Source organism: Nonomuraea sp. NPDC050451, from assembly GCF_044458585.1.
This window is the reverse complement of record NZ_JBITHZ010000016.1, coordinates 1-56,182: the sequence shown is the minus strand read 5'-3', so window position 1 is coordinate 56,182 and position 56,182 is coordinate 1. Positions and strand designations below refer to the sequence as shown.

51 protein-coding genes and 1 pseudogene (1 of these 52 cut by a window edge) are annotated in these 56,182 nt (G+C 71.2%); 29 read left to right on the top strand and 23 right to left on the bottom strand.

Features of this window, described 5'->3' with window-relative positions; all coding sequences use genetic code 11:
- A protein-coding gene (locus ACIBI9_RS38065; protein ID WP_397229585.1) for an MMPL family transporter crosses the window boundary here: on the top strand, positions 1-1,095 show its 3' portion. The gene continues 1,170 nt to the left of window position 1, outside the view; the window shows 1,095 of its 2,265 coding nt (coding positions 1,171-2,265); its start codon lies off the left edge, out of view; its stop codon occupies positions 1,093-1,095.
- 129 nt (positions 1,096-1,224) lie between these two features.
- Positions 1,225-2,520, top strand: coding sequence for a hypothetical protein (locus ACIBI9_RS38060; RefSeq protein ID WP_397229583.1), 1,296 nt, complete (start codon positions 1,225-1,227; stop codon positions 2,518-2,520).
- 91 nt (positions 2,521-2,611) lie between these two features.
- Here the strand turns inward: ACIBI9_RS38060 and ACIBI9_RS38055 are convergent, their stop codons facing one another.
- On the bottom strand, positions 2,612-3,592 hold the full coding sequence (locus tag ACIBI9_RS38055; RefSeq protein WP_397229581.1) for an aldo/keto reductase: 981 nt from the start codon (positions 3,590-3,592) through the stop codon (positions 2,612-2,614).
- A gap of 62 nt (positions 3,593-3,654) precedes the next feature.
- Between ACIBI9_RS38055 and ACIBI9_RS38050 the strand changes: the two genes are divergently transcribed.
- The 4 genes from ACIBI9_RS38050 (at position 3,655) to ACIBI9_RS38035 (ending at position 7,709) form a co-directional block, all read left to right on the top strand.
- On the top strand, positions 3,655-4,533 hold the full coding sequence (locus ACIBI9_RS38050; RefSeq protein WP_397229579.1) for a LysR family transcriptional regulator: 879 nt from the start codon (positions 3,655-3,657) through the stop codon (positions 4,531-4,533).
- 33 nt (positions 4,534-4,566) lie between these two features.
- Positions 4,567-4,767, top strand: coding sequence for an EF-hand domain-containing protein (locus tag ACIBI9_RS38045; RefSeq protein WP_397229577.1), 201 nt, complete (start codon positions 4,567-4,569; stop codon positions 4,765-4,767).
- A 63-nt stretch (positions 4,768-4,830) separates the two neighbouring features.
- Complete coding sequence (locus ACIBI9_RS38040; RefSeq protein ID WP_397229575.1) at positions 4,831-5,994, top strand: PucR family transcriptional regulator; 1,164 nt, start codon at positions 4,831-4,833, stop codon at positions 5,992-5,994.
- Between the two features lie 53 nt (positions 5,995-6,047).
- Positions 6,048-7,709, top strand: a complete 1,662-nt coding sequence (locus tag ACIBI9_RS38035) for an alpha-amylase family protein (protein WP_397229573.1) — start codon at positions 6,048-6,050, stop codon at positions 7,707-7,709.
- Positions 7,710-7,726: 17 nt separating this feature from the next.
- Here ACIBI9_RS38035 and ACIBI9_RS38030 read toward each other — a convergent pair whose 3' ends face one another.
- Positions 7,727-8,896 (bottom strand): Gfo/Idh/MocA family protein, encoded by a 1,170-nt coding sequence (locus tag ACIBI9_RS38030; RefSeq protein ID WP_397229571.1) that lies wholly within the window; start codon positions 8,894-8,896, stop codon positions 7,727-7,729.
- A gap of 231 nt (positions 8,897-9,127) precedes the next feature.
- Between ACIBI9_RS38030 and tdh the strand changes: the two genes are divergently transcribed.
- The 6 genes from tdh (at position 9,128) to ACIBI9_RS38000 (ending at position 14,935) form a co-directional block, all read left to right on the top strand.
- On the top strand, positions 9,128-10,156 hold the full coding sequence (gene tdh, locus ACIBI9_RS38025; protein WP_394500510.1) for an L-threonine 3-dehydrogenase: 1,029 nt from the start codon (positions 9,128-9,130) through the stop codon (positions 10,154-10,156).
- Positions 10,156-11,325, top strand: coding sequence for a glycine C-acetyltransferase (locus ACIBI9_RS38020; RefSeq protein ID WP_397229569.1), 1,170 nt, complete (start codon positions 10,156-10,158; stop codon positions 11,323-11,325). The genes tdh and ACIBI9_RS38020 overlap by 1 nt, the downstream gene beginning before the upstream one ends.
- Positions 11,326-11,385: 60 nt before the next feature.
- Entirely contained in the window at positions 11,386-12,288 is a 903-nt protein-coding gene (locus ACIBI9_RS38015; RefSeq protein ID WP_397229567.1) for a LysR family transcriptional regulator, read from the top strand.
- 61 nt (positions 12,289-12,349) lie between these two features.
- Entirely contained in the window at positions 12,350-12,889 is a 540-nt protein-coding gene (locus ACIBI9_RS38010) for an RNA polymerase sigma factor (RefSeq protein ID WP_397229565.1), read from the top strand.
- Positions 12,886-13,746: a hypothetical protein gene (locus tag ACIBI9_RS38005; protein WP_397229563.1), complete on the top strand. Its 861-nt coding sequence runs from the start codon at positions 12,886-12,888 to the stop codon at positions 13,744-13,746. Before ACIBI9_RS38010 ends, ACIBI9_RS38005 begins: the two co-directional genes overlap by 4 nt.
- Before the next feature lie 22 nt (positions 13,747-13,768).
- Positions 13,769-14,935: an MFS transporter gene (locus ACIBI9_RS38000; RefSeq protein ID WP_397229561.1), complete on the top strand. Its 1,167-nt coding sequence runs from the start codon at positions 13,769-13,771 to the stop codon at positions 14,933-14,935.
- Positions 14,936-14,940: 5 nt separating this feature from the next.
- Here ACIBI9_RS38000 and ACIBI9_RS37995 read toward each other — a convergent pair whose 3' ends face one another.
- From ACIBI9_RS37995 to lhgO, 6 genes are all read right to left on the bottom strand, one after another.
- Positions 14,941-16,587: a YfjP family GTPase gene (locus tag ACIBI9_RS37995; RefSeq protein ID WP_397229559.1), complete on the bottom strand. Its 1,647-nt coding sequence runs from the start codon at positions 16,585-16,587 to the stop codon at positions 14,941-14,943.
- Positions 16,584-18,404, bottom strand: coding sequence for an ABC transporter (locus ACIBI9_RS37990; protein WP_397229557.1), 1,821 nt, complete (start codon positions 18,402-18,404; stop codon positions 16,584-16,586). The genes ACIBI9_RS37995 and ACIBI9_RS37990 overlap by 4 nt, the downstream gene beginning before the upstream one ends.
- Positions 18,405-18,501: 97 nt before the next feature.
- Positions 18,502-19,158, bottom strand: a complete 657-nt coding sequence (locus tag ACIBI9_RS37985; RefSeq protein ID WP_225965453.1) for a response regulator transcription factor — start codon at positions 19,156-19,158, stop codon at positions 18,502-18,504.
- Between the two features lie 65 nt (positions 19,159-19,223).
- The gene (locus ACIBI9_RS37980; protein WP_397229555.1) at positions 19,224-20,636 is read right to left on the bottom strand and encodes a sensor histidine kinase; all 1,413 of its coding nucleotides are present in this window, start codon (positions 20,634-20,636) and stop codon (positions 19,224-19,226) included.
- On the bottom strand, positions 20,636-21,328 hold the full coding sequence (locus ACIBI9_RS37975; protein WP_397229553.1) for a response regulator transcription factor: 693 nt from the start codon (positions 21,326-21,328) through the stop codon (positions 20,636-20,638). Before ACIBI9_RS37975 ends, ACIBI9_RS37980 begins: the two co-directional genes overlap by 1 nt.
- 17 nt (positions 21,329-21,345) lie before the next feature.
- Entirely contained in the window at positions 21,346-22,536 is a 1,191-nt protein-coding gene (lhgO, locus tag ACIBI9_RS37970; RefSeq protein ID WP_397229551.1) for an L-2-hydroxyglutarate oxidase, read from the bottom strand.
- Positions 22,537-22,668: 132 nt separating this feature from the next.
- Between lhgO and ACIBI9_RS37965 the strand changes: the two genes are divergently transcribed.
- Positions 22,669-23,007 (top strand): multiprotein-bridging factor 1 family protein, encoded by a 339-nt coding sequence (locus ACIBI9_RS37965; RefSeq protein ID WP_397229549.1) that lies wholly within the window; start codon positions 22,669-22,671, stop codon positions 23,005-23,007.
- A pseudogene (locus ACIBI9_RS37960) lies at positions 22,953-23,276 on the top strand (hypothetical protein); the annotation flags it as partial. The gene ACIBI9_RS37965 and the pseudogene ACIBI9_RS37960, both read left to right, overlap by 55 nt.
- Positions 23,277-23,308: 32 nt before the next feature.
- Here ACIBI9_RS37960 and ACIBI9_RS37955 read toward each other — a convergent pair.
- The gene (locus ACIBI9_RS37955) at positions 23,309-23,482 is read right to left on the bottom strand and encodes a hypothetical protein (protein WP_397229899.1); all 174 of its coding nucleotides are present in this window, start codon (positions 23,480-23,482) and stop codon (positions 23,309-23,311) included.
- Positions 23,483-23,620: 138 nt separating this feature from the next.
- Here ACIBI9_RS37955 and ACIBI9_RS37950 point away from each other — a divergent pair, with 138 nt between their 5' ends.
- The gene (locus ACIBI9_RS37950) at positions 23,621-23,992 is read left to right on the top strand and encodes a hypothetical protein (protein WP_397229547.1); all 372 of its coding nucleotides are present in this window, start codon (positions 23,621-23,623) and stop codon (positions 23,990-23,992) included.
- 423 nt (positions 23,993-24,415) lie between these two features.
- On the opposite strand, the gene ACIBI9_RS37945 is transcribed toward ACIBI9_RS37950, so the two are convergent.
- Positions 24,416-25,450: a hypothetical protein gene (locus ACIBI9_RS37945; RefSeq protein ID WP_397229545.1), complete on the bottom strand. Its 1,035-nt coding sequence runs from the start codon at positions 25,448-25,450 to the stop codon at positions 24,416-24,418.
- Positions 25,451-25,539: 89 nt separating this feature from the next.
- Between ACIBI9_RS37945 and ACIBI9_RS37940 the strand changes: the two genes are divergently transcribed.
- Entirely contained in the window at positions 25,540-26,067 is a 528-nt protein-coding gene (locus tag ACIBI9_RS37940; protein ID WP_397229543.1) for a SigE family RNA polymerase sigma factor, read from the top strand.
- Positions 26,064-27,215, top strand: a complete 1,152-nt coding sequence (locus tag ACIBI9_RS37935; protein ID WP_397229541.1) for a hypothetical protein — start codon at positions 26,064-26,066, stop codon at positions 27,213-27,215. The genes ACIBI9_RS37940 and ACIBI9_RS37935 overlap by 4 nt, the downstream gene beginning before the upstream one ends.
- Here ACIBI9_RS37935 and ACIBI9_RS37930 read toward each other — a convergent pair.
- Positions 27,212-28,480, bottom strand: a complete 1,269-nt coding sequence (locus ACIBI9_RS37930; RefSeq protein ID WP_397229539.1) for an MATE family efflux transporter — start codon at positions 28,478-28,480, stop codon at positions 27,212-27,214. The genes ACIBI9_RS37935 and ACIBI9_RS37930 overlap by 4 nt on opposite strands.
- Before the next feature lie 88 nt (positions 28,481-28,568).
- On the opposite strand from ACIBI9_RS37930, the gene ACIBI9_RS37925 reads away from it, so the two are divergent.
- Positions 28,569-29,537 carry an aldo/keto reductase gene (locus tag ACIBI9_RS37925; protein ID WP_397229537.1) on the top strand — a complete coding sequence of 323 codons (969 nt, stop codon included), beginning with the start codon at positions 28,569-28,571 and terminating at the stop codon, positions 29,535-29,537.
- 95 nt (positions 29,538-29,632) lie between these two features.
- Here the strand turns inward: ACIBI9_RS37925 and thpR are convergent, their stop codons facing one another.
- From thpR to ACIBI9_RS37905, 4 genes are all read right to left on the bottom strand, one after another.
- Positions 29,633-30,190 (bottom strand): RNA 2',3'-cyclic phosphodiesterase, encoded by a 558-nt coding sequence (thpR, locus tag ACIBI9_RS37920; RefSeq protein ID WP_397229535.1) that lies wholly within the window; start codon positions 30,188-30,190, stop codon positions 29,633-29,635.
- Positions 30,191-30,241: 51 nt separating this feature from the next.
- Positions 30,242-31,432, bottom strand: a complete 1,191-nt coding sequence (locus tag ACIBI9_RS37915) for an MFS transporter (RefSeq protein ID WP_397229533.1) — start codon at positions 31,430-31,432, stop codon at positions 30,242-30,244.
- A gap of 56 nt (positions 31,433-31,488) precedes the next feature.
- Entirely contained in the window at positions 31,489-31,941 is a 453-nt protein-coding gene (locus ACIBI9_RS37910; RefSeq protein WP_397229531.1) for a MarR family winged helix-turn-helix transcriptional regulator, read from the bottom strand.
- Positions 31,942-32,058: 117 nt separating this feature from the next.
- Positions 32,059-33,501, bottom strand: coding sequence for an NCS2 family permease (locus ACIBI9_RS37905; protein WP_397229529.1), 1,443 nt, complete (start codon positions 33,499-33,501; stop codon positions 32,059-32,061).
- 83 nt (positions 33,502-33,584) lie between these two features.
- Between ACIBI9_RS37905 and ACIBI9_RS37900 the strand changes: the two genes are divergently transcribed.
- Positions 33,585-33,788, top strand: coding sequence for a DUF2530 domain-containing protein (locus ACIBI9_RS37900; protein WP_397229527.1), 204 nt, complete (start codon positions 33,585-33,587; stop codon positions 33,786-33,788).
- Between the two features lie 99 nt (positions 33,789-33,887).
- The gene (locus ACIBI9_RS37895; protein WP_397229525.1) at positions 33,888-35,342 is read left to right on the top strand and encodes an alpha/beta fold hydrolase; all 1,455 of its coding nucleotides are present in this window, start codon (positions 33,888-33,890) and stop codon (positions 35,340-35,342) included.
- A gap of 42 nt (positions 35,343-35,384) precedes the next feature.
- Here the strand turns inward: ACIBI9_RS37895 and ACIBI9_RS37890 are convergent, their stop codons facing one another.
- Both ACIBI9_RS37890 and ACIBI9_RS37885 read right to left on the bottom strand, forming a co-directional pair.
- Positions 35,385-38,417 carry a sacsin N-terminal ATP-binding-like domain-containing protein gene (locus ACIBI9_RS37890; protein ID WP_397229523.1) on the bottom strand — a complete coding sequence of 1,011 codons (3,033 nt, stop codon included), beginning with the start codon at positions 38,415-38,417 and terminating at the stop codon, positions 35,385-35,387.
- A gap of 56 nt (positions 38,418-38,473) precedes the next feature.
- Positions 38,474-39,274 (bottom strand): DUF3027 domain-containing protein, encoded by an 801-nt coding sequence (locus ACIBI9_RS37885; protein WP_397229521.1) that lies wholly within the window; start codon positions 39,272-39,274, stop codon positions 38,474-38,476.
- A 125-nt stretch (positions 39,275-39,399) separates the two neighbouring features.
- On the opposite strand from ACIBI9_RS37885, the gene ACIBI9_RS37880 reads away from it, so the two are divergent.
- Positions 39,400-40,914: an MFS transporter gene (locus ACIBI9_RS37880; protein ID WP_397229519.1), complete on the top strand. Its 1,515-nt coding sequence runs from the start codon at positions 39,400-39,402 to the stop codon at positions 40,912-40,914.
- A 10-nt stretch (positions 40,915-40,924) separates the two neighbouring features.
- Here ACIBI9_RS37880 and ACIBI9_RS37875 read toward each other — a convergent pair whose 3' ends face one another.
- Together ACIBI9_RS37875 and ACIBI9_RS37870 are read right to left on the bottom strand one after the other, a co-directional pair.
- Entirely contained in the window at positions 40,925-41,320 is a 396-nt protein-coding gene (locus ACIBI9_RS37875) for a cold-shock protein (protein WP_397229517.1), read from the bottom strand.
- A gap of 89 nt (positions 41,321-41,409) precedes the next feature.
- Positions 41,410-42,030, bottom strand: coding sequence for an HAD family hydrolase (locus ACIBI9_RS37870; protein WP_397229515.1), 621 nt, complete (start codon positions 42,028-42,030; stop codon positions 41,410-41,412).
- Positions 42,031-42,131: 101 nt separating this feature from the next.
- Between ACIBI9_RS37870 and ACIBI9_RS37865 the strand changes: the two genes are divergently transcribed.
- Positions 42,132-42,527, top strand: coding sequence for a hypothetical protein (locus ACIBI9_RS37865; protein ID WP_397229513.1), 396 nt, complete (start codon positions 42,132-42,134; stop codon positions 42,525-42,527).
- A 56-nt stretch (positions 42,528-42,583) separates the two neighbouring features.
- Positions 42,584-43,201 carry a TetR/AcrR family transcriptional regulator gene (locus ACIBI9_RS37860; RefSeq protein WP_397229511.1) on the top strand — a complete coding sequence of 206 codons (618 nt, stop codon included), beginning with the start codon at positions 42,584-42,586 and terminating at the stop codon, positions 43,199-43,201.
- On the opposite strand, the gene ACIBI9_RS37855 is transcribed toward ACIBI9_RS37860, so the two are convergent.
- Positions 43,194-44,057: a hypothetical protein gene (locus ACIBI9_RS37855; protein WP_397229509.1), complete on the bottom strand. Its 864-nt coding sequence runs from the start codon at positions 44,055-44,057 to the stop codon at positions 43,194-43,196. The genes ACIBI9_RS37860 and ACIBI9_RS37855 overlap by 8 nt on opposite strands.
- 45 nt (positions 44,058-44,102) lie before the next feature.
- On the opposite strand from ACIBI9_RS37855, the gene ACIBI9_RS37850 reads away from it, so the two are divergent.
- The gene (locus tag ACIBI9_RS37850; protein ID WP_397229507.1) at positions 44,103-46,454 is read left to right on the top strand and encodes a helicase-associated domain-containing protein; all 2,352 of its coding nucleotides are present in this window, start codon (positions 44,103-44,105) and stop codon (positions 46,452-46,454) included.
- Between the two features lie 117 nt (positions 46,455-46,571).
- Here ACIBI9_RS37850 and ACIBI9_RS37845 read toward each other — a convergent pair whose 3' ends face one another.
- The gene (locus tag ACIBI9_RS37845) at positions 46,572-47,999 is read right to left on the bottom strand and encodes a hypothetical protein (RefSeq protein ID WP_397229505.1); all 1,428 of its coding nucleotides are present in this window, start codon (positions 47,997-47,999) and stop codon (positions 46,572-46,574) included.
- A 351-nt stretch (positions 48,000-48,350) separates the two neighbouring features.
- On the opposite strand from ACIBI9_RS37845, the gene ACIBI9_RS37840 reads away from it, so the two are divergent.
- The 3 genes from ACIBI9_RS37840 to ACIBI9_RS37830 all read left to right on the top strand — a co-directional run bounded on the left by ACIBI9_RS37840 (position 48,351) and on the right by ACIBI9_RS37830 (position 52,060).
- Positions 48,351-49,829, top strand: coding sequence for an AMP-binding protein (locus ACIBI9_RS37840; protein ID WP_397229503.1), 1,479 nt, complete (start codon positions 48,351-48,353; stop codon positions 49,827-49,829).
- A 92-nt stretch (positions 49,830-49,921) separates the two neighbouring features.
- Entirely contained in the window at positions 49,922-50,278 is a 357-nt protein-coding gene (locus ACIBI9_RS37835) for a hypothetical protein (RefSeq protein ID WP_397229501.1), read from the top strand.
- A gap of 135 nt (positions 50,279-50,413) precedes the next feature.
- A complete protein-coding gene (locus tag ACIBI9_RS37830) occupies positions 50,414-52,060 on the top strand; it encodes a DNA repair helicase XPB (RefSeq protein ID WP_397229499.1) in 1,647 nt (548 codons plus the stop codon).
- A gap of 217 nt (positions 52,061-52,277) precedes the next feature.
- Here the strand turns inward: ACIBI9_RS37830 and ACIBI9_RS37825 are convergent, their stop codons facing one another.
- Complete coding sequence (locus ACIBI9_RS37825) at positions 52,278-52,613, bottom strand: hypothetical protein (protein ID WP_397229497.1); 336 nt, start codon at positions 52,611-52,613, stop codon at positions 52,278-52,280.
- A 275-nt stretch (positions 52,614-52,888) separates the two neighbouring features.
- Here ACIBI9_RS37825 and ACIBI9_RS37820 point away from each other — a divergent pair, with 275 nt between their 5' ends.
- Both ACIBI9_RS37820 and ACIBI9_RS37815 read left to right on the top strand, forming a co-directional pair.
- On the top strand, positions 52,889-54,889 hold the full coding sequence (locus ACIBI9_RS37820; protein ID WP_397229495.1) for a HelD family protein: 2,001 nt from the start codon (positions 52,889-52,891) through the stop codon (positions 54,887-54,889).
- 85 nt (positions 54,890-54,974) lie between these two features.
- Positions 54,975-55,505, top strand: a complete 531-nt coding sequence (locus ACIBI9_RS37815; RefSeq protein ID WP_366326714.1) for a YbhB/YbcL family Raf kinase inhibitor-like protein — start codon at positions 54,975-54,977, stop codon at positions 55,503-55,505.
- Between the two features lie 179 nt (positions 55,506-55,684).
- Here ACIBI9_RS37815 and ACIBI9_RS37810 read toward each other — a convergent pair whose 3' ends face one another.
- Positions 55,685-55,942: a hypothetical protein gene (locus tag ACIBI9_RS37810; protein WP_397229493.1), complete on the bottom strand. Its 258-nt coding sequence runs from the start codon at positions 55,940-55,942 to the stop codon at positions 55,685-55,687.
- Positions 55,943-56,182: the final 240 nt, after the last annotated feature.

Genomic DNA, 56,182 nt, shown 5'->3' with positions numbered 1-56,182 from the left:
GCCAGGAACACCCTGTCGCCGATCGACGTGCACGTCGTGGTCGAGCCGCTGGACGGCACCGCCGTCACCGCGCTGGACGTCCGCCCGATCACGGAGCGGCTGGAGCGGCTGCCGCACGTCACCGGGGTCGAGATGGCGGGCCTCTCGCGGCCGAACCGTGCCGTGCGGCTGGCCGTCCGCCACGACCTCGATCCCATGTCGACGCAGGCCGCGGACCTGGTCGCCGCGATCAGGTCCACGGCCGCGGGACCGGACGTCCGGCAGGTCGTGGTCGGCGGGCCCGTCGCGGCGCGGCTGGATCTCCTGGCCGGCCTCTCCGGCACGTTGCCGTGGGCGGCGGTGGTGGTCTGCTCGGCGATGGCGGTGCTGCTGTCGCTCGCCTTCGGGTCGCTGGTGCTGCCCGTTCCCGCGGTGGTCGCGAGCGTGCTGTCCGCGGGGGCGTCGTTCGGGGTGATCGGGTGGGTGTTCGGGAGCGGCTTCCTGGGTTTCGCGGGGCCTCTGGACGTCTCCGTCGCGCTGCTGATCGCGGTCGTGGCGTTCGGGCTGTCGGTCGTCCACCAGGTGTTCCTGGTCGCGGAGGCACGTACAGGGGACTCCACGGCGGGGCCGCGGGAGGTGATCATAGGTGCGGCGCTGCTGGTGGTGGCCGTCGGCGGGGCGTTCGCGACGGCCGGGATCGCCGTGGTGAGGCTGCTCGGGGTGGGCCTGTGCGTGGCGGTCGCAGTGGACGCCGCGCTGGTGCGGCTGCTGCTGGTGCCCGCCGCCATGCGGCTGCTGGGCCCGGCGAACTGGTGGCCGCTGCACGCCCGCGAGGTGTCCCCTGCCGCGTCCCCGGGCGGCTACGAAGTCGAGCCGCCCCGCGAGAGGCCCTCCATCCCGCCCGCCCCCCAGGGCGATCGGCGCCCGTTGACGGCCGGGCGGCCCGCGATCACCGTCAAGGGGCGGCCGGCCGTCTTCGGCGCGGACACCGATCCGGTGCCGGTGCCCGCAGAGCCCCCGCAGCCGGTATGGGTGAAGGTGGCGGAGGGGCGCACCCGGGCGGTACGCGCCGACCCCGGCAGGGCCGGCTGGACGTGGGTCGAGGTGGACGACTGAGTACTCGTAACTCGGGCGGCTACTTCGCGTCGAATAGTGCGTGAAGAAGCCACGGATCTCATTGAACGTTATTGATCGTCCGGATAGTGTGCGGTATGCCCACGATCATCCCCTGGAAGTAAAGGTGCCATGCGAAAGCGGCTGCGGCAGATCTTCGTCATCGGATTAGCCCTCTCGCTCCTGGGCGTCGGCATTCCGGCGTGGTCGGAGGACGACCCCCGAGGCTGTAACGACCTCATGTCCGCCGACACCCCGGCGTACGTCGTCTGCCGGTGGCTGGCCACCCCCGAGGAGGCCGCGGACATCGCCAGGTTCTGGCTGGACAACGACGGCGAGCACATGAAGGAAGCCGGTCCCCCGAACCCGATCACGGTGGACTGCACCGAAGAGGGCAACTTCTGCCCGACCGACTCCGAGGGCGACGGCGAGATGCACGACGTCGACTCCCCGGACGTCCCGGGCGCCGAGGACGGCGGCACGCCTGACTGCCAGAACGGCGACCAGTGCGGCTACGTCGACCCCACCGGCGTCAGCACCGCCGAGAAGGAGTCCGCGCAGGAGACCCCGGCCGGCAAGGCCGCGCAGGCCGCCGTCCAGACGACCATGCGCCTCTGGATCGAGACCGAACTGACCGACGACTACAAGGCCGGCAAGCTGGCCGAGGGCGTCAAGAAGCTCGCCGCGCTGGTCGCCGCGCAGCCCGGGGTGATCGGCATCCGGTTCACCTCGCAGCTCGGCTACAACAAGACGTTCACGACGGCGGACGAGCTGGACAAGTTCGTCAACGAGGCCACGGTCGCGCTGCGTACCGCGGTGCCGGGCAAGAAGCTGGCCGCGCACACGGTGGTGCCGCTGTTCGGCTGCGGCGCGAACGACGCCTGCAAGGCCGAGATCACCAAGAAGTACCCGCTGCTCGACCCCGACCGCATCGGCGCCTGGCTCTCCAAGGGCCTGATCGACCAGCTCGCCCTGGACGACGGCCACCTGGGCACCGAGTACGCCACCTGGAAGATCGACGCCACCGAGGCCCAGCGCAACCAGTGGATCCAGGTCCGCGCCCGCGCCTGGGACGCCTACGCCCAGATCGCCAGCGAGGACGCCTCCTTCGCCGCCGCCGGCACCTCCAACCTCACCGAGGAGCAGGCCACCAAGGCGATCACCGAGCGCGTCGCCTCCCCGCTCCAGGACGACGCCGCCGAGACGGTCACCCTGTGGTCCCGCTGGCAGAACGACCAGGGCCAGGTCAGCCGGGTGTACGGCGAGAAGTGGGCCGCCAACGTCACCTGGGACCAGCTCAAGAAGCTCGACGCGGTCCGCCCCCGCCTGGCGACCATCTACGACCCGGCCAACCCCGAGGTGGACGTGGCCACCGACCTGAAGAACCTGTCGGAGGTCTTCGGCCAGGTCTACCTGCACGCGGCCTGAGGTCGAAACCCCCAGGCGTACCGTAGAAGTATGCGGCCGGCCGGGAGCGCGATTGTGCGACGCGCCCTGGCCGGCGGCATGTCCGGGGCCTTTACAGCAGGGTCCCGCCCGTCACCTCGAACTTCGCGAGGGCCGCGTCGATCCTGGCCAGCGTGTCGGGGTGGAGGGTGAGGTCGGCCGCCGCCAGGTTCTCCTCGATGTGGGCGGGAGTGCGGCTGCCGGGGATGGTCACCACGTGCTCGTCCTGGTGCAGCAGCCAGGCCAGGGCGAGCTGGGCGGGCGTGATGCCGAGCTGCGCGGCCAGGGACCTGATCGGGGCGTAGCGGTCGTTGTTGCCCGCCAGGTTCTCCGCCGAGAAGCGGGGCGCGTTGTGCCGGAAGTCGCCCTCGGCGAGCGACCGCACGGTGCCCGTCAGGAAGCCGGTGCCGAGCGGGCTCCACGCCACGATCCCCACGCCGAGCTCCCGCGCGGTGGCCAGCAGGCCGGGGTCCACGGGGCGCCACATCGACCACTCGTTCTGCACGGCCGTCACGGGGTGGACCGCGTGCGCGGCCCTGAGCTGGGCGGCCGTCACGTTGGACAGGCCGATGTGCTTGACCAGGCCGTCCCGCACCAGCTCCGCCAGCGCGCCGGTCATGTCCTCGATCGGCACGCCGGGGTCGGGATAGTGCGAGTAGTAGAGATCGATCACGTCCGTGTCCAGGTTGCGCAGGCTGCGCTCCGCGTAGCCCCGGATCAGGCGGGGGTCGGCGTTCACCCGTAGCTCGTTGAACGCGTACCCGACCGGGTGCGACCTGCTCGGCTCGCCCTCGGGGACCGCGAGCCCGAACTTGGTCGCGACCACCACCTCGTCCCTGCGGCCCTTGATCGCACGGCCCACGAGGCGCTCGTTGTGGCCGTCCACGCCGTACGCGTCGCTGGTGTCCACATGGGTCGCGCCCGCGTCGAGCGCGGCCTTCAGCGCCACCTCGGCGCGGGCGTCGTCGACGTCCCCGTAGACGCCCGGCGACAGCACCATGGCGCCGAAGCCGATGGCGGGGACCTGCAAGCTGCCAAGATCGCGTGTCTTCATGGCTTCGATCCTGCTGCGCGCGCCTCTGCCGCGTCCAAGACCCCTTGGTATAACCATTGGCTATGGATGTGCACCTGCGTGAGCTGCGGTACTTCGTGGCGGTGGCCGAGGAGCTCAACGTGACGCGGGCCTCGGAGCGGCTGTTCGTGTCCCAGCCGGCGCTGTCCAAGCAGCTCAGGGTGCTGGAGCGGCAGCTCGGGTTCCGGTTGTTCGAGCGGGTGCACAGCGGCGTGGTGCTCACCAGGCAGGGCCAGGCGCTCCTGCCGGTCGTCCGCGACCTGCTCGAACGGTGGACGGGCGGGGTCGAGTCCGCGCGGGCGGCGGCGCCCGCCGGGACGCTGGTGATCGGGATGCAGACGGCCGTGGGCAGGGGGCTGCAGCAGGAGGCGCTGCGGCGCTTCCGTACGGCGATGCCGGGATGGGAGGTGTCGCTCAGGCTGGTGGGCTGGGACGACCCCAGCGGCGGGCTGGCCGACGGGTCCTCCGACGTGGCGTTCATCTGGCTGCCGGTGCCGCCGGGGCTGAAGACGTACGTGCTGGTCACCGAGGGCAGAGGGGTGGCCATGCCGGACGGCCACCCGCTCGCGGAGCTGGCGGAGATCCCGTTCGAGGCGCTGCGTGACGAGCCGTTCATCGCGCTGCCGCCGGAGGCCGGGCCGCTGCGGGACTTCTGGCTCGCGCGGGACGCCCGCGACGACGAGCCCGTCGTCGGGTTCACCGCGAACACGCCGGAGGAGGTGTTCGAGGCCGTGACCAGCGGGCTCGGGGTGGTGCTGGTCGCCGAGGGGAACGCCGCGCTCTACAACCGGCCCGGGATGGCCTACCGCCCGGTGACCGGGCTGCCTCCCGGGCAGCTCGCCATCGCCTGGCGAGAAGGGGATGTGAGCGCACAAGTCATGGCATTCGTTGACGCGCTGCGACAGGTCGCCACTAAGGTCTGACGCGACATCCATTCACGTGGAAGGGTGACCCCCATGAGCGACTACGCCATCACCTTCGACCTCATCGACGCCGACAAGGACGGCCGCATCTCCGCCGTCGAGCTCGTGAAGCTGATGGAGGTGCTCGGCCAGCCGGTGACCCTGGAGGCCGCGCAGGAGGGCGTGCTGAAGCTCGACAAGGACGGCGACGGCCTGATCAACCTGGAGGAGTTCGCCGCCTTCCTCCAGAAGTGACAAAAACAAGCTCTTGCTACACATTCTCCTGTTGCCTGGGTCACAATGGCGACGGGAGGGGCGATGGTCATCACGAGTGAAATCCCCGTGCCGGCGCTCAGGGCGGGCATCGGCAGGGTCTCGGCAGAGGTGATCGAGGAGATCCAGACCCGGATCCCCGAGTACGCCAGGCCATCGGACGAGATCTACATCAAGGTCGTCAGGATGGCGGTCGAGCAGGCCATCGAGGGCTTTCTCGACCGCGTCGAGAACCCGGGCGCCCCCTGGGACCCCGAGCCGTTCCGCATGATCGGCAAGGGCGAGGCGGCCGAGGGCCGCAACCTCGAGCCGCTGCAGACCGCGATGCGGCTCGGCGCCCGGGTCTGCTGGCGGCGGCTGACCGAGCTCGCCGAGCCGCTGCGCCTGTCCCCGCAGACCCTGTACGACCTGGGCGAGGCTATCTTCGTCTACCTCGACCAGCTCGCCGACGCGGCGGCCGAGGGCTTCGAGGAGGCCAGGGCGCACGCCGCGGGCGAGACCGAGCGCCGCCGCGGCCGCCTGCTCGACCTGCTGCTCAGCCGCCCGCCCGCCAGCGCGGAGGCCATCGCCGAGCTGGCCAAGGCCGCCGGGTGGCGGCAGCCCAGGACCGTTGCCTGCGTGGCGTTCGACGACCGGCACGGCGCCTACCGCGCCCCCGCGCTGCCGCCCGACGTGCTCACCGGGCTGGACAGACCCGTGCCCTGCCTGCTCGCGCCCGACCCCACCGGTCCCGGCCAGGCCCAGCTGCTCGACCAGGCGCTGCGCGGACGCCAGGCCGCGATCGGCCCCGCCGTACCCCTCTCGGCCGCCGCGACCTCGCTGCGCTGGGCCAGAGAGGCCCTGGAGCTGTCGCGGCGCGGCATCCTGCCCCGGGGGCCGCTGCGGTGCGCGGACCACATGGCGACGCTGGTGGTGTTCAAGGACGAGGAGCTGGTCGGCACGCTGGCGGAAGCGCGGCTGGCGCCCCTGGCCGACCTGCGGCCCGCCCAGCAGGACCGGCTCGCCGAGACGCTGCTGGCCTGGCTGCGGCACGGCCGGGGCGCGGGCGAGGTGGCCGCCCGGCTGCACGTGCACCCGCAGACCGTGCGCTACCGGCTGCGGCAGCTGGAGGAGCTGTTCGGCGACCAGCTCGCCGATCCGGACATCCGCTTCGAGCTGGAGATCGCGCTGCGGGCCAGGCAGGCCGTCCAGGCGAGCGCCCGTACCTGAACCTCCCGGGAATCCGGCGGCCTGAGCGCGCCCGTGGCGGGTAGCGGCCATCCATGCGACTGACGTACACCTCCGACGTCTGGTGGAAGAACGCCGTCATCTACTGCCTCGACGTGGAGACGTTCAAGGACGGGAACGACGACGGCGTGGGCGACTTCCGCGGGCTGACGCAGCAGGTCGACTACCTCGCGGGGCTCGGCGTGACGTGTCTGTGGCTCATGCCGTTCTTCCCCACCCCCAACCGGGACGACGGATACGACATCACCGACTTCTACCGCATCGACCCACGGCTGGGCACGCTGGGCGACTTCGTGGAGTTCATGCGCACCGCCCACGACAGGGGGCTGCGGGTGATCGCGGACCTCGTCGTCAACCACACCTCCGACCAGCATCCCTGGTTCGTGGAGGCCCGGTCGAGCCGGGACTCTCCCATGCGCGACTGGTACGTCTGGTCCGACACGCCAGAGCCCGACGACCCCTCGCAGATCGTCTTCCCCGACAAGGAGAACAGCATCTGGCAGTACGACGAGGGCTCCGGCCAGTACTACCTGCACAGCTTCTACCGGCACCAGCCGGATCTGAACGTCGGCAACCCCGAGGTCAGGGACGAGATCACGCGCGTACTCGGCTTCTGGATGGAGCTCGGGCTGTCCGGGTTCAGGGTCGACGCGGTGCCGTTCCTCATCGAGAACGTCGATCCGAAGCTGGCGAACCCGCACGAGTTCCTGGCGGACCTGCGGGCGTTCATGACGCGGCGCAAGGGCGGGTCGATCCTGCTGGGCGAGGTCAACGTCCCGTACAAGGAGCTGACCCGGTTCTTCGGGGAGGGTCTGGGCGACCAGATCACCATGTGCTTCGACTTCATCGGCATGCAGAACGCCTGGCTGTCGCTGGCGCGCAGCGACGCCACGCCCCTCGCCGACGCCCTGCGCGAGCGCCCTGAGCCGCCGAAGGACTGCCAGTGGGCCATGTTCCTGCGCAACCACGACGAGCTCACTTTAGACAAGCTCACGGAGGAGGAACGGCAGGAGATCTTCAAGGCGTTCGGCCCGCGCGAGGACATGCAGATCTTCGGCCGCGGCCTGCGCCGCCGGCTGCCGACGATGTTCGGCGGGGACCTGCGGCGCATGAAGATGGCCTACAGCCTGCTGTTCTCCCTGCCGGGCACGCCGGTGATCTTCTACGGCGAGGAGATCGGCATGGGCGAGAACCTCGACGCGGAGGGCCGCATGGCGGTCCGCGTCCCGATGCAGTGGTCGGCGGACGGCGGCTTCAGCCAGGCCGAGCCGGTACGCGAGATCCCGGAGGGCTCCTTCGCCCCCGACCGAGTCAACGTGGCCGACCAGAAGCGGGACGTGGACTCGCTGCTGCGCTGGTTCCAGCTGCTCATCGAGCGCTACCGGGAGTGCCCCGAGCTGGCGTGGGGCGACTACACCGTGCTGGAGACCGGCGACCGGGCGGTCCTCGCCCACCGCTGCGACGCCGACGGGGCCACGGTGGTGGTCGTGCACAACCTCTGTGACACGGTCAGGGACGTGGAGCTGACGTTGGAGGGGCTCGAGCGTCACCAGCTCACGGACCTCCTGGTGGACGGCACGCTGGAGGTCTCGGCCGAGGGCTCCGTACGGCTCCCGCTGGACCCGTACGGCTCCCGCTGGCTCCGCGCCTCCCCTCCGGAGCTCCCTCCGGAGGACGCCTCGGTCAAGGCCCTCTGACCCGGGTCCCCGTGGGATCAGCGCTGGCCGTTGTCGAAGTACGCGGCCAGCTCCGGGTCGAGGGGCGGCACGTCGTACGGCATGCCACCGTTGCGCAGCGACATCGTGGCCATGTAGCCCGCCGCCACGCTCATCCTGGCCGCCACCGGCGAGGTGTCCGTCGCGCCGCCGTCCCGCACGAACCGGCAGAACTCCGCCACGATCTGCGCGTCCGCTCCCCCGTGCGAGCCCTCTGCCGGAGGCACCTTGTACGCGATGTCGCAGTCGTCCCGGTAGGCCGTGGGACCCCGGTTCCAGACCTTGACCGTGTCCCCGGGCTCGTCGCCGAAGTTCTCCAGGCGGCCCTCCGTGCCGATGACCGTGTAGTTGCGCACGTAGTCGGGCGTGAAGTGGCACTGCTGGTAGGCGGCGATGACGCCGTTGTCGAGCCGCATGTTCATCACCGACACGTCCTCGACGTCCACGACGTGGTGCAGGCCGGTGCGCGAGGCCGGCGGCCACTCGTACTCCTCGAGCCACCCGTCGGGCCGAGGCGTGCCGGGGGCGCGGCGCGGCAGGTCGCCGTAGACCATGAGGTCGCCGAACGCGTTCACCCTGGCCGTGTAGCCGCCGGCGAGCCAGTGGATGACGTCCAGGTCGTGGGCCGCCTTCTGCAGCAGGAGGCCGGTGGTGCGGGTGCGGTCGGCGTGCCAGTCCTTGAAGTAGTAGTCGCCGCCGTAGGAGACGAAGTGGCGCACCCAGACGGTCTTCGGTTCGCCGATGACGCCCTTGCGGATGATGTCGCGCATGAGCCGGACCACGCCCATGTGCCGCATGTTGTGCCCCACGTACAGGCGGGTGCCGGTGTCGCGGGCGGCGCGCAGGACGTTGTCGCAGCCCTCGACGGTGATCGCCATCGGCTTCTCCAGGTAGACGGCCTTGCCGGCCTGGAGGCAGTCGATGGCGATGCGCTCGTGGGTGTCGTCGGGGGTGTTGACGATGATCGCGTCGAGGTCGCGCCGGTCGAGCAGCTCGCGGTAGTCCCCGGTCAGGAACTCCGCCTCGAACCGCCCTGCCTGACTCTTGAGCACCGCCGGGTCGGAGTCGCACAACGCGGTCACGATCGCGCCCCTGCCCGGCCGGTGCGCGTGCAGGGAGAGGCTCGTCCGCAGGCCGAGGCCGATGACTCCGATACGCAGGTCTTCCACTGATGTCCCTTCCCGAATCAGCCGCAGCAGACGTCAGGCTAGTACTCATTTATGCAAATAAATAGCTCGAATCATGCAGCTCTAAGCAATCCGGAGGGTCAGGGTGTTCGCGCGACCCGGCTTTGCTGGGGCGTGAAGCGGAGCTGTGGGGGCACTTAAGAATCCCTCGATGGACATCCCGGGAGGCGAGAGGGCACAGTGCGTTAGGTTCGGACTGGGGGGAATGAGGCCATGAAAGCGCTGGTCAAAGAGAAGGCCGAGGCCGGCCTCTGGCTTGTGGACGTGCCCGAGCCCGAGGTGGGGCCCGGTGAGGTGAAGATCCGGGTCCTGCGGACCGGGATCTGCGGCACCGACCTACATATCCGGAAATTTGATGACTGGGCGCGGCATACCCTGAAGCTCCCATTGATCGTCGGACACGAGTTCTCCGGCCACGTGGTCGAGGTGGCGCCGGGCGTCGAGGACGTCGCCGTCGGCGACCTCGTCAGCGGCGAGGGCCACCTCGTGTGCGGCAAGTGCCGCAACTGCATGGCGGGCCGCAGGCACCTGTGCCGCAACACGGTGGGCCTCGGCGTCAACCGGGACGGCGCCTTCGCCGAATACGTGACACTGCCCGCGTCCAACGTCTGGGTGCACCGGGTCCCCGTCCATCCCGACGTGGCGGCCATCTTCGACCCGTTCGGGAACGCCGTACACACCGCGCTGTCCTTCCCGCTGGTCGGCGAGGACGTGCTGATCACCGGGGCGGGCCCCATCGGGCTGATGGCCGCGGCCGTGGCCACGCACGTCGGCGCGCGCAACGTGATGATCACCGACGTCAGCGACGAGCGGCTCGACCTGGCCGGCAAGCTCGGCGTCTCCCTCGCCCTGAACGTCTCCAGGACCTCGATCGCCGACGGCATGCGCCAGCTCCACATGCGCGAGGGCTTCGACGTGGGGCTGGAGATGTCCGGCAACCCGCAGGCCATGCGCGACATGATCGCGAACATGACCCACGGCGGGAAGATCGCCATGCTCGGGCTGCCCGCCGAGGAGTTCGCCGTCGACTGGGCGACCGTCGTGACCTCCATGATCACGATCAAGGGCGTGTACGGGCGGGAGATGTTCGAGACCTGGTACAACATGTCGGTCCTGCTGGAGAAGGGCCTCGACCTCACCCCCGTCATCACCGACCGGTTCCCGTACCAAGACTTCGACGCCGCCTTCGACACGGCCGCCAGCGGCCGGACCGGCAAGGTCATCCTTGATTGGAGCGCCTGATGTTCACAAACGTGCGCCAGCAGCTGCGTACGACGCTCGACGAGATCACCGAGGCCGGGCTGCTCAAGCCCGAGCGCGTGATCGGCTCCCCGCAGAGCTCGTCGGTGAGCGTCGCCGGGCGCGAGGTCCTGAACTTCTGCGCCAACAACTACCTCGGCCTGGCCGACAACCCCACCGTGATCGAGGCGGCCAAGGAGGCGCTGGACCGGTGGGGGTTCGGCATGGCATCCGTACGGTTCATCTGCGGCACCCAGGAGGTGCACAAGGAGCTCGAAGCTCGCCTGTCGGATTTCCTGGGCATGGAGGACACCGTCCTCTACAGCTCGTGCTTCGACGCGAACGGCGGTGTGTTCGAGACCCTGCTCGACGCCCAGGACGCGGTGATCTCCGACGCGCTCAACCACGCCAGCATCATCGACGGCATCAGGCTCTCCAAGGCCCAGCGCTTCCGCTACGCCAACCGTGACATGGCCGAGCTGGAGGCCCGGCTCAAGGAGGCGTCGGAGGCGCGGCGGCGGCTGATCGTGACCGACGGCGTGTTCTCCATGGACGGATATCTCGCGCCGTTGCGGGAGATCTGCGACCTGGCCGAGCGGTACGACGCCATGGTGATGGTCGACGACTCCCACGCCGTCGGCTTCGTCGGGCCGACCGGCCGCGGCACGCCGGAGCTGCACGGCGTCACCGACCGGATCGACATCATCACCGGCACTCTGGGCAAGGCCCTCGGCGGCGCCAGCGGCGGCTACGTCTCGGCCCGCAAGGAGATCTGCGAGCTGCTGCGCCAGCGCTCGCGCCCGTACCTGTTCTCCAACTCGCTCGCCCCCGTCATCGCCTCGGCGTCGCTGCGCATCCTCGACGTGCTGGAGACCTCGAACGAGGCCCGCGAGCAGCTCCGCTCCAACACGGCGCGCTTCCGGGCGGAGATGGCCAAGGCCGGGTTCGACATCCTGCCCGGCGACCACCCGATCGTGCCCGTGATGATCGGCGATGCCGCCGAGGCCGCGGCGATGGCCGAACGCCTGCTCGACCTCGGCATCTACGTCATCGGCTTCTCGTACCCGGTGGTGCCGCACGGCCAGGCCAGGATCCGCGTCCAGCTCTCCGCCGCCCACTCCACGGAGGACGTCGACCGCGCGATCCAGGCGTTCATCCAGGCCCGCGGCTGACGCCCGCCCGAGATGGCAGCGGGCGCGTGGTCATGACCGGTGGGTGAGTATTCTCGCTGCGTGATAGACACGCGGCGGTTGCGCACGCTGCGGGCGGTGGCCGACCACGGCACGGTCACCGCCGCGGCGGCCGCGCTGCACCTCACCCCCTCCGCGGTGTCCCAGCAACTCGTCGCGCTGGAGCACGAGGTGGGCCACCGGCTGTTCACCCGCGACGGCCGCGGCGTCCGCCTCACCGCCGTCGGCAAGATCATGCTGGGCCACGCCAACGAGGTGCTCGCCCAGCTCGAACGCGCCAAGGCCGAGGTGGCCTCGTACGCCACGGGCGAGGCCGGCGAGGTCACCGTGGCCTGCTTCGCCACCGCGATCGGCGCCGTGCTCTCCCCCGCCATCGCCGCCCTGCGCGCCACGTCCCCCGGGCTGCACGTACGCGTGCTGGACGCCGAGGGCGACCACAGCCTGGCCATGCTGCTGGACGGCGAGGCCGACCTCGCCATCACGGTCGAGTACCGGGGCGCCCCCGACGCGGCCGACCGGCGCCTGTCCCGGCTGCCCCTCTACGCCGAGCCGTTCGACCTGGTGCTCCCCCACGACCACCCCTTGGCCTCGGAGGCGACCTTGACCTCGCTCGCCTCCGAGACCTGGATCGGGCCCTACCCGGGCAACCCGGTGCACGACGTGATCACGTTCGCCTGCCAGCAGGCGGGTTTCACGCCGAACCTCGCCCACTGCTCCGACGACTTCCGCGCCGTGGTCGCGCTGGTCGGGGCGGGGGCGGGGGTGGCCCTGGTGCCGCGGCTGGCCCTGCGCGACATGGCGCTGACCGGGGTGGCGGTCCGGCGGACGCCGGGGCCCGAGCGCCGCGTCTTCGCCGCCGTACGCCGCGGCTCCGACGCCCATCCCCTCCTGCGCCCGCTCCTGTCGGCGCTGCGCACGATCGGCCGCTCTCTCGACTCGGGGTGAAACACTCCCGATTTATCCGGACATCTCCTCAGGTGTGTTCGCCGATTGGAAGGACCACCGCATGGGGCCGCCCGAGCCCGAGCAGCGCTTCGAGGAGATCTATATGGCGCATTATCCGGCCATAGCCACATATGTCAGGCGACGTGCCGGCTCCCCTGACGACATCGCGGACGTGATCGCGGAGACGTTCACGACCGCCTGGCGCCGCCTGAACGACATTCCCGAGGGCGACGCGGCCAGGCTCTGGCTGTACGGCGTCGCCAGGCGCACGCTCGCGAACCACTTCCGCGGCGAGGAACGCCGGGCCGCCCTGGCCTTACGGCTGCGCGAGGAGATCACGACCTGGGCGAACTCCGTCACCGGCGCCGAATCCGCGTACGAGGCGTTCAGGCGGCTCTCGGACGACGACCGGGAGCTGCTCGCGCTGGTCGCGTGGGAGGGGCTCAACGGGGCCGAGATCGCGAAAGTGCTCGGCTGCTCGCGCGGGGCCGCCAGGCTCCGGCTGCACCGCGCCCGCAACCGCCTGGCCAAAGAGCTGGCGTACCTCGACCTCGACTATCCCCGCTACGGACAAATCGCTCCCGCGAAAGGCCGATCATGACCCAGAACGTCGACCAGATCGTCGCCCGGTTCGCGGCCCCGCCGGTGACGGAGGTCAGCGAGGGCGCCCGCGAGCTGCTCCACGAGATCACGGCCGGATCGCCCGCCCCCGCGCCGGCCAGGAGGCGCAGGCGGCTGAGCCCGCGCGTGGCGATCCCCGTGGGCGGGCTGCTGACCGCCGGCGTCGTGGCGCTGACCTGGCTGCAGCCGGGCACCTCCGCCTCGGCCCTGAACATCAGGCAGGAAGGCGGCTACTACGTCATCGAGATCAAGGATCTCTACGCCAACCCGACGATGTACGAGGAGCAGCTGCGTCACTACGGGCTCGACGTCTCGCTCAAGGTGCGTCCCGCCACGGCGGCGTTCGAGCGCCAGGTGTTCCCCACCGCCCCGGACAACAGCGTCGTGAACGAGATCCAGGGCATCAACCCCCCGGGCCCGTGCGACATGGTGGGGGACGCCTGCGCGATCGGGCTGAAGATCCCCGTCGGCTTCAAGGGCACGGCCATGGTCACGGTCAGCAGGAAGGCCAGACCAGGCGAGAAGTACGACATCACCACCACGTGGGACACCAAGGGCGAGCCCATGCACTGCGTCCCCTTCGCCAACAAGACGGTCGCAGAAGTGCGGGACATGCTGACGGAACGCGGCGTGCGCATCAGCGGGTTCGTCGTCCCCGACCTCACCGCCAAGAAGGCCGGTGGTGGCAGCGAGCAGGCCTCCGTGCCGGACACCTGGCTGGTGCGCGGCGGGTTCTTCACCGAACCCGGAGTGGCCGTGGTGATGGCGCACACGACCCCGCTGTCGCAGCAGGTCATCGACGCCCGCAACAAGGCAGAGGGCTGCGCGGTGTCCTGATCTTCGGGATAGCGTGCGGCCCATGGGAGGCCCGCGCTATCGAACCCTGCTCAGCCTGCCCGGCGTGCCCGCTCAGGCCGTGCTGGGGTTCCTGGCGCAGCTCACGCAGCAGGTGGCGCCCATCGGGACGGTGCTGGTGGTGCAGGGCGCGAGCGGCTCGCTGACGCTGGCGGGGATGACCGCGGCGGCGTTCGCCATGGGGGCGGGCATGGGTCGGCCGGTGCAGGGGCGGCTCATGGACCGGCGCGGGTCCAGGCCGGTGCTCCTCGTCACCGCGCTGGTGCACGTGGCCGCGCTCGTCGCGCTGGTCGTGGCCGCCGGGAACCGGCTCTGGTGGGTCGTGGTGGCGCTGGCCTGGGTGGCCGGGGCCGGGCTGCCGCCGGTCTCCGTGAGCATGCGGCTCGAATGGGGGCGCCGGGTGCCGGACGAGGGGCGTACCGCCGCCTACAGCCTGGTCTACCTGGTGCAGGAGCTGGCCATGCTGGTGGGGCCGCTGGCGTTCGGGGCGGTGATCACGCTGACCACGACCTCGCTGGGGCTGGGCCTGGTGGCCGTCGCCGCGGGGGCCGGGACGCTGGGCTTCGCCCGGGCGCTGCGGGCGGGGGACCGCGGGCCCGCGCGGGAGCGTGGGCGGGTGTTCGCGGACCGGCGGATGCCGGTGCTGCTGGCCGTGGTGCTGCTGCTCGGCGGGACGCTGGGGGCGCTGCAGGTGGGCGTGCCCGCGCTGGCCACCGCCCGCCACGCGCCCGCGGCCACCGGGGTGCTGGTGGCGGCGCTGTCGCTGGGCGGCATCGCGGGGGCCGCCGCTTACGGCGCCCGCTCCTGGAAGTCCCGGGCCGGGGTGCGGCTGGTGGCGCTCATGCTGGTGCTCGGAGCGGTGCTGGCGCCGCTGGCGCTGGTGGAGTCGTGGCCGGTGTTCTGGATGGTGCTGTTCGGCGGAGGGCTGGCGCTCAATCCGGCGCTGACGACGTCGTCGCTGCTGGTGGACGAGTTCGCGCCGGGGGCGCAGGCGGAGGCGTTCGGGTGGGTCTCCACGGCCATCGGCGTGGGGGGTGCGCTGGGGTCGGGGGTGGCCGGGGTGACCGGGGAACGATTAGGGGCCTCGGCGCCCTTCCTGGCGGCCTCCGGCCTCGCGTTGGCGGGCGCGGCGCTGGCGACCGTACTGCTCCGGCGCAGTCGCACTGGCTGAGCAGGTCAGGCGCGGGCTCGGGTGAGAGCCTCGGTGAAGCGGGCGTACCGGTCGAGTTCCGCCCGCACGGGGGCCAGCACGAGCTCGTCGCCGACCCGGCCCACGGCCGTACGCAGGGCTCTGGCCGTACGCCGGGCCCGTCGCCTGCCGCCCGCCCAGGCGGCCAGCCGTGACAGCAACGCGATCAGCACCCCCGCCAGCGCCCCGCCCACCAGCAGCACCGTCGGCCACGGCACCACGCCCACGGTCGGGAGCGGCGGCTGGGGCAGGCGCAGGTAGTCCATCCCGAACAGCCCGCCCAGCCACAAGGCACCGGCCAGCATGGCCGCGAACACCAGCCACTGCAGGACGTTCACGGCCCGCCACCACTTCGGCCGCTTCGTCGCGGCGGCGGACGTCGTGGCCACCACCCGGTCCACCGCGTCGGCCAGCTCCTGCGAGCGGGACCGCGCCGCCTGCCGCACCGCCGCCGCCCAGGGGCCGGGCAGGCCCGACGCGGCCGCCTCGCCGACGTCCCTGATCGCCGTCTCGACCCTGGCCCTCTGTACGGCCGAGCCCGCCGGGACGGACGTACGGCCGACGACCACGGCCCCAGGCCCCTGCCCCGAAGACCCGGCCGGAGCCCTACCCGCGGGCAGCTCCCCCACCGGCGCCATGGCGCCGATGCGGAGCCTGCGGAGCGGGTCGGGCCTGAGCTTGCGGATCCAGCGGGTGACGGGCCAGCCGGTGGCGACGACGGCGCGGTGCCGGTGCCCCTTGGCCACCGCCTCCACGACCAGCGGCACCCCGGCCGCCTCGCAGAGCGCGGCCGTGAGCGTCCCATCCATCGCCTGACCCGCCGGGGCCTCCTCCGGCGCGCCGAAGCGGCCGGCGGCGGTGGTGATGTCCGCCGCCAGCCGGGTGGACCAGGACTTGCGTTCCGCGACGCGGTCGTTCAGTAGCGCGCGGAGCCCCGCTAGCCCGGCACCGGTGCGGGCGGAGACGGCCAGGACCGGCACGCCCGCCAGGCCGTCCTCGTCCAGGAGGCGGCGGAGGTCTCCGACGCAGCGGTCGACGGCGCTCTCCGGCAGGCGGTCGACCTGGTTGAGCACCACCAGCATGACGCCCCGGTGGGCGGCCAGCGGGCGCAGGTAGCGGTCGTGGAGGGCGGCGTCGGCGTACTTCTGCGGATCCACCACCCAAACCAGGAGGTCCACCAGCTCCACCAGCCGGTCCACCTCCAGGCGGTGCGACACCTGGATGGAGTCGTGATCGGGCAGGTCCAGCAGGACGAGTCCGGACAGGTCGGAGGCGGAGGTGGCGGGGTGGCGCCGGGGGATGTCCAGCCAGTCCAGCAGCGGGCCCGAGCCCTCCCCGTCCCACAGCGCCGCCTGGGCGGCCGAGGTGGTGGGCCGTACGACGCCCACCGCCGCCAGGTCCGCACCGGCGAGGGCGTTGTAGAGCGACGACTTGCCGCTGCCCGTCGCGCCCGCCAGCGCGGCCACGGTGTGGTCGATCGAGAGGGTACGGCGCACGCCAGCCCGTTCGGCGACCGTCCGCGCGCCGGACACCGCCTCCTCCGGCAACCGCCCGTCGGCCAGCTCGGCGGCCTCCAGCAGGGCGGCCAGGCGGGAGTCGAGGGACGGGCCCTCCTTACGGCGCAGCAGCTTCACGGCGTGTCCCCCGCGTCCTCTCCGCCCGCGGTCGCGCCCTCTCCGCCCACGATCGCGTCCTCTCCGCCCGCGGTCGCGCCTTCTCCGCCCACGATCGCGTCCTTCCCGCCCGCGGCCGTCGCCGGGAGCTCCGCGCGGTGGGCCTGGATGCGCTCGGCCGCGCCGCGCAGCGCGTTCGCCGTGCCCCGGGGCGGCTCCATCGCCTCCAGCTGGGCCGTGAACCGATACGAGTCCTCCTCCAGCAGCAGCCGCACCCGATCCCGCAGGTCGTCGCGCGCCCGCACGGTCAGCGTCCGCACGGCCTGGTCGCCGAAGACGGCCTCCAGCAGCTTCTGCGACAGCAGGCTCGTGCCGCCCGCGATCCCCACCTCGATCCCGGTCAGTCCGCCCGTGGAGGCGAACACGCCCAGCATGAGCAGCAGCCCCGCCCCGTTCACCCCGAACGAGGCCACGCGGGCGGCCGTCCGCCGTTCGCGCCCTTCCTCGCGTACGAGGTCCAGGACGAACTCCTGCCACCCCCGGACCGTCGCCTCCGCGCGCCTGCTCACGTCGGGGGCGGCGCGGCCGAGGCGGGCGGACTCCATGGGGCCGAGCCGCTCCAGCAGGCCGTGACCGCCGGGCGCGGCCGACCAGCCTTCCAGGGCGCGTTCGGCGGACCCGTCGGCGGCTCCCTTGACGAGCGCCTCCACCCCGCTCTCCAGGGCGTCCCTGAGCTGGACCTCCGGCGCCTGTCCGGTGAAGAAGCCGACGATCCTGTCGCGCAGCCACCCGACCCGGCTCTCCAGCGAGCGCATGAGGTCGCCGGTGCCGATGAAGTCCTGCCAGCGGGCCAGCACCTCGCCCCGCAGCAGCGACCCGTCACGCATGCCCGCGTCGAAGTCGGCGAGGCCGCCCGCGTAGGCGCCCGCCACGACGGAGCGCAGGGTGTCGAAGGCGGCCTGCTGGCGTTCGACGGCCACGGCCAGCGCGGGCACCCGGGTGGCCAGGCTGTCGAGCGCCCCCGACAGCGTCTGGCGTACGACGCGGGATCGCTCCGCCGCGTCGGTGGCCAGCCCCGTGAGCCAGGAGGAGATGGGCCGCACGCTCTCCTCCGGCAACCTGGCCTTCTCGGAGGGGAGCGCCGCCTCGGGGACGGTGAACAGCAGCGTGCCGTCGAGGCCGTTCTCGGCGAGCAGGCGGGTCAGGTCGCGCGAGACGGGCTCGGCCGCGTCCGGGGGCACCCGGTCGAGTACGAGGGCCAGGGCGGTGCTGCGCTCGCGGGCGGAGCGCAGGAAGCTCCACGGCACCTCGTCGGCGTAACGGGCGGCGGTCGTGACGAACAGCCACAGGTCGGCGGCGGCCAGCAGCTGGGCGGCGAGTTCCCGGTTCGCGACCACCACCGAGTCGATGTCGGGCGCGTCGAGCAGCGCGAGGCCGGCGCCCAGCGCGTCGGACGTGACCACCCGCAGCGCCCCCGGACCGGTGCCGGTGGCGCGGGACAGGCCGGGCAGCACGTTCTGGCCCATGAACCAGGCCTGGTCGGCGGGGCTGACCACGAGCGTGGGAACGAGGGTGGTGGGCCGCAGCACGCCCGGCTCGGTCACGTCGGCCCCGACCAGCGAGTTGACCAGCGTGGACTTGCCCGCCCCCGTGGACCCGCCGACGACGGCCAGCAGCGGCGCGTCGAGTGCGCGCAGCCGGGGCAGCAGGTAGTCGTCGAGCTGCCCGGCCAGCTCGCGCAGCGCACGCCGGTCCCGCGCCACCTCGCCGACCGCCAGCGGGAACAGCTCGCGATCCAGCGGCCGGCGCAGCGCCTCCAACGCGGCCAGCAGATCCATACGGCCCACGCTAGTCTCCGGCGCGGCCAGCGGCTCCATACGACCCACGCTACGGTGAGCCGCGTTCGACGGTCCACCGCGGGCGGGGTGTCGCGCCTCAGCCCGGCGGCGGCTCCCGCAGCACGTAGCCGACGCTGCGCAGGGTGTGGATGAGCCGCGGCTCGACGTCGTCCACCTTGCGCCTGAGGTAGGACACGTACGACTCGACGACGCCCGCGTCACCGCCGAAGTCGTAGTTCCAGACGTGGTCGAGGATCTGGGCCTTCGACAGGACCCGCCCCGCGTTGACCATGAAGTAGTGCAGCAGCTTGAACTCCGTCGGCGACAGCCGCACCTGCCGGCCGCCCCGCCACACCTCGCGGGCGTCCTCGTCCAGCTCCAGGTCGGCCACCTTGAGCCTGCTCGCCGGCGCGCCCTCCCCGCGCGTGCGCCGCAGCACCGCCCGGATCCTGGCCTGCACCTCTTCCAGGCTGAACGGCTTGGTCACGTAGTCGTCGCCCACCCGAAGGCCCGCGATCTTGTCCTCGGTGTCGCCCCGGGCGGTCAGGAACAGCACGGGTGCGTCGATCCGCTTGGCCACCTCGAACCCGTCCAGGTCCGGCAGCATCACGTCGAGCACCACGAGGTCGGGCGAGGCCCGATCGGCCACCTCCACGGCTTCCTGCCCGTCGGCGGCGGTCAGCACCTCGAACCCGGAGAAGCGCAGGCTGGCGGACAGGAGGTCCCTGATGCTGGGCTCGTCGTCCACCACCATGATCAGCGCCTCGGGTTTCGTCACCTACTTAGAGTGACCCAGACACCTGAGGGTTAGCTGAAGGCTCACTCCAAGGCAAGTGGGAGTTCGACCCGGAAGGTGGAGCCGGCCTCCGGCGAGCTGTCCAGCGTGACCGCGCCGCCGTGGGCCTGGACGAGCGCCCGCACGATGGCCAGGCCGAGCCCGCTGCCCCGGTCCTCGCCGGAGCGGCGGCGCGACCTGGCGGAGTCGGCGCGGTAGAAACGTTCGAAGACGTGCTCGACCTGCTCGGGCGTGAGTCCGGGGCCGTGGTCGACGACCTCGAGGAACAGTGTCTCGGAGCCCGCCCCGATGCGCACGATGATCGGCGAACCGGGCTCGGTGTGGATGATCGCGTTGGTGACGAGGTTGCTGATGACCTGGCGCAGGCGTACCTCGTCGCCCGAGACGATCAGGGCCGCGCCGCCGACCACGTCCAGCTTGATGATCCGGTCGGGCGCGAGGATCCTGGCGTCCTGCACGGCGTCCGCGGCCAGCGCCAGCATGTCCACCGGGCGCATCTTCAGCGGCCGCTGCTGGTCCACCCTGGCCAGTAACAACAGGTCGTCCACCAGCAGGCTCATCCGGCCCGCGGCCTTCTCCACGCGCTGCATCAGCTCGGCGGGGTCGGCGCCGGGGTTCTGCCTGGCGTACTCGGCGAAGCCGCGGATGGAGGTCAGCGGGGTGCGCAGCTCGTGGGAGGCGTCGCCGACGAACTGGCGCATGCGGTCCTCGGAGCGGCGGGCCGCCGCCTCCGACGCCGAGCGCGCCGCGAAGGCGGCCTCGATCTGGGCGAGCATCCCGTTCAGCGAGTTGGCCAGGCTTCCGACCTCGGTACGCGGGTCGGCGTCCGGCACCCGGCGGCCCAGCTCACCGCCGGCGATGGCCTCGGCCGTGCGCTCGATCTGGCCGAGCGGGCGCATGCTCCGCCGGACGATCGTGATGCCCGCGACGGTCAGGAGGAGCAGTATGCCGCCGCCGCCCAGCAGCTCGATGAGCACGAGCCGCCTGGTGATCGCGTCGACCTCCTCCAGATCCACCGCGACCACGAGCGTCTGCCGCTGCACCACGCGCTCCAGCACCCGCCACTCGCCGTCTCCCCTGGTCGCCGGCGCCGTGTACGCCTCCGGGCCCGGCGAGGGCGACAGTACCGGTTTGGGCTTCAGGTCCACGTCGCGGTCGGTCAGCATCGGCACGAAGTCGCCGCCCGGCTCCTTGACCAGGACGATCGCGTCGGACTCGATGATGATCGGCCGTTCCGAGGTCTCCCTGTCCTTGCGCCAGTCGCTCACGACCTTCTTGTGCATGCGGGCGTTGAGCAGGCCGAGCTGGCTGTCCACCCGGTCGATGAGGTAGCCGTGCAGCACCGAGACGCTCACCAGGCCGATGAAGGTCATGCCGAACCCCAGCAGGGCCAGCATCGACGCGATGAGCTTGATCCGGAGCGGCAGGCCGCGCATCAGGGGCTCGGTGGCAGGCGAAGGACGTATCCGACACCGCGCAGGGTGTGGATGAGCCGGGGGCTGCGGTTGTCGATCTTCCGGCGGAGCACGGACACGTACGACTCGACGATGCCCACCTCGCCCCTGAAGTCGTAGTCCCACACGTGGTCGAGGATCTGCGGCTTGGACAGGACGCGGCCGGCGTTCGTCATGAAGTAGCGCAGCAGCTTGAACTCGGTCGGCGACAGCGCCACCGCGTTGCCCCCGCGCCACACCTCGTGGCTCTCCTCGTCCAGCTCGATGTCGGCGAACGTCAGCCGTGGCGGGGCGGCCGGGAGGTCGCCGTTCGTACGGCGGAGGACCGCGTGGATCCTGGCGACCACCTCCTCCAGGCTGAACGGCTTGGTCACGTAGTCGTCGCCGCCGATCGTGAGCCCGCGGATCTTGTCCTCGGTCTCGTCACGGGCGGTCAGGAACACCACGGGCGTGTGCAGCCCGCCGCCGCGCATCCGCCGGACGATCTCGAATCCGTCCAGGTCGGGCAGCATGACGTCGAGCACGACGAGGTCGGGCCGGTGCCGTTGCACGGCGGCGACGGCGTCGTGGCCGCTCTTCGCGGTGGTCACGTCGAAACCCGCGAACCTCAGGCTCGCGGCCAGGAGCTCGAGGATGTTGGGGTCGTCCTCGACTATCAGCAGGCGTGATTCCATCACATCCAAGGATGCCCTCATCGGACGAGTGCTGGGACAATTCCGGCAATGTGCCGGGCAATCGCCAGACTGGAGGTGGCTGCGGGCGAGGGCGCGTTGCGCACCAGGACGATGTTGCCGTGCACGTCCACCACGAAGTCGTCGACCAGGCGGCCGTCCCTGGCGACGGCCTGGGCGCGTACGCCGCCGGGAGCCCGTACGAGGTCGGCGGCGGTGAGCTCGGGGACGTAGCGGCGGGCGCCCCTGACGAACGCGCCTTTGACGAGGGACCCGTAGACCTCCTTGATCCCCGTACGCCAGTGGGTCCTGGCCATGCGCAGCGTCCCCGGCCAACCAAGAATTTGACCGAAATTTCGGATATTTCGCCAGGTGTAGCCTTCGTAGGCCAGGGCGAGCACCGCGTTCGGCCCCACCAGCACCCCGCCGTCGATCTGGCGCGTCAGATGCACGCCCAGGAACGGATAGCGCGGATCCGGCACCGGATAGATCAGCCCGCGGACGAGGTCCTTGGCCGCGCCCTGAAGCGCGTAGAACTCCCCTCGGAACGGGACGATCCGCACATCCCCCGACTGCCCCGCCATCCCGGCCACCGTGTCGGTGCCCAGGCCGCCGCAGACCACCAGCCGGTCGAAGGTGAACTTCCGCTTGGCCGCGAGCACGTCCACGCCCCCGGACCGCTCCCTGATCGCCCTGACCGGATGCGAGAGCCGTACGGATCCGCCCATCTCCTCCACGTCGAGCGCGAGCCGGCGGGCGACGGCGGGGAAGTCGCAGATCGCGGTGTGCGGCGAGTGGATCGCGCCGACGCCGACCGCGTGCGGCTCGATCTCGCGCAGCGCCAGCCCGTCGAGCTCCGCGATGCCGGGCACGCCGTTGGCGCGCGCCCGCTCGGCCAGCGCGCTCAGCAGCGGCCGCTCGGCACGGGTGCTCGCGACGACCAGCTTGCCGACCTCGTCGTACGGCAGCGCGTTGGCGGCGCAGTACTCCTTGAGCAGCGCCACACCCTCGCGGCACAGCCTGGCCTTGAGCGAGCCCGGCGGGTAGTAGATGCCCGCGTGGACGACGCCGCTGTTGTGGCCGGTCTGGTGGACGCCGACCTGCGGCTCCTTCTCCAGCACGGTCACCTCGGCGCCCCTGGCCTTCGCGAGCTCGCGCGCCACGGCCAGGCCGACTATGCCCGCTCCCACGACTCCGATCTTCTCCGTCACACGACGATTTTCCGGCTAACCGGCCCTCCCCGCTATATCCGGGCGATCCAGCGCTTGAGCGAATGGGCATAGCCGTCGCATTGTGCGTACTGTGTGCATCCGTCCGAGTGCGATGAGTGATGGCCGGTGCCGATGGAAGAGCGGTTCAGGGCGGAGCTGCGGCGCAGGCGGGCCGAGCGGGACTGGTCGCCGACGGAGCTCGCCACCAAGGTCCACTACAGCAAGGGGCACATCAGCCGGGTCGAGAACGGCGACAAGCCTCCCAGCGGGGCCTTCGCGCGCCTGTGCGACCAGGTGCTGGAGGCCGGTGGCGCGCCGCTCGCGCTGGCCGCCGCGGCCCAGGATCCGTGCCCCTGTCCGGGGCCGGCCGCGTTCGGGCCGAGGACGCCAGGTAGTTCTTCGGGCGCGAGCGGGTCGTGGCCGAGCTGGTCCGGCTGCTCGCGGATCCGCTCGCGACCCATCCGGTGGTGATCGAGTCCTCGGGGGCGGGCAAGTCGTCCCTGCCGGCGGCTGGGCTGATCCCGGCCGTCCGCGCGGGGCCGCTGCCCGGCCGGCAACCGGGCGTTCCGGCCATCCTGCACCGTACGCCCACCACCGCCACCACCATCGCCACCGCCGCCACCGCCGCCGCCAACGCCGCCAGCCCCGACGTCCCCGCCAACCCCGCCGTCCCCGCCTGGGACGACGGCCGGGCGGTGGAGACGTACAGCCTGTTGGTGGTCGACCAGTTCGAGGAGCTGTTCACGGCGCGGGCCGAGGCCGAGCGGGCACCTTACGTCGCGGAGCTGTGCGAGCCGGCGGCGGGCGGCCTGCCCGTCGACGACACCCCCACGGCCGGCTCGGTCGCGCAGTGGAACAGCGGGCGCTTCGGCCACGTCGCCGGGGTCAGCGGCGGGTCGGTGACGCTCGAGGAGTACAACAAGGGCGGCACGCACGTGTACAACACGCGCACAATCAGCGCCGGCGACGTGGAGAACTTCCTCCACATCGCCCGCCGAGCACCCGGGGCGTGGTTCGGGCCATCGAGCCATACCCCTTCTGGGCCCCTCCTGGGCATCGAGTCGAACATGAGTACGATGGCGGCATGTACCTGCCACCGGAGTGGCCGCCCGAGGTCCGCCCGCCCAGCGTTCCCGATTGGGAGACCTCGGCCGTGGCCTGGCTGCTCGACGCCGTGCCGCCCGACTATCGCGCCTACGAGGTGCTCAGGCGGCACCCGGTGGCGCTCGCCAGCATGGCCCGCCACCACGTCGCCTCCGCCGTGGAGGCCGCCCGCGCCGGCTACCGGGGGGCGGCGGTAGACCTCAAGGGGCACCTGCCGCCGCACGCCATCGAGGCGGTGCTGGACGCGTACCGGGAGGAGGGGCCGCGACTGGTGCGGCTGTCCCGTTCGATCGAGGTGGTCGAACGTGCCCTGCGCGGCGACCTCTTCACCGCCACGATGCGCTCCCACTAGCTCTCCCTTTGATCCTTTACGGCTGGCACGGTGGGCACCACCCGCCGTCGCCAGTGACCGACCCTCCAGGGAGACGCTCACCAGCCTCACCCCAACCCGCCGCAACGCCGCCCGTTAACCGCCTTCTCCGCCCTTTCGGCCACCACATCGCACCATCGGCCCGCGCCCTCTGAGCACCGCACGCATTGCGCCGAGCACCACCGCACACCCACCCGCCGACCCGGCGCCCCGAAGCACCCGGCGCATGGAAGTGCCCGCCGTGCCGGAGTGCGGTGCCCTGAGCGTTCCCGCGTTCCCGCGTTCCCGCGTTCCCGCGTCCCCGCGTCCCCGCGTCCCCTCATCCCCTCATCCCCTCGTCGCCTCGTCCCCTCATCCCCGCGTCCTCCCCGTCACGGCAACGCGGCGATGCGGGGGCCGGTGGGGTTAGCGGGTGCGGCGGGCGATGAAGGTGATGGTGCCCAGGGCGGTGGCGGCGGCGGCGATCCAGATCAGGATGTCCTTGGTCGTCAAGCCGGTCGCGCCCGTCTCGGCGGCCGCCTGGGAGGCCGTGCCCGCGTCCTTGGCGGGTGTCTGCGCGGCCGACGTCGGGCTCGGGGCGGTGGTGGGGCGGGCGGCGGCGGGGATCGTGACGCGGTAGACCGGGCTGCGGGGCCCCTCCGTGCCCGTGAGGAGGGATTTGCCGTCCGCCGTGTACGCGATCGACTCCGCCTGCTTCAGCTCCGGCATCGACACCTTGGTGATCATCTCGCCCGACGGGCGGTAGAGGGTGGCGGAGAAGTAGGTGCGGATGACGTACGAGGAGCCGTCCGGGGCGTAGGCGGCGTCCGTGGCCATGAGGGGCGCGATGGCCACCTTGCGCAGGACGTTCGTCCTGTCGGTACGGAGCTTCTTCGGCGCGGCGTAGACGGACCCCGAGAACTCCTTGGACACCACGTAGAGGCGCCCCGTCCGAGGGTTGATCATGATGCCTTCCGCGTTGCGGCCGCCGTCGGCGTAGCGGAAGCGGTAGCGGGTGGCGGGCAGGGTGGCGTCCTTGACGGTCCGGGGCTCCACCACGCGGTAGATGGAGATGTCCGGCCAGGCCCCGTTGAGGTTATCGCCGATGTCCGCGAACCACAGCGTGCCCTGCCCCGTGGCCGGGTCCTTGGTCGCGGCCATGGCCTCCCAGTCTCTCGCCTGGGCGCCCCGCACCTGGAAGGTGGCCTGCGTCCGCCCCTTGCCGTCCACGGCGTAGAAGGTGGGGTTGGCGGAGCTGTCGTTGTGCGTGTAATAGATGCCCTCGTGCGTCGGCGAGACGGCCAGGCCGCTGGACTCCGTGATCTTGGGGTCCTTGAAGGCGAAAAGCTTCTCCATTCCCTCGTCCGCCACCGCCGCACGGGCGGGAACGGTGAACAGCACACAGGTGGCCATCGCCACAGCCCCCGCGGCGGCCAGCGCCCGAATCACTCCATCCCCCACTCCGACATCATGCCCCACGAGTCGCCGCCCAAGACTGACCTCCAACGCCACCGCCCGTGTCCGCGTTGATAGCGGGTGGAAGGAGAGGCATGGACCCATACGAGGGCTTCAGGGAGTTCGTCCGCGGGCGCCAGCACGCGCTGATGCGCACCGCGTACCTGCTCACCGGCAACGCCCCGCAGGCCGAGGACCTATTGCAGACCGTTCTGATGCGGACGGCCAGGCACTGGAGGAAGCTGACGAAAGACGGCAATCCGGAGGCGTACGTACGCAGGGCGCTCGTCAACGAGCACATCTCCTGGCGGCGGCGCAGGCGTGCCACGGAGACGCTCACCGCGCACCCGCCGGAGGTCGAGCCCGGGGCCGACCCCGAGGACGAGAGCCTGCACCGCATGGCGCTGCAGCGGGCCCTCCTGCGCCTGACGCCACGGCAGCGGGCCGTGCTGGTGCTGCGGTACTACGAGGACCGCAGCATCGACGAGACCGCCGACCTGCTCGGCTGCTCGCCCGGCACGGTCAAGAGCCAGACCAGCCACGCGCTCGGCCGCTTACGGGCCCTCGCCCCCGAGCTGGCCGAACTGCTCCACGACGTCGACCCCGAGGAGGTCTACCGATGACCCGGTTCCGTGACGAGCTCCAGCTGATCGCCGCCCAGGCGCCCGAGGTCGACCTGGCCGAACGGGCGGTGCGGGGGGCCCGCAGGTGGAAGGTGGCGACGTTCGGCTCGGCGGTGGCGTCGCTGGTCGCGACGGCGCTCACGGCCACCGTCCTGATCACCACCCCGGGCGGCGCCACGATGAGTGGCGAGATCGCGAACGTGCTGCCCGCCTCCGGCGTGGACCCGGCCGCGTACGCGTACTACGACTTCTGCGGCAGGGAGTGGGACTACCGGAAGAACACCGGGACCTTCGCCGGCCAGGAATGCGCCCAGTGGCGGCTGGTGACCAGCACCGGCGGGAGCTTCCGGATGCCTGAGGCGCTCAGCGTGTACACCGAGCAGGTTCCCGAGAACTACATGAACACCGGCGGCCCTCTGACGATCTCCTCGGACGGGAAGCGGGTGGCGTACTACAGCGAGAAGGACCAGAAGTTCGCGGTCCGGGACCTGGCCGACGGCCGGGTCTGGCTCACCCCGCAGACCGTCACGCGGGAGACGATGGTGAAGAGCGGGGCGGTGCTGGTGCTCTCCCCCGACGGGCGCCACCTCGGCCTGCTGGACCGGACGAGCTCGGTGGTGGACATGGAGACGGGCCAGGTGACCGAGATCCCGGAGGGGTGGCGCGTGCGGCGGATCGGCAACGGCGGGAGCCCGGTCGTGGTCAGCGACGACAAGGACCGGCTGGGGCTGTTCGGCGACGGGAAGGTGACGCCGTTGAACAGGGTTTCGCGGCAGGTCAGCGAACTGTCCGCGGACGGGCGGACGCTGGCCTACCTCGACGGCGAGGTGATCAAGGACCACATCGTGACCCGCGACGTCGACACGATCGTCACGCTCGACGTCACCACCGGCAAGGTCCTGTCCGAGGCCAAGTTCACCGACGTCCCGAAGGACTTCGGTTTCCCGCGGATCGGCGGCTGGCACAGCCCCACGGAAGTGGTGGTCAGCGACGTACTGCGCGACAAGTCCTGGCGGGGCAAGAAGGACGGCGTGCCCACGATGGGCGACGCCACGTATGCGATCGACGTCAACACCGGCCGGATCCGCAAGCTCGCCGAGTACACGTACAAGGCCTGGTCGGGTGACCTCGTCCTCCCAGGCTTCTAGCCGACGAGGACCCGACCCACCTTGGCGCTGTGGCGGTGGAAACCGGTGCCCTGGAGCACCACCAGGAGCCCGTTGGCCACCGCCATGGCCACCCACAGGCCGGTGATCCCCCAGGTCCTGGCCACGGGTACGGCGGCCACGACCAGCAGCCCGTACCCGATCGCAAAGTAGGACAGGCTGGCGGCGGAGCGCTTGAGCGCGGTGAGGCCGGTGCCCTGCACCGCCTGGGCCGCGTCCAGCAGCGACGCCAGCAGCATCAGCGGCAGCAGTCCCTGCACGCGCTCCCGCACCGCGGCGTCGTCGCTGAACAGCGTCAGCAGGTGCTCTCCGAACCCGAGCAGCAGGCCCGCCCCGGTGAGCGCCCCCATGACGGCGAGCAGGGCCGCGGTCCGGTTGGCCTTCCGGGCGCCCGCCGGGTCGGGGGCGCGGGCCACGTCCGGCACCGCGGCCTGGGCGACGGAGAGCGAGGCCATCATGATGAAGCCGGTGAGGGTGGTCAGCACCGCGTGGGCGGCGGTGTCGCGCGTGCTGGTGGTGCCGGCCGCGAAGGTGACGACCCCGAGCACGCCGAACTTGATGAGCACGGTCCCGGCCAGCGGGATGCTGACCTTCGCCAGGGCGACGATCTCGCCGATCCTCGGCCTGGCCTGCCCGACGGGCCGCCCGAGCGCGCGCCGCACGCCGTAGGTCGCCACGAGCGCCGCCGCCGTGCCCGAGATCAGCCAGGCCAGGCCCACGCCGGTGAGCCCGAGCGGCGGCACCAGCACGATGGTGAGCCCGCCCAGCGCCACGCCGGAGACCAGGGTCGGCCAGAGCACGCTGCGGGTGCGCCCGAGCGCGATCAGAATGGTGCTCGAACCGCCGGTGGAGGCGAAGACCAGGAGGGACACCGCGAGGAAGTACGGCAGCAGGCCCATCTCGCGCACCACCTCGCCGGGCACCCCGGTGGCGCTCGCGATCAGCGGCACGCAGACCACCGCGAGCGCGCCGACCAGGCCGGTGGCCAGGCTGAGCCAGCGCGCGTCCCGCACGATCGGCACGGCCGCCGCCGGATCGTCCCGGAAAGGAGCCATGAACGGCCCGAGCCCGCGCAGCGCGCCCTGCACCGCGGCGCTGGCCGGGTTGAGCACGGCGGTCACGACCGCGAACGCGGCCAGGGTGACTGTGTCATGCTTGCCGAGCACCGAGGTGACGACCAGCGAGCCGACCATGCCCGCTACCATCGCGAGGAACAACGGCACGGCGGCGCGAAGTAAAGCGATCATGAAGCGCGGATGTCCGTCAGCGCTCCATTCGAGATCATGGACCTAGTGTATGGCCTGGAGTGCACTCCAGGTCTTTAGGGTTGAAGTCATGGATTACGTCAACCTCGGACGCAGTGGCCTGCAGGTGAGCCCGCTCTGCCTCGGCACCATGAACTTCGGCCCCCAGACCTCGGAGGAAGACTCCTTCGCGATCATGGACCGGGCGCTGGAGCTGGGGATCAACTTCTTCGACACGGCCAACGTGTACGGATGGAAGCTGGGCGAGGGCATCACCGAGCAGATCATCGGCCGGTGGTTCGCCCAGGGCGGCGGGCGCCGGGAGAAGACCGTCATCGCGACCAAGCTCAACGGCAAGATGAGCGACTGGCCCAACGACCAGAAGCTGTCCGCGCTCAACATCCGCAGGGCCTGCGACGCCTCGCTGAAGCGGCTGCAGACCGACTACATCGACATCTACCAGGCGCACCACGTCGACCGGGACACCCCGTACGAGGAGTTCTGGGAGGCGATGGACGTCCTGCGCCAGCAGGGCAAGATCATCTACGTGGGCTCGTCCAACTTCGCCGGCTGGCACATCGCCAAGGCCCAGGAGGCGGCCGTCCGGCGCAACGTCAACGGCCTCATCAGCGAGCAGTCCCACTACAACCTGCTCACCCGCACGGTCGAGCTCGAGGTGCTGCCCGCATGCGAGGACTACGGGCTCGGTGTGATCCCGTGGAGCCCGCTGGCCGGCGGCCTGCTCGGCGGCGTGCTGCGCAAGATCGACAAAGGCCGCTCGGCCTCCGAGCACATGGTCAAGCAGCTCGAGAAGCACCGCGACAAGATCGAGCAGTACGAGAAGCTCTGCGACGAGCTGGGCGAGGACCCGGCGTACGTGGCCCTGGCCTGGCTGCTCAAGCAGCGGGCGGTCGTCGCGCCGATCATCGGCCCGCGCACCATGGAGCAGCTCGAGGGCAGTCTGCGCACTCTGGAGATCGACCTCGACGAGGCCACGCTGGCCCGTCTCGACGAGATCTTCCCCGGCCACCGCACGGCTCCGGAGGACTACGCCTGGTAGCTCAGCTCACCAGGGCGCCGACGACGACGATGAGCAGGAGCAGGCCGAGCACAATGGGCAGCAGCCACATGCGAGGACGATCCACGGTCTGGAGCCTAGCTCTGCCCGGAGGGTGCGAGCGCCCATTCGGCGAGTGACTCGTACCTCACCTGGGGACCTCCGTGACTGCGGACGAGACGGACCTGCTCCGCCCGCCACGGCGAGCCGCTGAACCCGGACAGCGACTCGACCAGCGGGCGCAGGTCCGTCTCCGTCTTGGCGCGGGCCAGCGTGAGGTGCGGGTGGAACCGTTTCTCGTCGGTCTGTACGGCCCCGGCCCGCCGGGCACCCGCCTTGACCGAGTCCGCCAGCCTCGTCATGGAGTCGCCCGTGACGCCCACCCAGAACACTCTGGCCCGGCGGGCGGAGGAGAAGGCGCCGAAGCCGGTGAAGGCCAGGTCGAGGACGCTGTAGCGGCGTACGGCGCGGGCGAGGCGCTCCTCCAGCTCGGGCAGCACCTGCTCGGGCACCTCGCCGAAGAAGCCCAGGGTGATGTGCCAGGTGGCGCGGTCGGGCCAGCGCAGTCCCGGCACCTGCCCGACGTGCGGCGCGATGGCGCGCGAGATCTCGTCCAGGATCTCGTCGGGCGGCACCAGCGCCGCGAACAGCCTCATACCACCTGATTGTCTCTTGCCCACATGCCGCCTGGGCCCCAGGGGTGGGGCTCAGGCGACCGCGAGCGCCGGCTTCGCGACGCGGGCGCTGATCAGGCGCGTCACCAGCACCGCCAGCCCGGTGCCGACCAGCACCAGCACGCCGGACAGGATCACGCCCGCCCGCGGCCCGCCCAGCTCCGACAGCCAGCCGATCAGCGGCGCGCCCACGGGAGCCCCGCCGGTGAACACCAGCATGTAGATCCCCATGACCCGGCCCCGCATGTCCGGGGACGTGGCGATCTGGACGCTGGCGTTGGCGGCCGTGTTGATGGTGATCAGCGCGATCCCGGTCGGGATCAGCAGGAGCAGGTAGACGGGGTAGAACGGGGCCAGCCCGGTGGCGATCTGGAAGAGCCCGAACCCGAGCGCCCCGAACATCAGCACCTTGCGTGACAGGCGCGCCCGGCGTGCCGCGAGCAGCGCTCCGCCGAGCGCCCCCACCGCGAACATGCTGGAGGCCAGCCCGAACGAGGACGCCCCGGCCTTGAACACCTCGCGCGCCATGAGCGCGATCGACATCGAGAACGACTGCGAGAACATCGACACGAAGCCGATCAGCAGCACCGGCATGAGCAGCTCTTCGCGCTCGATCACGTACCGGAGCCCCTCGCGGAGCTGGCCCTTGGCCCTGGGGACGGGCGCGGCGGGGTTCAGCTCGGACTTGCGCATGAAGACCAGGCTGGAGATCACCGCGCCGAAGGTCGTCGCGTTGATCAGGAAGATGGGCCCCGTGCCGCCGAGCACGTAGATCAGCACACCGGCGAGCGCCGGGCCGACCACGCGGGCGAGGTTGAAGATGGAGCTGTTCAGCGCGATGGCGTTGGACAGGTCCCGCCGGCCGACCATCTCGACCACGAACGCCTGCCGCGTGGGCACCTCGACGCAGGAGATCAGGCCGAGCAGGAACGCCATCACGTACACGTGCCAGACCTGGGCGGAGCCCGTCATGGTGAGCACGCCGATGGTGAGCGCCAGTGTCGCCATGAGCGACTGGGCGGCGATGAGGATGGGCCGCTTGGGGTAGCGGTCGGCGAGCACGCCGCCGAACATCCCGAAGATCAGCATCGGCAGGAACTGCAGCGCGGTCGCCGTTCCGAGCGCCGCCGCGCTGCCGTGGGTGAGGTCGAGCACCAGCCAGTCCTGGGCGGTGCGCTGCAGCCAGGTGCCGACGTTGGAGACGATGCCACCTGCCGCGAACATGCGGTAGTTAGGAATCCTGAGCGACCGGAACATCCCGGTCTTGGGTTCTTCAGGCTCTATATCCTGCTGAGCTTCTCCAGAATCGGCGCCGCCTGGCGGAGCACTGACCGTTCCTCCGGTGAGAGCTCCTTCAGCCGCTGTGTCAGCCACGCCTCCTTGCGGCGTCGCTCCTCCTTCAGCAGCTTCTCGGCGGCCTCGGTTACCGTCACGGTCACCTGGCGCCGGTCGGTCGGATGCGGGCTGCGCGAGACCAGGCCGCGCTCCTCGAGCGTGGCGATCACGCGCGTCATCGAGGGCGGTTGAACCTTCTCGAGCTCGGCCAATTCGCCGGGGGTTATCCCGGAATGCCGTTCCACCGCGGCGAGCGTCGCGAACTGTGTGGGAGTCAGCGAGTGGGCTGCCGCCTGTCGTCGTAGGCGCCTGGTCAGCCTTGCCATTGAGACGCGCAGGGCTGAAGCCAGGCCTGCGTCGCTGCGCAGGTCCGTCTTGGGCTGGGTGTTGGTTAGCATGTGTCATTACCTTTGCTAACTATACGGCATGTCGAGAAATTTCCGAAAGCAAATATCTGGTACCTCCTTGGTACCTCGAAGCCGCCCCGCGCGCGCAGGGCGGCCTCGAGGGCCTGCTCAGACGCCGAAGAGCGCCCGGATCGGCCCGATCGCGAAGTACAGGACGAACAGGATCGTGACCCCCCACAGCAGCGGGTGGATCTCGCGCGCCTTGCCCCGCACGACCTTGATCAGCACGTAGCTGATGAAGCCGGCGCCGATGCCGTTGGAGATCGAGTACGTGAACGGCATGATCACGACGGTGAGGAACGCCGGGATCGCGATCTCGTAGTCGTTCCAGTCGATGTCGCGGATGGAGGTCATCATCAGGAAGCCCACCACGACCAGCGCGGGCGCGGCGGCCTCGTACGGGACGACCTTGACGAGCGGCGCGAAGAAGATCGCCACGAGGAACAGCAACCCGGTGACCACGCTGGCCAGACCGGTGCGGGCGCCCTCGCCGACACCTGCGGCCGACTCGATGTAGGTGGTGTTGGAGGAGACGGACCCGGCGCCGCCGGCCGCCGCGCCGATCGAGTCGACGAGCAGGATCTCCCTGGTACGCGGCAGCGTCCCGTCCTCCTGCACCAGGCCCGCCTGCCGGCCGACGCCCACGATGGTGCCCATGGTGTCGAAGAAGTCGGTGATGAGCAGGGTGAAGACGAACAGCACGGCCAGGAGCACCGAAATCCTGCTGAACGCGCCGAACGGGTCGAACTCCGTGAACAGCGTGAGCGGGTTGTGGAAGCCGAAGATCTCGTCGGGGACCTTCGGGACGTTCAGCTGCCAGCCGCCGGGGTTCTTGTCCGAGAACTGGCCGGACTTGGCGATCAGCTCCACGACGATCGCCAGCACGGTGGTGCCGACGATGCCGATCAGGATGGCGCCCTTGACCTTGCGCGCCACCATCACGGCCGTGACGAGCAGGCCGAGCACGAACACGAAGATCGGCCACGAGGTCAGGTTGCCCCCGATGCCCATCTCCAGCGGCGGCCCGGCAGGCACGCGCCGCACGAAGCCGGCGTCGACGAAGCCGATCAACGCGATGAACAGGCCGATGCCCACGCTGATGGCGGTCTTGAGCTGGGCCGGGATGGCGTGGAAGACCGCCGTCCTGAGCCCGGTCAGCACCAGGACGGCGATGATGACGCCTTCGAGGAAGACCAGGCCCATGGCCTCTTCCCAGGTCATCACCTTGGCGATGTTGAAGGTGACGAAGGCGTTCAGGCCCAGGCCCGCCGCCATCGCGAAGGGCACCCGGCCGACGACGCCCATGAGGATCGTCAGCACGCCCGCCACGAAAGCCGTCCCGGCGGCGACGAGCGCCACGTTGGGTGTCGTGCCGTCGCCGATGACCTGCTTCTGCACGTCTGTGCCGTTGGCAATGATGATGGGGTTCAGCACCACGATGTAGGCCATGGTGAAGAACGTGGCCAGGCCGCCCCGCACCTCACGGGAGACGGTCGAGCCTCGTTGGGAGATTTGGAAGAAACGGTCGATAGCGTTACGAGTGTCGCTCACGACGCGAAGAGTGACAGGCGCGATGAGCTGGGAAAAGAGTCGGTAATGAGATCGAGACCCTATTGGAAGCTAGGCTGGACAACGTGAAGCAGTGGCACCCCGATCCGGAGCCGATCAAGACCAACGACACGGCCGCCGTCGCCGTCGGCACCGCGGTGTGGGCCGTCGCGCTGGTCGCCCTGTTGATCTTCCGTCCCGCCCCCGAGAACACCTGGTGGATCTGGACCTGCGTGACCGGGATCGGCTTCGGGCTCTTCGGCATGTGGTTCGTACGCCGCCGCCGCTGACACTGACATTCGTCACCTGTCGATCTCCGCCAAAGTCACGCGGATGTCGTGTTTCCACTCACTACTTCGGCGTGTCCCGGCTTCAGCATGCTTGTCCGCATGAAGAAGGCCATAGTGATGTTCCTCCTGCCCGCGGCGGTCCTCGCCGGATGCGGCACGGCTGACCGGCCCGCACGGGAGCAGGGCACGGTCGCCTGGAGCAAGTGCACCGACCTCATCGACCAGGAAGGCAAGCCGATCACCACCGGCCGCGGCGTCGAATGCGGCACGATCAAGGTCCCGCTCGACCACGCCAAGCCGGACGGCGAGAAGATCGACCTCGCGCTCATCCGCGTCAAGGCCACCACCCGCGACCGCCTCGGTTCGCTCGTCTTCAACTTCGGCGGCCCGGGCGCGTCGGGCGTGGACTCCATGGCACAGATGGCCCAGTTATTCGGGACCCTGGGCATGAGCTACGACCTGGTCAGCTTCGACCCGAGAGGCGTCGAGCGCAGCGCCGGCGTCAAGTGCGGCAGCCGGCTCGACAAGTTCCTCGGCGCGGGGCCGGAGGCCGACGCCGAGCGGCTGGCCAAGGAGTACGTGGCGGCCTGCCAGAAGGACTCGGGCAAGGTCCTGCCGTACGTCGGCACCGTGAACGCCGCCAAGGACCTCGACCTGCTCAGGATCGCGCTCGGCGACAAGAAGCTCGACTACTTCGGCATCTCGTACGGCACGCACCTCGGCGCCGTGTACGCCACCCAGTTCCCCGAGAACGTCGGCCGGTTCGTCCTGGACAGCCCCATCGACCCCAAGGTCGGCTCGGCGGAATTCACGGTGACACAGGTGGAGGGGTTCCACCAGTCGTTCAAGGCGTTCGCCAAGGACTGCGTGGCGCAGGGCTGCGACCTCGGAGCCGACCTGGCCACCGTCGAGCGGAAAGTGGTGACCCTGTTCGACGGGATCAGGGCCAAGCCGATGAAGGTGGGTGACCGGCGGCTCACGTACGGGCTGGCCCAGCTCGGCTTCATCACCCCGCTGTACTCCAAGGAGGGCTGGCCGTCGCTGGAGCAGGGTCTCGCGATGGCGATCAAGGGTGACGGCAGGCTGCTGCTCGCGTTCGCGGACTCGTACACGGGACGCAAAGCGGACGGGACGTACACGACGGCGATGACGAGCCAGCAGGCGATCGACTGCGCCGACACCACCGAACGACTCACCGCCGCCGAGGTCGCCAGGACCACCGAGCGGGTGAAGAAGATCTTCTCGCCGCTGGCGGCTGAGGACTCGAGCCTTCCCCCTTGCGCCCACTGGCCGTTCCGGGGGGACGACGCGGCCGAGCACATCGACGCCTCCGGCTCGGGACCCATCGTGGTGATCGGCACCAAGGGCGACCCGGCCACGCCGTACAAGTGGTCGACGCGGTTCGTCGACCAGCTCAAGACGGGCGTCCTGCTCACGTACGAGGGCGAGGGGCACTCGGCCTACTCGACGGGCAACGAGTGCATCAAGCGGACGGTGGACTCGTACCTGATGGACGGCAAGCTGCCCGCCAGGTCCACCTCCTGCGCGGCCTGACCCTCCAGGGGAGGCGCCGCAGAGGCGCCTCCCCACCGGAGGTCAGGACAGGTCGGCCTCGGCGAGCAGGAGGGGCACCGACTCCGGGTCACGCAGCAGCGCGGCCACCGCCAGCCGGTCGTTCCACTGGCCCGTCGCCCAGGCCAGGCCGCGGGCGAGCCCGTCGAGGCCCGTGCAGTGGACCATGCCCTCGAAGTAGCGCCACGTGCACTCCACCCCGTCCACCAGCAGCTTCTCGTGCTCCACGTAGCTGGTGGGCGCCGTGGGCAGCAGCGCCTGCACCTCCGGGGGCACCGGGCGCACCTGGCCCTGCGAGGTGACCTCCCCGGAGGTCAGCTCCCCGGCCAGCGGCAGGTCGAGCAGCTCGGACAGCGACTCCGCCAGGTCGTACGACGCCAGCACCAGCGGCCGGTCCGCCACGAGCTGCAGCAGGTCGGGCGCCTCCACCACCACCGCGTCGTCCGCGGCGGCCACCACGATGGAGCCCGCCAGGACGGCGCGGATCCGGGACGGCGGCGCCACCCGGGACGGATCCACGCCCGCCAGCGCGATCCACAGGGCGCGCAGCTGCGCGCGGTCCACCTCCACGGCCGGGTCGGCCATCAGGTCCAGGAGCTCCTCCGGGCCGCCGTGGGAGGCGAGCAGCTCGGGCAGGGTCGTGCGCACCCCGAGCATCGACAGCGCCGCCTCGTCGAGCCCTGCGGGCGCGTCCGCGTAGAGGCCCTGGAGCAGCGGGTCGGCCCCGGGCAGCCGCAGCTCCAGCGGCTTGCGCCCGTCGAGCACCGGGTGGTTGGCCAGCCACCACGCCGTGTAGGACGGCACCTCGACGCCGGCCACCCGCAGCGGGTGGAGGGCGGCCCGCAGCGGCGGGCGGGCCAGCGGGGCGAGGGCGGCCGGCCAGTCGGCCACCAGCTCCAGGTCGCGCACCGCCAGGAACTCCGGCACCATCGGCGGCACGCCCAGCTCGGGCAGCAGGTCGAGCACGTGGTCGAGCCAGTCGTCCTCGCCGTCGAGGTCGTGGTCGCAGTCGTCCTGGTCGAGCAGCACGTCCGACTCGTGGACCGTCGCGAACCCGTCGAGCACCCCGGCCGCGGCGAGCACCCGCGCGCCGTATTCCTCCTCCAACTCGGAGGCGGCCACCCCGAGGTGCGTGCCGGGCTCCAGGAGGCCCGCCAGCGCCCCGTCGGCCAGCATGAGCTCACCGGCGGGGTAGAGCTCGCCGTCGGTGCCGCGCAGGGCCAGCTCGGCCAGCCAGGGCGCCTCGCCGGGCGCCAGTGCCGAGGCCTCCACCAGCGACAGCACGGCCCGCGCCACCGGCTCCGGGTCGGGGCTGTCGAGCGACTGCGAGACGGCGGCCTTGGTCAGCGGGTCTTCGAGGATCGTGCGCGGCGTGGCCTCGGCCGCGCCCAGCCTGAGCAGTGCGGCGTGGGCCGCCTCGGGGTGTACGATGCGCAGCCCCAGCGGGCTGAGGTCCAGCTCGGCCCCGCCGTCGGTGAGGATCAGCGTGCCGCGCGGCCCGCGCACCAGCCGCCCGTCGGTCAGCGGCACCGGCAGGGCGCCCAGCGACTCGGGATCGTCGGCGGGCAGCACCTCGTAGAGCGAGCGCCACCACGACGGCTCGCGCGCCTCCACGGCCTCGCCGGACAGCAGATCGATCACGTCGGCCAGCTCGACCCTGCGCACGCCCAGCGCGGCCATGGCCGGGTGCCTGGCGGGCCACCCGGCGGGCAGCAGCCCCGGCACGAAGTCGGCGACCGCCGCGAGCAGCTCTGCGGAGCCGGCGGCCACCACGGCCGCCTCCTGGCCCGCGACCACCCACCCGTCGCCCTCGGGCTCACGGGCGGGGTGCTCGACCTGCCACTGCGCGTCGGGCTCGTAGACCTCCGCGTCGGCGAAGGACGGGGTCTGCACGGCGGGTGCGGGCGCGGACAGCGCCGGCAGCAGCGGCGTCGAGGGCAGCCTGGCCAGCACGGCCCGGCGGATCCTGGCGTCCAGTTCGCCCTTGCCCATCAGGGACGGCACCAGGTCGAGCAGCCTCGGCGTGCGCGGCAGCTCCTGGAGCAGGCGGACATAGGCGTCGGCCACCCGCTCGACCAGGAAGTCGGCCAGCGGCCCCTTGGCGAAGTGGCGCCGGTCGGTGGCCATCGGGAACGACGCGATCAGCAGCGCGGGCAGGTCGAGCGGCTCGTCGCTGGGCGTCGGCGCGTGCACCGCCGGCGGCACCGCGGCGGGCAGCGGCCCGGGCTCGCCGGTGCCGGTGAGCGGCACCGCCCAGCGCAGCGACCAGTAGGGGCGGGCGCGCTCCTCGGTGGGCCGGTCGGCGAAGAGCCGGCTCACCTCCTCGGCCGTGAACTCCCCCGACTCCGAGACCACGTGCCAGCCGTCGGCGACCACGGTGCGGACCGACCCGTCGAGGTCGATCTCGATGGCCTCCAGCGCGGGCATGCCGAGCGGCAGCGCCGGGCTGGTCTCGGCGAGCATGCGCCGGACCGCGTCGACGCAGGCCGGGTCGCGCAGCGGCAGGCGTACGACCGTGTCGAAACCCTCGGGCACGTCGAGCGGCGGCGCGTCGAACGGCAGCCTGAGCAGCGGAACGTGCCCGGAACGGTCGGCCAGCTCGCCCGCGAGCGCGGGGATCTCAGCCACCGCGGCCGCGGTCTCCGAGCGCGACCAGCGGACCGCGCCGCTGCCGCGCGAGCAGATGGCGGGCTCGTCGCAGACCGAGACCACCGCCGCGAACCCGACGCCGAACCGCCCCGCCGCGCCCACCTCGTCGCGTTTGCCGGAGACGCGCAGCGTCGACAGGCCCTCCACACCGGTCGCGTCGAGCGGGGCGCCGGTGTTGGCGGCCGTCAGCACGTCGCCCGTGAGCGTCAGCCGCAGCACCCCCGGCACACCCGCGCGCAAGGCCGCGTCGGCGGCGTTCTGGGCGAGCTCGACGATCAGCCGGTCCCGGTAGCCGCCGAGCGCGAAGTCCTCTTCGGCGTTGGCGTCTTCGCGGAACCTCGCGGGCGAGGCCGTCCACGCGGAGAGGACGGCGGCTCGCATCCGGTCAGTGCCATAGGTGTCGGTCATCGATCACGATCCTGGTAGAGGGGTAACGGCCACGCGTAGGTTAGCGGCCTGCTCTGTCAGGAATGGCCGAGTTCTTCGGAGGCCGACTCGTCGACCGAGCCCGTCTCCTCCTCCATCAGGTCGTAGCCCAGGTCGTCGAGGATCGGCATGGCCTGCTCGACGGCGGGCGGCAGGACGGCGGCCTCGGAGTGGGCGCCGCAGCCGTGGTCGGCGGCGACGACCTTGCCGTCGTCGGGCGCGTACTCATTGGCGCAGACCCCGAACGTCTGCCGCAAGCCACCCGCGAGCGGCCAGTAGAAGCCGCAGGTGGAACACTGCGCGGGAGCGGCGTGTGCGATCGGCGTGTGCGGCCCGTGCTCGCCCGAGTGCCAGCGCCTGGCCGCCCGGTCCTTGCCGATGGCCGAGAGCACACGGGCCCGGCCCAGGCCGTACTCGAAAACCGCCTGATGGTCGCTGTCGTCGTCGGTCTCGGTGAAGCCCGGTGCGAGCCTGTCGTCGTCTTCAGGGGTCGGCAGCAGGTCGCCCACACCGAGGTCGCCGGGGCGCAGGCGCTCGCTCCACGGCAGCCACTCGGGCGCGAGCAGCGCCCCCGCGCCGGGCAGCAGGACGGCCTCGCTGACCGTGACCTTCTTGGCCCGCGAGGCACGCGTGACGGTGACGGCCCAGCGCCAGCCGCGGTATGCCCGGTCGAGGCAGGCGAAGTAGTGGGTGACGATCCGGTCGCCCTCGCTCTCGAACCCGAGGTGCTCGCCGGGCTCGCCCGGCCGCGCGAGCTCCTCGGCCGCGCTGCGCGCCAGATCGACCGCGGCGACACAGGCCTGGTCGGGAGCGGAGACGCGGGCCCTGGTACGGCTCATGGGGCGCCCTCCGCCGAAAGGTGCTGTTCGCTCACACTTCATTCTCACCCATGGGCGGACCTGAGAGTCCCACAACGGGGGATCCCGCACCGAGATCGCGGACGAATCAGGTAAGACTGGTAGGCGTGGAGGGAGGCTGGGGCCGGGCACGCGACATCTCGCGGCGGGTGGCACGCGGGGCCGCCGACGCGGGACGCGCCACTGTGCGCGCGGGCAGGGCCACGGCCGGCGGCACGGCCAGGGCCGGCAAGGCCACGGCAAAAGGTGCGCGAAAAGTCGGCAAAGCCACGCGCCGGCTCACCTACGCCAACGGCGCCGGCCGCACCGGGCTCGGCCGCCTGATCGAGCTGTCGGCGGGCAACAGCGCGAGCGACGCGCTGGTCACGGTGGCGCTGGCGAGCACGGTGTTCTTCGGCGTGCCCGTGGGCGAGGCCCGCGGCTCGGTGGCCCTCTACCTGGTCATCACGATGCTGCCGTTCGGGCTGCTGGCGCCGTTCGTGGGGCCGATCCTCGACCGGTTCAGGTCGGGGCGGCGCTACGTGATGGCGGGCACGCTGTTCGGGCGGGGGCTGCTCTGCTTCGCGATGGCGGCCGCGGTGGGCCCCGGCGACCTGCCCACGCTGTTCATCGGGGCGCTGGGCGTGCTGGTGCTGTCGAAGGCGTACAACGTGTCGCGGGCCGCGATCATGCCGAGCGTGCTGCCCGCGGACATCACGCTGGTGTCGGCGAACGCGCGGGTGGCGCTGTTCACGCTGGTCTCCGCGGGGGTCGCGGTGCCGGTCGGCGCCGGGCTGACCGCCTGGCTGGGCAGCGCGATGGTGCTGCGCGTCGCGATGGTGGCCTTCCTGCTGCTGGGAGTCGCCGCGGTACGGCTGCCGCGCCACATCGACTCGCCCGACCTGGAGGAGGAGGGAGCCACGCCGCGCTGGCGCACCCTGCTCAAGGTGGGCCCCGCGGTGGCCGAGGCCGTCTGGGCCAACGTGGCGCTGCGCGTCTTCTCCGGATTCCTGCTGTTCTTCCTGCTGTTCCTGGTGCAGGACAAGGCGGTGCCCTGGCTCGCCGCCGGGCAGTTGCAGGATCCGTTCTTCGACATCCCCAAGACGATCGCGCTGCTGGCGGCCGCGGCCGGGCTGGGGGGCCTGGCCGGCGCCGCCGTGGCCAACTGGACGCGTAATCACTCGCCGCAGCTGATCGTGCTGGTCACGCTGGCCGTGACCGTCGTGACCAGCATCGCGACCGCGATCTTCTTCGGCCTGTGGACCGCGCTGGCCATCTCGCTGGTCACGGCCTTCGCGCAGGAGCTGGGCAAGCTCGCGCTCGACGCGATCGTGCAGCGGGAGATCGGCGAGGAGGTGCGCTCGTCCACCTTCGGCGTGGTCGAGGCGATGCTCCAGCTCGCCTGGGTGTTCGGCGGCCTGGTCGGGCTGGTGCTGTCGCTGTCGGAGAGCAGCGTGGCCGGGCTGGTCACGCTGGCCGTCCTCCTGACGGCCACGCTCGGCTGGCTGCTGGTCGCCAGGCGGCGGCGCGTGCGCGCGACCGACGACAAGCTGCGCAGGCAGCGGGCCGAGGCGGACGGTCACGACCTCCAGCTGACCGACACGCTCGACCCGACCAAGCCGCTCACCAACCCGAACAGCTGACGCCGGGGTCTTAGGCGTCGAGGTCGTCGGCGACGGCCCTGAGCACCTGAGCGATCTTCTTGGCGTGGGCCGCGTCCGGGTGCTTGCCCCGCTGGTAGGAGGTCGAGACGTCGTCGAGCAGCTTGATCAGGTCCTCGACGATGACGACCATCTCGTCCGGCTTCTTCCGCTTGGCCTTGGGCTTGGGCTTGGCCAGCGTCGGCGGCTGCTCGAGGATCCGCACCGAGAGCGCCTGCTGGCCCCGGCGCCCCTCGGCCACGCCGAACTCGACCTTCTGGCCGGGCTTGAGCGGGGCCGCACCTGTGGGCAGCGCGGAGGAATGCACGAAGACCTCACCGCCGTCGTCGCGGGTGAGGAAGCCGAAACCCTTGTCGGCGTCGTACCACTTGACCTTGCCACTCGGCACAGGAGGACCTCGTTCAAACAGTCGAAAAGCTGGATGGATGTAGGTTATGCCCCGGAGCGCGCCAGGGCGACCGGGTAAATCCCGGGCAATTACCGGAGTTCATCATGCTTGCGCCAACCTGCGAACCAGGTGGCGAATTCGGTCAGGTTGGCCAGCGCCACATCCGCTCCGTGTTCACGCAGCTCTCCCGCCGTGTAAGGGCCGGTCGCGACCGCCACGCTCACGGCGCCGCCCGCGCGCGCCGCCTCGATGTCCGCGACATGGTCACCAACATAAGCCGCCGCGCCGAACCGCGCGAGTGCCGATCCCTTCGCGGCACCGAATACGGAACCGACCACTTCGTCCACGGCGAGGCCGAGCAGCTTGACCGTGCCGATGGCGTCACGCAGGTTCTTGCCGGTCACCACGATCACCCGGCCGCCGCCTGCGCGTACGGCCTCGATCGCGTCGTACGCGCCCGCCATGGCCGTGTGCACCGGCACCCCTATTTGCGGATATATCTCCCTATAAAGGTGGGCGGCCGCGGCGACCTCCTCAGCGGGCAGCCAGTTGGCCAGCTCCACCTCCAGCGGCGGACCCAGTCGGCTCACCACCGCCGCCGAGTCAATGGGCACACCCAAACGCACGGACAGCTCGTCGTAAACCGCCGCGATGCCCTCTCGCGTGTCCGCCAATGTCATGTCAAGGTCGAATCCCACGGAAGTCGTCACATGTGCAGGATGCCAAACGCCGCTCTACGCCGCGTAACGGCCTCTTGTTGTGGGACCGTGGGAATGGGAAGAAAGGAATTACTTATCGGAGAGGAGCGGCCGTGACCAACGCCCCCCAACCGCCGCACACCGGAGACCGTCTCGTCGCCTCCTCCGCCCCGCCGCGCCCGCACAGACCCGCCCGGCCCGGCGGCCCGCCCGTGACGGTCTGGAGCCGGACCGTGTCGGCCCTGGCCCATCTGGTCAAGGTCGCCTCGCGGATGGCCGCGCTGGTCGTGATCCTGTACGCGGTCTTCACGGTGTTCAAGGCCAACCCCGCCAACGTCTGGTACCAGTTCGTCGAGTCGCTCGCCGGCCGACTGTCGCTGGGCCTGGCCAACCTGTTCCAGCTCGCCGACCCGCACTGGACCGCGCTGGTCAACTACGGCCTCGCCGCGATCGTCTGGCTGATCATCGGCTCGGCGCTGGCGGGCCTGATCCGGCGCGCCGCTCCGTAAGTGCGGTCCCCGCTACATACTGCGACTACCCTCAAGGCGGAGGTAACAGGATAGATATGACCAGATCGACCCGTGCGCGGATCATCGATGAGGCCCTGCGGCTGTTCGCGGAGCGGGGCTACTCCGCCACCTCCGTGGCGGAGATCGAGGCCGCCTCAGGGCTCTCGCCCGGCGCCGGCGGGCTCTACCGGCACTTCAAGTCCAAGTACGAAGTGCTCGCCGCGGCGATCAACGAGCACGCCACCCGCACCAGGAGCCAGGTGGCGGACAGCCTGGCCGAGCTGAGCAGCATGGAGGCGTCGGCGGCTCTGGAAGAGCGCCTGTCCCATCTGTGCCGCGCCGGGCTGGCCAAGGTCCGCGAGGAGTCCGAGCTGACGCGGGTGTTCTTCCGCGACCTGAGCCAGTTCCCCGAGCTGGTCGCCGTGGTCAGGGAAGGGCTGCTGCAGCCCATGTTCGACGCGATCGTCACCTGGTTCAGGGCGCAGCCCGAGTACAAGGACGTCGAGGTCGACTGGGCCGGCATCTCCGTGGTGCTGGGCGGCTCCGTGGTGCACTACCGGCTCTTCCAGGAGACGGTGGGCGAGCTGCCGGGCTACGCGGACAAGGACCAGTTCGTCGCCGCGTGGGTGCGCCTGGCGGTCGGCCTGCTGCCCAGCCCCGCGCCGGTCAGCTGATGTCGAGCAGCCGGTAGGCCAGCCACACCACGCCCAGCCCCGTCCCGATCATGAACATGGTGCCGCTGACGCTGTAGAACTGCGCGAAGAACGCCTGTAACCCCGGCTCGCTCCCCACCCGCAGGCCCCCGACGAGCACCCCGCCCGCCGAGTAGCCGAGCAGCGGCGCCCCGATCCCGAGCAGCTTGTCACGCAGGTTCCAGCTGTCGCTGAACAGCACGAGCACCGCCCCGGCCGCCCACACCAGCACGGGGATCTCGAAGATCGCCAGCGGCGGCAGGTCGAACGGCAGCAGCAGCGCGGCCACCACGAGGACGACCATCGCGGCGGCGTCGCGGGGATGCTCCTTCGCCAGGGTCCTGGCGTCCCTGCCGCCGGTCGCCATGGGGTTCGCGCTGGACATGGCCACCCTGCGCAGCCCGGCGAACGGCAGGCCGCGGCCCCTGCCGATGCTCTCCCGTGCGATCCTCCGGTACGCCTGGACGCCCGGGGGCGCGTCGGCGTCGTCCACGATCGTGGGGAAGCGCCGCGTGGAGCCCTGATCCCCGGACGGCTGCGCCGGCGGCCCCTCCTCGGCGGCGCGCATGGTGGGGACGCCGGCCTCGGCTCGCATGGTGGGGACGCCCGCCTCGGCGAGCCGGCGCGCCTCGCGCTCCACCAGCGCCACCGGGTCACCGAACCTGGCCAGCACCTTCGACACCTCGCGCGCGTTCTGGCTGCCGCGCCGCTCCACCTCGATCCTGGCGCGCAGCCGCTTGGCGAAGTCGAGCCGCTGGTCGGCCCTGAGCACGCCGTGGGCGGCGTCGGCCGCCTTCGAGACGTAGTTCAGCACGAGCTGGTCCGCGCGCTCTATCACGTCAAGCAATGCTGCCCCAATCAGGTGGGACATACCATGGCAACGATGGAGTTCACGGAGTGGATCAGGGGGCGCACCGACGAACAGCTGCGGGCGCTCGTCTCCGCGCGGCCCGAGCTGATCACTCCGGTGCCCGCGCATCTGGAAGGCCTGGCGTCGCGGGCGGGCAGCCCGTCGGCGATCGCCAGGGTGCTCGACCGGCTCGACCGTTTCACGCTGGCCGTCGTCGAGACGCTGGCCGTACAGGACGGGCCGATGCCCAGGGAGCGGCTGCGCGAGCTCGTGGGCGCGGCCCTGGCGGACGATGACGCGGAGAGCGGGCCGCGCGACGCCGAGCCCGCGCTGTCGGCCGCGCTGGACAGGCTGTTCGAGCTGGCGCTGGTCTACGGGCCCGACGACGCGCTCGATCTGGGGCCCGGCGTTCGCAAGGTGCTCGAGGACCCGGCGGGGCTCGGGCCGAGGGCGGTCGACGCGTTCCGGCATCACGCGCCCGAGCAGCTCGACGAGATGGCCGACGAGGTCGCGCCGGGCACCGAGGGCTCGGGCAAGGAGCGGCTGGCGGCCGCGCTGGCGGAGCCCGCCGCCCTGGTCGAGTCCGTCTCGCCCGAGGCCAGGGGCGCGCTCGACCAGCTCGCCTGGGGGCCGCCGGCCGGGCGCGTGCCCAACGCCAGGCGCGAGGTGAGCGTGGCCTCCGCCCGTTCGCCCATCGAGGAGCTGCTGGCCAGAGGGCTGCTGGCGGCCACCGGCGAGGAGAGCGTGACGCTGCCCCGCGAGGTCGGCCTCTACCTGCGTGGCGGCCGGGTGCACCGCGGCCTGCTGGCCCTCCCGCCGCCGCTCGAAGGGACGGCGCGCGACCGGAAGCTGGCCGACCGTACGGCGGCCGGGCAGGCGTTCACGTTCGTCAGGTCGGTGGAGGAGCTGTGCGAGCGGTGGAGCGTCGAGCCGCCCGGCGTGCTGCGTACCGGCGGCCTGGGCGTGCGCGACCTGAAGCGCACGGCGGCCGAGCTGGACCTGCCCGAGTGGGCGACGGCGCTGGTCATCGAGGTGACGCACGCGGCCGGGCTGATCGCGGCGGGCGGCGGCGTGGACGGCGAGTGGCTGCCGACCTCCGGCTACGACCTCTGGCGGGTCAGGGCGACCGCCGACCGGTGGGTCACCCTCGCACTCACCTGGCTGCACATGGACCGAGTGCCCGGCCTGGTTGGCGACCGGGATGATCGAGACAGGCCGTTCAACGCCCTGCACACCGACCTGCGCCGCTCCTCCGCTCCCGGCGTCAGGGCGGCCACGCTGGGCGTGCTGGCCGCCGCGCCCGGCCTCGCGCCGGCGCGCGACTCGGTGCTCGAACGGCTGGCGTGGGAGCAGCCGCGCCGCCGGGGGCCGCTGCGCGAGCAGCTCACCGAGTTCGCGCTGCGAGAGGCCGAGCAGGTCGGCGTGACGGGGCTGGGCGCGCTGTCGGCGCACGGGCGGGCGCTGCTCGAAGGCGGCGAACCCGCGCAGGTGCTCGCGCCTCTGCTGCCGGAACCCGTCGATCACGTGCTGCTCCAGGCCGACCTCACCGCCATCGCGCCGGGGCCGCTGACGAGCGAGCTCAACCGCTGGATGACGCTCACCGCCGACGTGGAGTCGAAGGGCGGGGCCACGGTCTACCGGTTCAGCGAGAGCTCGATCCGGCGGGCGCTCGACGCGGGGCACGGGGGCGAGGAGCTGGTGTCGATGCTGTCCCGCCACTCGGCCACGCCGGTGCCGCAGGCGCTGTCGTACCTGGTGACCGACGTGGCCAGGCGCCACGGCCGCATCCGGGTGGGCACCGCCAGCGCGTACATCCGGTGCGACGATCCGGCTCTGCTCGACCAGATCACCGCCGACCGGCGCTCAGCCGCGCTGCGGCTGCGCAGGCTGGCACCCACCGTGATCGCCTCCCGCTCGTCCAGGGCGGCGCTGGTCGACTCGCTGCGTGCCATGGGGTACGCGCCCGTCGCCGAGTCGCTCGACGGCGACGTGATCATCTCGCAGCTCGACAGCCGCCGTACCGAGGGGCTGGCCCCGGTCCGCGCCGTGGCGTCGCCCAACGGCCTGGACCCGGAGGTGGCGGTGGCGGCCGTACGCGCGCTGCGGGCCGGTGACGCGGCGCACCTGGCGCGGCGCGAGCCCGTCGACGCCCCGGGCGGGCAGGTGCCGCGCGGGCCCGCCACGGCCACGATCTCGGCCCTGCAGGAGGCGATCAAGCAGGGGGTACGCGTGTGGATCGGGTACCTCGACTCGCAGGGGAACGCGACCTCGCGCATCCTGGAGCCGGCTCGGATGGAGGGCGGTTACCTGACCGCCTACGACGAGACCCGGGCCGCCGTCCACCGCTTCGCCCTCCACCGCATCACGGGCGTCGCCGGCCTCTGACCCCCGGCCTCCGCTGCGCCGGGGTCCCGGAGCACTGAGGTTCCGGCGGGCGGGGGTCTCGGTGCGCTGGGGGCTCGCCGGGGTCCCGCGGCCCCGGCGAGCGTCATCGGGCCCGGGTCAGGCGTCCGCGGCGAGGGTCGCGGCCAGCGCGGTGACCGTGCGCGCCCGGGCGTCGTGGCGTTGGCGCGCGTGCTCGACCAGCAGCGCCAAGGCCCGCCCCGCCACACCCGCCGAGGGCCCGTCGCCAGACTCCAGCCGCCGCAAGTGCCACACCGCGTCGGCCGGATACCGGACGGACAGCCCGCCGCCCAGCGCCACGGCCGCCGCCGCGGCCCGCGGGTCCAGGGGATCGGCCGCCCAGGCCAGCGCGATCCTGAGCGCCTCAGGGGCGAGCGTGTCGTCGGCGCACATGTACGACAGCGCGTCCCCCGCCGCCAGCCCCTCCGCGTTCCCGCCCCGCGCCCAGACGTCGAGGAACTCCAGCTGGGCGTCCCTCAGCGAGTACGCCGCCAGCAACGCCACCCCCTCCGCGGCCCGCGTCCGGACGTCGGCCCCCTCGAAGGCCAGCGACCGTACCCATTCGCGTAGCGGCTGCCACAGCCAGAACCCGTACCGCCCGGCCAGCTCCGCCAGCACCTGCCCGCGGTGCTGCGGCACCCGGAACGTGACGCGACCCTCCTCATGGGCGACCAGCGGATGGGACACGCGAGGGACCCGCCGCTCCTGGGCCTGGCAGATCCGCTCAAGCCTGGCGAACTGCCGCTCGAACACCGGCCCGTCCACCCCCTGCAGGAACGCGAGCGCGGCCACCTCCCGCACCTCGTGCAGCAGCGGCTTGGTGTCGAACCAGCCCGCCACGTCCTCCCCCGAGGGCCCGTCGTCCCCCACCAGCCGTCCGGCCAGGCGGACGACCTCGGCCGGCGTCGGCAGGGTCAGCGCCAGGTCCCTGGCCCGGGTGAGCTCCTCGGGGCTGTGACCCGCGCGCAGGCCGTACGCCCTGAGGCACAGGTCGAACAGCTCCCCCGGCTCCGGCGCGCTCCACGGCTGCTCCACCTCGACCGCCTGGGAGGGGGCGACGTTCCTGGTGATGACCAGGTACGAGCCCAGCTCGGCCAGCTTGCGTGCCAGGTTGACCAGCTCGATCCGGTCGGTGCTCTCGGCGATCCAGTCGTGCAGCAGGTACGCCCGCCCCGGTTCGTACTCGGTCCTGGACAGCAGGTCGGCGGCGCTGCCGGCGGGCGACAGCACGGTGATCGTGCTCTCGGCCAGGGACATCCGGGAGAGCAGGGCGATGGCGCCCAGTCGTTTGCCCGTCTCCTCCTCGCCCACGAGGACGAGCAGGTGGCGGATGCTGAGCCGGCGCACGGCCTCGGGGAAGCAGGCGGGCTCCAGGTAGGAGCGCAGGAGCGCGTCGGCGTCCCGTCTCTTCAGGTCCCTGGTGACCGGCGCGGCGAACGGCCGCAGGTACTCGTACACCGTTAAGAAGCTCTGGCCGAGCGTTATGTCATCGAGGTCGATCTCGCCCGATTCAGGCGTTTCGGTCACGAATTCACCTCAGGGTTGACTGGAAAGTTTTCTACAGAAAATAACTACGCCTAACAAGTTTCTTCTTTTACTACGAAGAGCTCGCGGAGCGTCACCAAAGCCACCCTGACCTGGTCTTTCGCGTGACGTTCGCATTCGGGGCCGCTTGACGCGGACATGTCGATCATGACTTCCCTTGCCTCGGCAGGCCCCATGGCCCCTAGATCTTCCACCATTACACGATCTAGGCCAACAAGAAAACACGAACGACCATATAGGGAGATATCTTGTCATTTACCAGTCAACCGGGCCCCGTCCATCAGGACTAGTCAAGGGTTGACGGCGTGACCACGATCCCATCAGGTTGGGCATGTGACCGAGCAAACGCTGGGCCTGTTGGCCGAGGAGTCCTGGGGCCGCTTCGACGATCACGACGCGACGTTCTACGAAGGCGTCTGGCACCGCAGCCACGCGCTCGCCGAACGGGCGCGCCGGATGTGCGGCGGGTTCGCCGAGGGCGGGATCGGGCCCGGCGACCGGGTGGTCGTGATGATGGCGAACTCGCCCGAGGTGCCGCTGATCTACCAGGCGCTGTGGGCCGCGGGCGCGGTGGTCACTCCGGTGGTGTTCCTGGTGGGCGCCGATGAGCTGCGGCACATCCTGCTCGACAGCGGCGCGTCCGCGGTCGTCACCTCGCCCGAGCTGGTGGAGACCGTACGGGCCACCACCGTCGATATCCCGATTTTTGTGGACACGGCCGAGCTGGAACGGGCATCCGAACGCGGCCCGGTGACCAGGGACCCCGGCGATCTGGCGGCGCTGATGTACACCGGCGGCACCACGGGCCGGGCCAAGGGCGTCATGCTGAGCCACGGTGGCCTCTGGCAGGTGGCCAAGGACGCCTGGGACATGTCCCATCAAGAAGGGAAAAATCGTGCTTTGGTGCCCGTGCCGCTCTCGCACGCGTACGGGCTGATCATCTCGGTCGCCTCGATGCACGCGACGGAGCCGCAGGAGACGGTGCTGATGCGCCGGTTCGAGCCGAAGGCGTTCCTCGCGCTGGCCGCCGAGCAGCACGTCCAGTACGGCGCCGTCGTACCCTCCATGATCCAGCTGCTCCTCACCGAACCCCTCGAATCCCACCCGCTGCCCGACCTGTCCTTCCTCACCTGCGGCGCGGCACCGCTCGGCAGGGACGTGCTGGAGGAGTTCGAGCGCAGGGTGCCGGGCGTGCAGATCCTCGAGGGGTACGGCCTGACCGAGACCAGCGCGGTCACCACGTTCAACCCGCCGGGCAGGCGCAAGGCCGGCAGCGTCGGCCTCCCGCTGCCCGGCTACGCCATCACCATCCGCGACGGCGAGGGCGAGGAGCTGGAGACCGGGGACGTCGGCGAGATCTGCGTCTCGGGCGACGCGCTGATGCTCGGCTACTGGGGCGAGCACGACCCCGACCCCGAGGGCACCGCGCTGGTCGGAAGTGAGCTGCGCACCGGCGACATCGGCTGCGTGGACGACGACGGCTACCTCTACGTCGTGGACAGGAAGAAGGACCTGATCATCCGGGGCGGCTTCAACGTGTTCCCCCGCGACGTCGAGGACGCCCTCAACCGCCACCCCGACGTGGTGGTCTCTGGCGTCGTGGGCCGCCCGGAGCCGCGGATCGGCGAGGAGGTCGTGGCGTTCGTCCAGCTCAGGCAGGACGCGACGGTGACGGCCGAGGAGCTGATCGAGTGGGCTCGCGAGCGGGTGGGGCGGGTGAAGTACCCGCGCGAGGTGAGGTTCGTGGACTCGGTGCCGGTGACGAGCGTGCTCAAACTCGACCGCAAGGCACTGCGGGCCCGCCTCGACTGACCGCCCTGAGCAGGCGATCCATGGCCAGATCTCACAGCGCGGTCAGGCGCGCCTCCTTTCCGTGATAAGTGTTGACGTGTCTGGAGGTGAACATGACCCAGGAAGATCCGTCGGGCTACCCGTACCAGCCCTATGGCGCCCCCTACGGCGAGCAGCCGCCCCCGCAGTACGGCTACGGTTACGGCTATCCCCCGCCGCGGCGCGACGACGGGCCGAGCGCCAACGCGATCGCCTCCCTTGTGCTCAACCTCCTCGCCCTCCTCTCGTGCTGCAACGTCCTCGGCCTGCCCGGCGCGATCCTGGCCGGCCTGGCGCTCAGCAAGGCCCGCACGGAGCCGCGGACCGCCCGCAAGATGGTGATCTGGAGCTGGATCATGTTCGGGCTGGGCTACGTGCTCGGCATCGGCCTCTTCCTCTTTCTGGGCCTCGCCGGCTATCTCGAGGACTGACAGCCGCGGCTCCTGACCCACTTGAGGACTAATCCGGGCGCGCGGGTTGTTGGAGTCTCGGAGCGGGAGAGCCAGGATCGGGAGACGATGGTCCTGTTGCGCGAGGCCCCGTACGAACCCCACGGAGAAAAGCCAGTGAGCGATGGACCGCTGATCGTCCAGTCGGACAAGACACTGCTGCTCGAGGTCGACCACGAACGAGCGGACGACTGCCGTAAGGCGATCGCGCCGTTCGCCGAGCTCGAGCGAGCTCCCGAACACGTGCACACCTACCGCGTCACCCCCCTGGCCCTGTGGAACGCCCGCGCCGCCGGCCACGACGCCGAGCAGGTCATCGACGCGCTGATCAGTTTCAGCCGCTACCCCGTGCCGCACGCCCTGCTCGTGGACATCGCCGAGACCATGGCCAGGTACGGCCGGCTGCGGCTGGAGAAGGACCCCGTCAACGGCCTGGTCCTGACCTCCACCGACCGGGCGGTGCTGGAGGAGGTGCTGCGCTCCAAGAAGATCCAGCCGATGCTGGGCGAGCGGCTCGGCGCCGACTCGGTCATCGTGCACCCGAGCGACCGCGGCAACGTCAAGCAGTCCCTGCTCAAGCTGGGCTGGCCGGCGGAAGACCTGGCCGGCTACGTGGACGGCGAGCACCACCCGATCGAGCTGCTGCAGGAGGGCTGGGGGCTGCGGCCGTACCAGCAGGAGGCGGCGGACGCGTTCTGGCACGGCGGCTCCGGCGTGGTCGTGCTGCCCTGTGGCGCGGGCAAGACCATCGTCGGCGCGGCCGCCATGGCCCACGCGCAGGCCACCACGCTCATCCTGGTGACGAACACGGTCTCGGCCCACCAGTGGAAGACCGAGCTGATCAAGCGCACGTCGCTGACCGAGGACGAGATCGGCGAATACTCCGGCTCGAAGAAGGAGATCCGCCCCGTCACCATCGCCACGTACCAGGTGATGACCACCAGGCGGAAGGGCGTCTACTCGCACCTGGAGCTGTTCGACGCCCGGGACTGGGGCCTGATCGTCTACGACGAGGTGCACCTGCTGCCCGCGCCGATCTTCCGGATGACCGCCGATCTGCAGGCCCGCAGGCGCGTGGGGCTGACCGCGACGCTGGTGCGCGAGGACGGGCGCGAGGGCGACGTGTTCTCGCTGATCGGCCCCAAGCGGTACGACGCGCCCTGGAAGGAGATGGAGAACCAGGGCTGGATCGCGCCCGCCGACTGCGTGGAGGTGCGTGTCACGCTGACGGACGAGGAGCGGCTGGCGTACGCGATGGCCGAGTCCGAGGAGCGCTACCGCTTCTGCGCCACCACGCCGTCCAAGACCCACGTCACCGAGGCGCTGGTCCGCCGCCACCTGGGCGAGCAGGTGCTGGTCATCGGCCAGTACATCGACCAGCTCGACGAGCTCGGCGAGCACCTCAACGCGCCGGTCATCAAGGGCGAGACCAGGGTCAAGGAGCGGGAGCGGCTCTACCAGGCCTTCCGCGACAAGGAGATCCAGGTGCTGGTGGTCTCGAAGGTGGCCAACTTCTCCATCGACCTGCCGGAGGCCGCGATCGCGATCCAGGTGTCGGGCACGTTCGGCTCACGCCAGGAGGAGGCCCAGCGGCTCGGCCGGGTGCTGCGGCCCAAGGCCGACGGCGGGGGCGCCCGGTTCTACACGGTGGTCAGCAGGGACACGGTGGACCAGGAGTTCGCCGCGCACCGGCAGCGGTTCCTGGCGGAGCAGGGGTACGCGTACCAGATCATCGACGCCGACGACGTGCTCGGCGGAGTGTGACGCCCGGCCGCTCATCGTGAGCGGCCAGGCATGTTCAGCATTGTGTCACGTCCACGAGACTCCGCGGGCCGAAGACAATCGAACCACCCCCCTCACCTGCGTACTATCACGCCGCCTGCGACATACCCCCATGATCCGACAAACGCACCTGATATGCCCGAATTTTTCGGTATTTCCAGGTTGTTACCAGTAGGAAGCTTCGAGCCGGCGGGGCTCCCTACCGCGCCATCAGACCGCCGAGGAACAGCACACCCTCCGCGACGACCCAGGCGGCCACTCCCGCGCCCATGACCCGCCCGAACGTGCGCGGGTCCTGCCTGGACCCCGGAACGAGCCAGGCGGCCGCCGTGCAGCAGGCGGCGAGCGCGGCGAACAGCCCCGACACCGTGGAGACGGTACCAAGACGCTGCGAGCAGGTCGAAGCGGACTCGCCGCCTTGGCAGAACGCCTCCAGCCCCCAGCCCGCGAAGACGGACAACGCCCAGAGGGCGGCGAGCAGGAAGCTCGCGATCGTGGGAATGATCGGCGAAAAACGCAGCTGAATCCGCGCCATCACCTGTCCCTACCCGTCCCCGAAGACCGCTACTCGCCCCCCGCGCGCCGCTCCGCCCGTACTCACCGACGCGACGCCGCCACTCCGGCCGATCAGGCGTGCTCGCCGCCACGCCGCCGCGCTGCCCCCGGGGAGCCGAGCTGAGAGCGGCGGCGGGCGAACGGCGGGTGGGTGACCGATGGGTAAATGCTTTGGAGGCCGCCCGACGTCGCCACTAGACTGGCCGATTCGCTGCCTTGACCACCTCCGTTCCCGACCCAGGGAGGCGCTTTCGCATGCCCGGACATCAGTTGGCCCCCGACATACCCTCCGACGTGCTGGCCTCCGAGCAGGCTCACCTGGCCGAGTCCAGGGCCGCGCTCAAGGCGATGCGCGCCCACGCCCAGTCGCTGTCCGCGGACGCGGCGGGCGACTGGGTGTCGCAGCAGATCCTCCAGTCCCTCCTCGACCAGCGGGTGGCCGCGCTGGCCGACCACCCCGACACCCCGCTGTTCTTCGGCCGCCTCGACCGGCAGGCGGGCGACGACCTCCCCGGCACGATCTACGTCGGTCGCCGCCACGTGCACGACGGCGGCAGCAAGCCCCTGGTCATCGACTGGCGCGCGCCGGTGTCCCAGGCGTTCTACCAGGCCAGCCCCACCGACCCCATGGGCGTCGTACGGAGGCGCCGCTTCGGGTACCACGGCGGCGCGCTGACCGCGTTCGAGGACGAGCCGCTGGGCGAAGGCGGCGAGATCGGCCCGTCGAAGATCCTCACCGAGGAGATCGAGCGCCCGCGCACCGGCCCGATGCGTGACATCGTCGCCACCATCCAGCCGGACCAGGACGAGATCGTCCGCTCCACCCTGGCCCAGACGGTGTGCGTCCAGGGTGCACCCGGCACCGGGAAGACCGCCGTGGGCCTGCACCGGGCCGCCTATCTCCTCTACACCCACCGCGAGCGGCTCGCCAGGGCCGGCGTGATGATCGTCGGCCCGAACCGGGCCTTCCTGTCGTACATCTCCTCGGTGCTGCCCGCGCTCGGCGAGGTCAAGGTCGACCAGACCACGGTGGCCGGGCTGCTCGGCGAGCACGCCGCCGACGAGGACCCGATGGTGGCGGCGATGAAGGGCGACGCCAGGATGGCGGCGGTGCTCGAACGCGCGCTCTGGCTGCACATCGTCAAGCCCGAGGACGGCGTGGTGTTCTCCAAGGGCGCCTACCGCTACCGGGTGGCGGACTACGAGGTACGCGAGATCGTGGCCTCCTTGCGCGGCACCACGCGCTACAACCCGGGCCGGGCGGCGCTCGCGCAGCGGCTGGCCCACATGGTGCTCGTACGAATGGAGCAGCGCGGCGAATCACCCGACGACCGGGTGCAGGACGCCGTGGCCAGGTCGAAACCGGTGAAACAGCTCGTTGATACGGTCTGGCCCAAACTAACGCCGGAGCAAGTCCTTTATCGCCTCCTCTCCGACCCGGAATTCCTGGCAAAGGCCGCAAAATCCGATTTGTCGCCGGATGAGCAAGAAATGCTTATCTGGCGGAAGCCGTACCGGAGCTGGAAGTCCGCGAAATGGTCCGCCGCGGACGCCGCGCTCCTGGACGAGCTCCGCGACCTCATGGAGCGCACCCCGTCCCTGGGCCACCTCGTGGTGGACGAGGCCCAGGACCTCTCCGAGATGCAGCTGAGAGCGCTCGGCCGCCGCTGCCGCAACGGCTCGGCCACCGTCCTCGGCGACCTGGCCCAGGGCACGACGCCGTGGTCGACCAGCTCGTGGGAGTCGGTGCTCCGGCATCTGGGCCAGCGCGAGGGCGAGGTGACGGAGCTGACTCTCGGCTTCCGCGTGCCGCGGGAGGTCCTCGACTACGCCGCCCGGCTGCTCCCCTCCATCGCCCCCGACCTGGCCGCGCCGCGGTCGCTGCGCCCCGGCCTCGGCTCGCTCGCGGTACGCCCCGGCGGCTCGATCGCGCAGGCCGCCGCGGAGGTCCTCACCAGGGAGGGCTCCATCGGCGTCATCGCCCCGGACGCCCTGGTGGCCGACGTCTCCCGCGCACTGGCCGGCCTCCCCCACGCCGTGCTCGGCCCCGACTCCGACGAGGAGCACCGCCTCCTGATCGTGCCCGCGACGCTGGCCAAGGGTCTGGAGTACGACCACGTCATCGTCGTGGAGCCCGCGGACATCGTCGCGGCCGAAGCCAGGGGCCTGGCCAGGCTGTACGTGGTGCTCACCCGTGCGGTGACGTCCCTGACGGTCCTGCACGACAAGCCGCTGCCGGCCGAGCTGACGACCTGAACGGCGGGACCCGGCGGCTGATCGTCGGCGGGCACGGCCGCTTCTAGGATGGCTGAGCAAGGAGCTCTCAACCTAGGAGGATGCCGTGCCAGCACCGCTTCCACATGAACACCTGCCGTCGGTTCCCGCGCTCGTGGTCGAGAGCGATGACATCCAGGACGGCGAGCGGCTGAACGACCTCCACGTCTTCAACGACTGGGGCATGAAGGGCGGTAACCAGTCGCCTCGCCTCCGCTGGTCCGGCGCGCCCGCCGAGACCCGCAGCTACGCCGTCACCTGCTACGACCCCGACGCCCCCACGGGCAGCGGCTTCTGGCACTGGGTGCTGTTCGACCTCCCGGCCTCGGTGACGGAGCTGCCGGCGGGCGCGGGCACCGGCCCGGAGTTCAAGGGCCTGCCCGCGGAGGCGGTCCACGCCCGCAACGACTACGGCACCAAGGAGTACGGCGGCGCGGCCCCGCCCCCCGGCACCCCGCACCGCTACGTCTTCACGGTGCACGCCCTGGGGGTCGACAAGCTGGGCGTCGACAGCGACGCCAGCCCGGCGGTGGTGGGCTTCAACATCACCGCCAACACCCTGGCCCGCGGCCACATCGTCCCGACCTACAGCACCTGACCGCACCCGCGCCCGCACCGCCCTCCAGAGGGCGGTGCGGCGGGCCGGAAGAGGAAGACACCCCGCCCGTTGCGGCGGGCCGGTAGGGAAAGACTCCCGCCCGTTGCGGCGAGCCGGAAAAAGGGAGACGCCCCGCCGCGAAGGGCGAGGCGCCTGAGAGACCGAGAGCGCGCCAGGCGTCAGCTGATCGCCGCGCAGGAGTCCGCGAGCTGCGGCAGCAGCTCCTCGACGAGCGGGACTCCCAGCTTGGTCTCGCCGGACAGCGCCCCCGTGGTAAAGCAGAGCGGCGCCCGCACCACGCTCATGAGCTGGTAGGGAACCAGGCCGGTGACGGCCGGGGGCTTGGACACGTACGCATGGGCAGGGACGGCGACGGCGGTCGCGGCGGCCACGCCCAAAATGGCGATGCCGAAAATACGCTTGCTGCGCGAAAGCATCCTCTACTCCTTCGTTGAGGTGTGTGATCACCACCTTTCCTCACTCCGAGTAGCGGATCAATTATGAAACGTAATGGCTGATAAACGAAAACAAGAGCGGCCCGGAAAACCGGGCCGCTCTTGTTATGAACGGCGAAGAAAAGACCTAGAAGTCCATGTCGCCGCCGCCCGGCATGGCCGGAGCAGCAGCGTTCTTCTCGGGCTTCTCCGCGATGACGGCCTCGGTGGTGAGGAAGAGCG

Bases quoted from the DNA above. Each gene is read 5' to 3' on its own strand.
- ACIBI9_RS38060 (WP_397229583.1), top strand. From the start codon at position 1,225: ATGCGAAAGCGGCTGCGGCAGATCTTCGTCATCGGATTAGCCCTCTCG.
- ACIBI9_RS38055 (WP_397229581.1), bottom strand. From the start codon at position 3,592: ATGAAGACACGCGATCTTGGCAGCTTGCAGGTCCCCGCCATCGGCTTC.
- ACIBI9_RS38050 (WP_397229579.1), top strand. From the start codon at position 3,655: ATGGATGTGCACCTGCGTGAGCTGCGGTACTTCGTGGCGGTGGCCGAG.
- ACIBI9_RS38045 (WP_397229577.1), top strand. From the start codon at position 4,567: ATGAGCGACTACGCCATCACCTTCGACCTCATCGACGCCGACAAGGAC.
- ACIBI9_RS38040 (WP_397229575.1), top strand. From the start codon at position 4,831: ATGGTCATCACGAGTGAAATCCCCGTGCCGGCGCTCAGGGCGGGCATC.
- ACIBI9_RS38035 (WP_397229573.1), top strand. From the start codon at position 6,048: ATGCGACTGACGTACACCTCCGACGTCTGGTGGAAGAACGCCGTCATC.
- tdh (WP_394500510.1), top strand. From the start codon at position 9,128: ATGAAAGCGCTGGTCAAAGAGAAGGCCGAGGCCGGCCTCTGGCTTGTG.
- ACIBI9_RS38020 (WP_397229569.1), top strand. From the start codon at position 10,156: ATGTTCACAAACGTGCGCCAGCAGCTGCGTACGACGCTCGACGAGATC.
- ACIBI9_RS38010 (WP_397229565.1), top strand. From the start codon at position 12,350: ATGGGGCCGCCCGAGCCCGAGCAGCGCTTCGAGGAGATCTATATGGCG.
- ACIBI9_RS38005 (WP_397229563.1), top strand. From the start codon at position 12,886: ATGACCCAGAACGTCGACCAGATCGTCGCCCGGTTCGCGGCCCCGCCG.
- ACIBI9_RS38000 (WP_397229561.1), top strand. From the start codon at position 13,769: ATGGGAGGCCCGCGCTATCGAACCCTGCTCAGCCTGCCCGGCGTGCCC.
- ACIBI9_RS37990 (WP_397229557.1), bottom strand. From the start codon at position 18,404: ATGGATCTGCTGGCCGCGTTGGAGGCGCTGCGCCGGCCGCTGGATCGC.
- ACIBI9_RS37985 (WP_225965453.1), bottom strand. From the start codon at position 19,158: ATGGTGGTGGACGACGAGCCCAGCATCAGGGACCTCCTGTCCGCCAGC.
- ACIBI9_RS37980 (WP_397229555.1), bottom strand. From the start codon at position 20,636: ATGCGCGGCCTGCCGCTCCGGATCAAGCTCATCGCGTCGATGCTGGCC.
- ACIBI9_RS37975 (WP_397229553.1), bottom strand. From the start codon at position 21,328: ATGGAATCACGCCTGCTGATAGTCGAGGACGACCCCAACATCCTCGAG.
- ACIBI9_RS37965 (WP_397229549.1), top strand. From the start codon at position 22,669: ATGGAAGAGCGGTTCAGGGCGGAGCTGCGGCGCAGGCGGGCCGAGCGG.
- ACIBI9_RS37950 (WP_397229547.1), top strand. From the start codon at position 23,621: ATGTACCTGCCACCGGAGTGGCCGCCCGAGGTCCGCCCGCCCAGCGTT.
- ACIBI9_RS37940 (WP_397229543.1), top strand. From the start codon at position 25,540: ATGGACCCATACGAGGGCTTCAGGGAGTTCGTCCGCGGGCGCCAGCAC.
- ACIBI9_RS37935 (WP_397229541.1), top strand. From the start codon at position 26,064: ATGACCCGGTTCCGTGACGAGCTCCAGCTGATCGCCGCCCAGGCGCCC.
- ACIBI9_RS37930 (WP_397229539.1), bottom strand. From the start codon at position 28,480: ATGATCGCTTTACTTCGCGCCGCCGTGCCGTTGTTCCTCGCGATGGTA.
- ACIBI9_RS37925 (WP_397229537.1), top strand. From the start codon at position 28,569: ATGGATTACGTCAACCTCGGACGCAGTGGCCTGCAGGTGAGCCCGCTC.
- thpR (WP_397229535.1), bottom strand. From the start codon at position 30,190: ATGAGGCTGTTCGCGGCGCTGGTGCCGCCCGACGAGATCCTGGACGAG.
- ACIBI9_RS37915 (WP_397229533.1), bottom strand. From the start codon at position 31,432: ATGTTCGCGGCAGGTGGCATCGTCTCCAACGTCGGCACCTGGCTGCAG.
- ACIBI9_RS37910 (WP_397229531.1), bottom strand. From the start codon at position 31,941: ATGCTAACCAACACCCAGCCCAAGACGGACCTGCGCAGCGACGCAGGC.
- ACIBI9_RS37895 (WP_397229525.1), top strand. From the start codon at position 33,888: ATGAAGAAGGCCATAGTGATGTTCCTCCTGCCCGCGGCGGTCCTCGCC.
- ACIBI9_RS37890 (WP_397229523.1), bottom strand. From the start codon at position 38,417: ATGACCGACACCTATGGCACTGACCGGATGCGAGCCGCCGTCCTCTCC.
- ACIBI9_RS37885 (WP_397229521.1), bottom strand. From the start codon at position 39,274: ATGAGCCGTACCAGGGCCCGCGTCTCCGCTCCCGACCAGGCCTGTGTC.
- ACIBI9_RS37860 (WP_397229511.1), top strand. From the start codon at position 42,584: ATGACCAGATCGACCCGTGCGCGGATCATCGATGAGGCCCTGCGGCTG.
- ACIBI9_RS37850 (WP_397229507.1), top strand. From the start codon at position 44,103: ATGGAGTTCACGGAGTGGATCAGGGGGCGCACCGACGAACAGCTGCGG.
- ACIBI9_RS37835 (WP_397229501.1), top strand. From the start codon at position 49,922: ATGACCCAGGAAGATCCGTCGGGCTACCCGTACCAGCCCTATGGCGCC.
- ACIBI9_RS37825 (WP_397229497.1), bottom strand. From the start codon at position 52,613: ATGGCGCGGATTCAGCTGCGTTTTTCGCCGATCATTCCCACGATCGCG.
- ACIBI9_RS37820 (WP_397229495.1), top strand. From the start codon at position 52,889: ATGCCCGGACATCAGTTGGCCCCCGACATACCCTCCGACGTGCTGGCC.
- ACIBI9_RS37810 (WP_397229493.1), bottom strand. From the start codon at position 55,942: ATGCTTTCGCGCAGCAAGCGTATTTTCGGCATCGCCATTTTGGGCGTG.